The sequence below is a fragment of the Bradyrhizobium sp. BR13661 genome (assembly GCF_029892425.1).
Lineage (GTDB): Bacteria > Pseudomonadota > Alphaproteobacteria > Rhizobiales > Xanthobacteraceae > Bradyrhizobium.
In genome coordinates this window covers 1-57,671 of record NZ_JARXWB010000038.1, presented here as the reverse complement: position 1 = coordinate 57,671, position 57,671 = coordinate 1, and the positions used below count along the sequence as shown (strand labels likewise).

The 57,671-nt window shown below is 61.0% G+C and carries 37 protein-coding genes and 1 pseudogene (1 of these 38 running past the window's edge); 14 read left to right on the top strand and 24 right to left on the bottom strand.

All coding sequences use genetic code 11. From position 1 onward, the window contains the following. Positions 1-231, top strand: partial view of an alpha/beta hydrolase gene (locus M2427_RS37145; RefSeq protein WP_280711759.1) — the end only. It extends 912 nt beyond the left edge of the window; only the last 231 of its 1,143 coding nucleotides appear in the window; the start codon falls outside the window, past its left edge; it ends in the stop codon at positions 229-231. Here M2427_RS37145 and M2427_RS37140 read toward each other — a convergent pair. Beyond that, positions 156-1,523: a hypothetical protein gene (locus M2427_RS37140; RefSeq protein WP_280711758.1), complete on the bottom strand. Its 1,368-nt coding sequence runs from the start codon at positions 1,521-1,523 to the stop codon at positions 156-158. The two genes, M2427_RS37145 and M2427_RS37140, sit on opposite strands and share 76 nt — an antisense overlap. Before the next feature lie 83 nt (positions 1,524-1,606). Beyond that, complete coding sequence (locus tag M2427_RS37135) at positions 1,607-1,846, bottom strand: hypothetical protein (protein WP_280711757.1); 240 nt, start codon at positions 1,844-1,846, stop codon at positions 1,607-1,609. 196 nt (positions 1,847-2,042) lie between these two features. Here M2427_RS37135 and M2427_RS37130 point away from each other — a divergent pair, with 196 nt between their 5' ends. Beyond that, positions 2,043-2,807, top strand: coding sequence for a transglycosylase SLT domain-containing protein (locus M2427_RS37130; protein ID WP_280711756.1), 765 nt, complete (start codon positions 2,043-2,045; stop codon positions 2,805-2,807). Between the two features lie 295 nt (positions 2,808-3,102). Here the strand turns inward: M2427_RS37130 and M2427_RS37125 are convergent, their stop codons facing one another. Then, positions 3,103-3,918 (bottom strand): response regulator transcription factor, encoded by an 816-nt coding sequence (locus M2427_RS37125; protein WP_280711755.1) that lies wholly within the window; start codon positions 3,916-3,918, stop codon positions 3,103-3,105. Positions 3,919-4,226: 308 nt separating this feature from the next. On the opposite strand from M2427_RS37125, the gene M2427_RS37120 reads away from it, so the two are divergent. Next, positions 4,227-5,396 (top strand): acyltransferase, encoded by a 1,170-nt coding sequence (locus M2427_RS37120; protein ID WP_280711754.1) that lies wholly within the window; start codon positions 4,227-4,229, stop codon positions 5,394-5,396. A gap of 9 nt (positions 5,397-5,405) precedes the next feature. Here the strand turns inward: M2427_RS37120 and M2427_RS37115 are convergent, their stop codons facing one another. Both M2427_RS37115 and M2427_RS37110 read right to left on the bottom strand, forming a co-directional pair. Continuing rightward, positions 5,406-6,290 (bottom strand): aldose 1-epimerase family protein, encoded by an 885-nt coding sequence (locus M2427_RS37115; RefSeq protein ID WP_280711752.1) that lies wholly within the window; start codon positions 6,288-6,290, stop codon positions 5,406-5,408. Positions 6,291-6,784: 494 nt separating this feature from the next. After that, on the bottom strand, positions 6,785-19,372 hold the full coding sequence (locus M2427_RS37110; protein WP_280711751.1) for an Ig-like domain-containing protein: 12,588 nt from the start codon (positions 19,370-19,372) through the stop codon (positions 6,785-6,787). Positions 19,373-20,028: 656 nt separating this feature from the next. On the opposite strand from M2427_RS37110, the gene M2427_RS37105 reads away from it, so the two are divergent. Next, the gene (locus tag M2427_RS37105; RefSeq protein ID WP_280711750.1) at positions 20,029-20,607 is read left to right on the top strand and encodes a helix-turn-helix transcriptional regulator; all 579 of its coding nucleotides are present in this window, start codon (positions 20,029-20,031) and stop codon (positions 20,605-20,607) included. 39 nt (positions 20,608-20,646) lie between these two features. Here the strand turns inward: M2427_RS37105 and M2427_RS37100 are convergent, their stop codons facing one another. The 3 genes from M2427_RS37100 to M2427_RS37090 form a co-directional block, all read right to left on the bottom strand. Further along, positions 20,647-21,069: a type II toxin-antitoxin system VapC family toxin gene (locus tag M2427_RS37100; RefSeq protein WP_280711749.1), complete on the bottom strand. Its 423-nt coding sequence runs from the start codon at positions 21,067-21,069 to the stop codon at positions 20,647-20,649. Beyond that, the gene (locus tag M2427_RS37095) at positions 21,066-21,305 is read right to left on the bottom strand and encodes a plasmid stabilization protein (RefSeq protein WP_280711776.1); all 240 of its coding nucleotides are present in this window, start codon (positions 21,303-21,305) and stop codon (positions 21,066-21,068) included. Before M2427_RS37095 ends, M2427_RS37100 begins: the two co-directional genes overlap by 4 nt. Before the next feature lie 606 nt (positions 21,306-21,911). Beyond that, on the bottom strand, positions 21,912-22,277 hold the full coding sequence (locus M2427_RS37090) for a hypothetical protein (protein ID WP_280711748.1): 366 nt from the start codon (positions 22,275-22,277) through the stop codon (positions 21,912-21,914). 1,698 nt (positions 22,278-23,975) lie between these two features. Between M2427_RS37090 and M2427_RS37085 the strand changes: the two genes are divergently transcribed. The 3 genes from M2427_RS37085 to M2427_RS37075 are packed head-to-tail and all read left to right on the top strand — an operon-like array spanning position 23,976 to position 30,053. Next, positions 23,976-25,187: an efflux RND transporter periplasmic adaptor subunit gene (locus M2427_RS37085; protein WP_280711747.1), complete on the top strand. Its 1,212-nt coding sequence runs from the start codon at positions 23,976-23,978 to the stop codon at positions 25,185-25,187. A gap of 48 nt (positions 25,188-25,235) precedes the next feature. Then, a complete protein-coding gene (locus M2427_RS37080) occupies positions 25,236-28,499 on the top strand; it encodes an efflux RND transporter permease subunit (RefSeq protein ID WP_280711746.1) in 3,264 nt (1,087 codons plus the stop codon). Continuing rightward, positions 28,500-30,053, top strand: coding sequence for an efflux transporter outer membrane subunit (locus M2427_RS37075; protein ID WP_348521969.1), 1,554 nt, complete (start codon positions 28,500-28,502; stop codon positions 30,051-30,053). It begins immediately after the preceding gene. Between the two features lie 25 nt (positions 30,054-30,078). Here the strand turns inward: M2427_RS37075 and M2427_RS37070 are convergent, their stop codons facing one another. Then, the gene (locus M2427_RS37070) at positions 30,079-30,351 is read right to left on the bottom strand and encodes a hypothetical protein (RefSeq protein ID WP_280711745.1); all 273 of its coding nucleotides are present in this window, start codon (positions 30,349-30,351) and stop codon (positions 30,079-30,081) included. A gap of 202 nt (positions 30,352-30,553) precedes the next feature. On the opposite strand from M2427_RS37070, the gene M2427_RS37065 reads away from it, so the two are divergent. Together M2427_RS37065 and M2427_RS37060 are read left to right on the top strand one after the other, a co-directional pair. Then, on the top strand, positions 30,554-30,778 hold the full coding sequence (locus M2427_RS37065; RefSeq protein ID WP_280711744.1) for a hypothetical protein: 225 nt from the start codon (positions 30,554-30,556) through the stop codon (positions 30,776-30,778). A gap of 6 nt (positions 30,779-30,784) precedes the next feature. Continuing rightward, positions 30,785-31,093 carry a hypothetical protein gene (locus tag M2427_RS37060; protein ID WP_280711743.1) on the top strand — a complete coding sequence of 103 codons (309 nt, stop codon included), beginning with the start codon at positions 30,785-30,787 and terminating at the stop codon, positions 31,091-31,093. A 778-nt stretch (positions 31,094-31,871) separates the two neighbouring features. Here M2427_RS37060 and M2427_RS37055 read toward each other — a convergent pair. Then, positions 31,872-32,276 carry a hypothetical protein gene (locus M2427_RS37055; RefSeq protein ID WP_280711742.1) on the bottom strand — a complete coding sequence of 135 codons (405 nt, stop codon included), beginning with the start codon at positions 32,274-32,276 and terminating at the stop codon, positions 31,872-31,874. A gap of 291 nt (positions 32,277-32,567) precedes the next feature. Then, positions 32,568-32,693, bottom strand: a pseudogene (locus M2427_RS42180) (DNA-binding response regulator); the annotation flags it as partial. Positions 32,694-33,186: 493 nt separating this feature from the next. Here M2427_RS42180 and M2427_RS37050 point away from each other — a divergent pair. Next, on the top strand, positions 33,187-33,342 hold the full coding sequence (locus tag M2427_RS37050; protein ID WP_280711741.1) for a hypothetical protein: 156 nt from the start codon (positions 33,187-33,189) through the stop codon (positions 33,340-33,342). A 73-nt stretch (positions 33,343-33,415) separates the two neighbouring features. Here M2427_RS37050 and M2427_RS37045 read toward each other — a convergent pair whose 3' ends face one another. The 9 genes from M2427_RS37045 to M2427_RS37000 form a co-directional block, all read right to left on the bottom strand. Next, a complete protein-coding gene (locus M2427_RS37045; RefSeq protein ID WP_280711740.1) occupies positions 33,416-33,688 on the bottom strand; it encodes a hypothetical protein in 273 nt (90 codons plus the stop codon). Positions 33,689-35,784: 2,096 nt separating this feature from the next. Then, entirely contained in the window at positions 35,785-36,147 is a 363-nt protein-coding gene (locus M2427_RS37035) for a response regulator (protein WP_280711739.1), read from the bottom strand. After that, positions 36,107-36,472, bottom strand: a complete 366-nt coding sequence (locus M2427_RS37030) for a hypothetical protein (protein WP_280711738.1) — start codon at positions 36,470-36,472, stop codon at positions 36,107-36,109. Before M2427_RS37030 ends, M2427_RS37035 begins: the two co-directional genes overlap by 41 nt. A gap of 167 nt (positions 36,473-36,639) precedes the next feature. After that, complete coding sequence (locus M2427_RS37025) at positions 36,640-36,963, bottom strand: GDP-mannose 4,6-dehydratase (protein ID WP_280711774.1); 324 nt, start codon at positions 36,961-36,963, stop codon at positions 36,640-36,642. A gap of 473 nt (positions 36,964-37,436) precedes the next feature. Next, positions 37,437-38,348: a tyrosine-type recombinase/integrase gene (locus M2427_RS37020; RefSeq protein WP_280711737.1), complete on the bottom strand. Its 912-nt coding sequence runs from the start codon at positions 38,346-38,348 to the stop codon at positions 37,437-37,439. Between the two features lie 107 nt (positions 38,349-38,455). Further along, positions 38,456-38,851, bottom strand: a complete 396-nt coding sequence (locus M2427_RS37015) for an excisionase (protein ID WP_280711736.1) — start codon at positions 38,849-38,851, stop codon at positions 38,456-38,458. A 168-nt stretch (positions 38,852-39,019) separates the two neighbouring features. Further along, positions 39,020-39,157 carry a hypothetical protein gene (locus M2427_RS37010; protein ID WP_280711735.1) on the bottom strand — a complete coding sequence of 46 codons (138 nt, stop codon included), beginning with the start codon at positions 39,155-39,157 and terminating at the stop codon, positions 39,020-39,022. 689 nt (positions 39,158-39,846) lie between these two features. Further along, positions 39,847-40,473, bottom strand: coding sequence for an NYN domain-containing protein (locus tag M2427_RS37005; RefSeq protein ID WP_280711773.1), 627 nt, complete (start codon positions 40,471-40,473; stop codon positions 39,847-39,849). A gap of 1,951 nt (positions 40,474-42,424) precedes the next feature. Beyond that, entirely contained in the window at positions 42,425-43,660 is a 1,236-nt protein-coding gene (locus M2427_RS37000; protein WP_280711734.1) for an IS4 family transposase, read from the bottom strand. A gap of 566 nt (positions 43,661-44,226) precedes the next feature. Between M2427_RS37000 and M2427_RS36995 the strand changes: the two genes are divergently transcribed. From M2427_RS36995 to M2427_RS36985, 3 genes are all read left to right on the top strand, one after another. Beyond that, positions 44,227-44,448 (top strand): hypothetical protein, encoded by a 222-nt coding sequence (locus M2427_RS36995; protein WP_280711733.1) that lies wholly within the window; start codon positions 44,227-44,229, stop codon positions 44,446-44,448. A gap of 554 nt (positions 44,449-45,002) precedes the next feature. Then, positions 45,003-46,745 (top strand): ethylbenzene dehydrogenase-related protein, encoded by a 1,743-nt coding sequence (locus M2427_RS36990; protein WP_280711732.1) that lies wholly within the window; start codon positions 45,003-45,005, stop codon positions 46,743-46,745. A 147-nt stretch (positions 46,746-46,892) separates the two neighbouring features. Further along, positions 46,893-47,900, top strand: a complete 1,008-nt coding sequence (locus M2427_RS36985; RefSeq protein ID WP_280711731.1) for a 2Fe-2S iron-sulfur cluster-binding protein — start codon at positions 46,893-46,895, stop codon at positions 47,898-47,900. Positions 47,901-47,947: 47 nt separating this feature from the next. Here the strand turns inward: M2427_RS36985 and M2427_RS36980 are convergent, their stop codons facing one another. Then, the gene (locus M2427_RS36980) at positions 47,948-48,733 is read right to left on the bottom strand and encodes a substrate-binding domain-containing protein (RefSeq protein ID WP_280711730.1); all 786 of its coding nucleotides are present in this window, start codon (positions 48,731-48,733) and stop codon (positions 47,948-47,950) included. A 304-nt stretch (positions 48,734-49,037) separates the two neighbouring features. Between M2427_RS36980 and M2427_RS36975 the strand changes: the two genes are divergently transcribed. Beyond that, a complete protein-coding gene (locus tag M2427_RS36975; protein ID WP_280711729.1) occupies positions 49,038-51,623 on the top strand; it encodes an EAL domain-containing protein in 2,586 nt (861 codons plus the stop codon). Between the two features lie 162 nt (positions 51,624-51,785). On the opposite strand, the gene M2427_RS36970 is transcribed toward M2427_RS36975, so the two are convergent. The 3 genes from M2427_RS36970 to M2427_RS36955 form a co-directional block, all read right to left on the bottom strand. Next, positions 51,786-52,091 carry a hypothetical protein gene (locus M2427_RS36970; RefSeq protein ID WP_280711728.1) on the bottom strand — a complete coding sequence of 102 codons (306 nt, stop codon included), beginning with the start codon at positions 52,089-52,091 and terminating at the stop codon, positions 51,786-51,788. 677 nt (positions 52,092-52,768) lie between these two features. Then, complete coding sequence (locus tag M2427_RS36960) at positions 52,769-52,987, bottom strand: hypothetical protein (protein ID WP_280711727.1); 219 nt, start codon at positions 52,985-52,987, stop codon at positions 52,769-52,771. 1,553 nt (positions 52,988-54,540) lie between these two features. Beyond that, a partial coding sequence (locus M2427_RS36955; protein ID WP_280711726.1) for a nidogen-like domain-containing protein occupies positions 54,541-57,671 on the bottom strand: 3,131 nt, incomplete at its 5' end.

The window sequence follows — 57,671 nt, the reverse complement described above, 5'->3', positions numbered from 1 at the left end:
GAATTCGCCCGCTATCTGGCCAGCACCTCGCCGCACAAGGCTTTTGCGGTGTCGCCGAACGGCGGCTACGGCTGGCGCTCGGGCCGCAACACGGTGGAGGACGCCGAGCGCGATTCCCTCGCGGCCTGCATGAAATGGTCGCCGACTTGCACGCTCTATGCGGTCGACGACCGCCTCTCCTCCGGCAACGTCCAGGGAACGACCACGGACCAGGTCTCGCGCTCGCGATAGGCCAGCGCGCCCTTCTCGCTGACGCCCACCAGCGCGCCCAGTCGCGAGAGATATTCGGCAGCCTGACTGCACAAACTGGTGTCCGCCATGCCGTGCGTCACGGCCGTTTGCAGCAGATGCACCATCCGTGCGGCGTCGCCACTCCGGCTTGATTGCATCAGCGCGACGTCGAGCAGAAACGGCGCCAGTGCCGCCTGCTCGTACGCGTTAAGCGACAGGAAAACGTCCTCCCAATGCGCACCCGTCTTGGGTATCTCAGCATACAACATCTCGACGAGATCCATCGGGTATGCGGTGCCGGCGATTTCGAACGGCGACGGCATGTCGTCCTTGAGCGACACCGCGCACAACATGCCCATCACGTAGGCCGTGTGATAGGAGCTTGCGAGCGCGCATCTGGTCTTGTCGTGCCCCTTCAATCGCTGGATCTGGCCCGGCCCCGAACGTCCTGCGGGAAGAAATCCGACCTTGTCCTCCAGCGAGGCGGCGACGCGAAAGCCGAACGCAGCGCCCGGACTCCAGGTCGACGACAGCAGCGGCCACACCATCAGCGCTTCAGCCGCAAGGTCATAGTCCTCGATAACGAGCGCGCGGGCGAGTACGGACCCTGCCTCGTCGAGAAACTCGTCGCGCGGCCGTGGCAAGGTCAACGCCCAACCCCCGAAATTGGTGGCATACATCGGGGCATGCGTGACCGCGTAGGCGTCCTCGCGTGTTCCGTTCAACAGATCAATCGGGTTTCCGAGCGCCGTCTTACGTGCGATCTGCTCAAATGCAAGGCTCGGCTCCTCGTTGCGCCACAGCGCGTGCAACCAGAGCAGTTCGAGCTCGCGGTAAGGCACCACTTCGTGCCCGGACCGTGCGGACGCCGACCAGCTGCTCTCCAGCAGGTCGTCGAAGTCGGGGTCGGCATGCCCGAGCGCGCTCAGCAGGATATGTGGCGTCGCCAGTTGCAGGCAGACCGACGGATAGCGTACGACGTCCCAGCGCATCCGTGGCGAACGCGCATAGGGGACGAGATCTCGCAGCAGTGCCGTCGTGGCAGCATCGGGCGCGTGGCGCGCGGCCACATGCAGCAGCATCGCCGTCTCGGCGATCGGCTTTTCCGCAGCGAAATTTCCATCCGGAACCTCTGCACCGTCAAATCCGTCCTTGCCAAGGACCTGCAGCGTTCGCTTGGCAATACGTAAGGCGAGGTGCAGGCGTCGTCGGAGATCTTCCCCGGCGTTCATGGCGGGAGCCGCAATGTGGTAGCAATCCGGCGCGGCGGTCCGATCCTGTGGATTTGGCATGGGCGCCTCACGAGAAGAGGAGTGCGGGAGCTGATGGACCAAAGCGAGATCGTAGCCGCGCCGGAGCCCTACTCAGGGCAGTGTCAGCGACCGGTGACCTCATTGCGGATAGCGGCCGGGTTGATCCCCTGCTCCACTTCCACCGCCGGCGGGATGCAGTAGCGGATGAAGCGATTTCCGACGACGAAACCGAATTCGCTTTCGCTGGCACTCGCAATGCTCGCGCCATTCTCGGCGACGAATTTTCCGAAGGCATTGAAGTCGAACACTTTCGACCCCAGGAACTTGCGGACGATCTCTTCCCTGTTTGCAGCGTTGCTCATGTTGACTCCTGCTCATCGGTGGATCGGTCTGGACGCGGGATGCGACCAGTAGCGACGGCTCGAACGATGATCCGAACGCGGAGCGAGGCGTGTGAGCCACCTTACATTTCAAGATTAGTTGAGCACAACCCGCGCGCGGAACTTCGCCTTGAGGCGGCACATCGGTTGTTAACACCAGAGATGTAGGACAGGCTGCATGCAGCGGGATCCGGCACGACCAAACCTCAACGCGACGTGGAAGCACGTCGTCGTGGCCGCGCTGTTGTCGGCATCGACCTGCCTGCAGGCCCAGGAGGCCGACCTCGGCGCCGGCGAAACGGCGACCTCGCGAGCCGAGATCCGCAAGATCATCGAGCGCGAGACGGCGAGGACCAATCTGCCCGCCGACATCGCGGAGGCCGTGGTCTTCGTCGAGAGCGGCTACAACTCGGCCGTTGTCGGCAGCGGCGGCGAGTTCGGCCTGATGCAGCTGCGGCTGGAGACCGCCGCGACGCTCGGGTTCAAGGGAAACGCCGCGGAGCTCGCAGAGCCCGACCTCAACATCCATTACGGCGTGCTTTATCTCAGCCGCGCCTGGCGTCTGGCCGGCGGGGACCTCTGCCGTGCCCTGGTGAAATATCGCTCTGGCCACGACGACGAGGAGATGAGCCCTCGTTCGCAGGTCTACTGCAATCGTGCCCGGAACAGACTGCTCGCCATGAACTCGACGGTAGCCACCCAGCCTGCCGCCGTCCCACCATCAGCACCCACGCCGGGACCGGCGCCAGCGGCGGCGACGACATCAGCACGGACTGAAAAACCGCAGACGCAGCCCGGGGCGACACAGCCCAGGGACGTCTCCGCGCGCTACCGCCGCGGCACGGCCGCCGCAAGCCGGGCATTCTGGGCCGCGCATGAGGCCAGGGTCAGCCGCATCAAAGCCCGCATCGAAGCAAGGTGGAAGCGGACGGCCTCGCGTTAACAGTCGTTCGCGATCAGGCGGACGTCGCTCTTGACGAGACCGTCATGATCGATGGAATACTACGGATGCTCCCCTTTTTCGGGGGAGCTGCAGCGATTTTGCCGACAGTCTTTTTGCGTAACCCCGAATAGAGACCATGCACAACGGTTTGAGAGTTTTGTTCGCGATCTTCGCCACGGCAGCCGTGGCCACCTCGACCTTCGTCGCCATCCGGCTCGTCGTCGGCTTCAGCGGCTGAGATAAAAACGCCGGCCAGCAAGGCTGACCGGCTGCACATTGCTGCAGGCAATTGTGCCTAGAGGCGTTCGCTGAGCGCGAGCTTGTAGCCGACACCGGTGACGGTGGCGATGACGGGCGCGCCGCAGCCGACGAGCTTTCGGCGCAGCCGCGCCACCAGCGCATCGACCGTGCGGATGTCGACCTCGGCCTGGCGGTTGCTGACAACCTCGATCAGGTAGTCGCGGCTGAGCGGCCGCCCGTCCGCACCGACCAGGGCTGCGAGCAGGTCGAACTCGGCACGCGTCAGCGCCACCGGCTTGCCGTCGCTGCCGAGCAGCTCGCGCCGCGTCAGGTCGATGATCCAGTCGCCGAACGCAATCGAGTTGTGGTTGCGCGCCGCCTTGCGGTCGATCGAGCGCCGCCGCAGCACGCTGCGCGCGCGCGCCAGCAGATCGCGAAGATTGATCGGCTTGGTGACATAATGGTCGCCGGCGATCTCGAGGCCCAGGATGCGATCGACGTCGGTGTCGCGGCGGGTCACGAAGATGATGCCGGCGTTGCTGGTCGCCTGGATCTCCTTGGCGAGCTCGAAGCCGTCGCCGTCGGGCAATTGCACGTCGAGGAAGACGAGGTCGGTGCGCGCGCGCAGCGCCTGGCGGCATTCGGCACAGCTGCCGGCGCCGACCACGTCGAAATTGTTCTCGCTGAAGTAACCGACCAGCATCGTTCGCGTCACGGGATCGTCTTCGACGACGATCAGCCGCTCGCGCCCGACCGGACGCAATTCCTGAAGTGCGGAATCAGCCACGATATTGGATGTCCTGTGTGCCTGCGACCCGGCTCGATAGTTCAAGTCGCCGCGCGATGCGCTGTCGTGTGAACGAACATTCACGGCCTATTCGAGCCCCCGAAATTGCCTGCCGGAATACTAGGCGTGCGGTGTCGCCCAAACAATATAGGCCACGGTATTTAAGTATTAACTATGAATTGCCCCACACTTCTCACTCAGCGCATCGATGTGGCGGGCCCTGTCCGCGGACGCGACATGGTTCGTCCCCGACACCAATCATTCCGCTCATCCAGCTGCGGATTCAACTGCCGGTTAACGTAAAGAAAGGCTTCGGCTTCGGTTTGGCCGGCCGCGCCTCTATGCTTCTCACATCGCAAGCGCGAGAGAGCGCGCGACCACGGAGCAGGCATATGCAAGGGCAGGCCCAGTTGGCTGCCGGTCGGACGGACGGAGCCGCATCGCTGTTCGGTCGTTCACATAGCCTCGACTTCCTTCGCGGTCTCGCCATCGTCGGCGTGATGGCGATCCACGTCTCGCAATCCTTCCCATCGAACCTCCAACCGGTCGATTACGCCTTCATGTGCGGCTGGACCGGCGTCAACGTGTTCTACTTCGTGAGCGCCTTGACGATGTGCAGGATGTGGACGCGGCGGACCGAAGCGAACCCGACGCGCAAATTCTACATCCGGCGTGCCTTGCGCATCGCGCCGCTGTTCTGGCTTGCGATTCCGTTTTACCTCGTCGTCAACGGCACCGGGCCGAGCTCAAATGCGCCCAACGGCATTGGGCCGCTCCAGGTGATCCTGACCGCGACGTTCCTCCACGGCTTCTGGCTCGACAGCGTCAACAGTGTCGTGCCCGGCGACTGGTCGATCGCCGCGGAGATGATGTTCTATCTCATCTTCCCGTTTGTGATCACCGCGTTCGGATCGCGTCGCAGTCTCTATCTGCTGCTCGCAATCGTGCTGCACCTGGTCAATGTCGGTCTGTTCAAGACGTGGGCGTTCGATCTGTTCTCGGCCTATTACGGCCCGGGACACGAGGCCTTCGTCTGGAACACGCTTCACATCACCTTTCTGAACCAGTTGCCGGTGTTCCTGCTGGGCTGCGCGCTGTTCCTCGCGTTGCGCGACGGGTTTGCGAAGTCGGACGCCGCGATCCTCCTTGGCTTCATCATACTGTCCTTCACCGCCAACCGCGCGACCGGGGCTCACGAGTTCAACTATCTCATAATCAACCTCGTGCTCGGCGCGGGCGTGTTCTGGTGCATTCGTCTTGGACTCCGCTGGCGGCCGCTCGAGGCGCTTGGCCGCAATTCCTATTCGATGTATCTGTCGCATTTCGCGGTGATCTACGGTCTGCATTACATATGGCCGTTCGCCGAAGGGCTGGCCTCGCTGCTGCTCGCTTACGTCGTCACCGCTGCATTGAGCTATCTCGCGGCACGCGCGACCTGGCATCTGGTCGAGCGGCATGCGCAGGATCTGGCGCATCGCCTGACTGCGTCGGCGGCCAGCGCCCCACCGCACACGGAGACAGTGGCCACCGCGAGCATTGCCCTGAATGGCCGCGCCGCCTGAGCGGCGGCCTCAGGAGGCTCCGACCGCGATCCGGAAGGACAAGTTTTCCTCAGCACCGGGCGCAATGTGCATCAAGCCAGGCTTATCGCTGAATTCGCCGTCGAACTCTTTGGGGCTGGCGTAGCCGCGCCAGGGCTCGATGCAGAGGAACGGCGCGCCTGACGGTTTCGACCAGATGCCGAGCTCGCGAAAGCCGCGCCATGACATTTCGAGCCAGGGCCCGGTGCGATCGGCTCGCGCGAAGCGGACCGCGTGGCTGTTGACGGGATCGAGGATGACGGCGTCGCTCGCAAACAGGGCTTCCGAGAGAGCAAGCACAGTGCCCCGGACAGGGCTTGGATCCGTTGCCGCGAGCAGGAGCCCGCCCTCGACACGGCGAACCGGCGAAGGCTCCTCGTTGGTGAATGTCAGCGCGTAGCTCTGCTTCGGCACGCCAGGCTGAAGCGGCCAGTTGAAGGCGGGATGGCCGCCCAGCGACACGGGCAAGGTCTCGTCGCCGGGATTGGCGACGGTGAGCGAGAGATCGAGACCGGTATCATCGAGCACATAGGTCGCCGTCAGGCGGAACGCGAACGGATAGACCGCGCGCGTCGCCTCGCTGTCTTCCAGCATCAGAGAACAACGGCTCTCGCCGCGTTCCATCCAGGTAAAGGCGCTGTCGCGCGCAAAGCCGTGCTGCGTCATCCGGTAGGTCTTGCCCCCGTGCCGCATTTCATCGTTGGCGAGACGGCCCACGATTGGAAACAGCAGCGGCGCGTGGCGCTGCCAGGCCGGCCCCGCCTGCCAGACGAACTCGGTGCCGTCAGCGTGCTTGAGCGAGCACATTTCGGCGCCGTGGGATTTGATGGTGGCGGTGAGAGCGCCGTGGCGGAGGGTGTGGGTGTCGGGGGGCATGGTTGGTCCGGTGCAAGCGGAGACAGATCGAAGCCTGTTCTGAATCAGCAGGGAATTTTGCGAATATTGTAGGCTTGGAACAAGTTCTGGCACAACTCATGGACGTGCAGTGATTGGAATTGGCGAATGCCGTCCGTAAGATAGGCGAGGTCGGCGGGAGCCGACAGCAGTTTCCTGTTCGCGGCCGTAACAGGCTGCGAACAGGGAAATGAAGATGCGATGAGGGTATGGATCCGTATTTCAAGAACGGACTCACATCTTTGCACTGCCCCCGAATGCGAAGATCCGTACACCATGCAACGGGATTGGATTTTACCAGCCGAGCGGTTCATCCTGGTTTCTCCCGTCACGGTTCCGCGGCTTCTCGAGACCTCCATCAGCTGGTCACGGCCCAGGGATCGATGATCGTCAGATCGGCAGCGTTGAAGATGGTCGGCGTATCCTTCGTCAGCGCCGACCGACGTATTGTTCAGAGCTCATCTGATGAAGAACGACTAGAGCACATGATAGTCATGTCCCGGCAAAAGCTTGTTGTCGGCGAAGACAACATCAAGAGCCTGTCCCGTAGCTGTTGTGAATGCATCGGCGTGACTGTTGAGAAGCTGACTGACCGACGCGCTTTTGTTCGCCGTATCACTGGCATCTCCGATCCAGGGCCCCGTTACGACGCTGGGTGAGACGTTAATTGCGGTGAACTTGAAGCCATCACCCTCGGCGACCGGGACGGTGTTGGTCGATCCGGGCGTCGTGTTGCCCGGGACAGGAGGATCATAGACGATCGTCCCGGTCTGGCCGTCGCTCATGAAGTGAAAGTTCGCTTCCTGGTACGTTCCGTTGAAGTGAATCGCACCCGAGTTCGTGCCGTCGGAGATATTGAGCACGTTGTTGACCGCATCGTAGCTCTCATGCAGCGAGTTGTAGCTGATGTCCTTCAGGTCGATCTGATCGGAACCGCTCACCTGACCGTTGCCGGTGAAACCCGAGATGAACGCCTGCAGGTTCGCGGCGTGATCGACAACCAGCGAGGCGGTCGAACCGCTCGGCACGTTGAACTGAATGGTCTCTGAGGACGCCGCACCATTCAACAAATGGAGGGTGGCGCCGACATTGATGTTGATGGATCCGGTGCCGGTCAGTTGCTGATCGATCTGGAGCGTGCCACCCGTCGCAGTGATGGTGCCGTCATTGACGATGGCGGACGTAATCTCGCCGGCGCCGACCAGCGATCCATCGCTGCCGACATGGATGGTATTTGCGATCGTCGTCGCGCTCGATCCGACATCGATGGCACCGCCATTGCTCAGCGTAAGCACAGCCGACGGCCCGCCGATCGAAATGGAGGAAGCCGTAACCAGGGACCCCGCACCGTCAACGGTGAGGCTCCCGGTGCTCCCTGACAGTCCGGCAAGGATCAGTGTGCCAGCCGTCAAGCTGCCTCCATTCTCCACGAGCGCGGTGCCCGCGCCGCTGTTGCCGATCGTCAGGGTCCCGCTGACATGCAGGCTCGCATTGTCCAAGGTGAGCGTGTCGGTTACGCCGGCGTCGTGGTTGACGGCGAGAGTCATGTTGGTGGTCGTGACGGTCGCGTGATCCGAGATCGTCAGGGTCGCGGTGCCGTCGCTGCCGACCTGGATGTTCGGGCTCGAACCTGTGGCACTTAGGTTCGCGCCCGCGCCGGTCACGACGACGGTTCCGTGACTGCCCACCTGATTTGCGATGTTGAGGAAATCAGTCGTGAGTGCCGCCCCGGCCGAAAGGCTCAAGCTGCCGGTGCCCGAAGCGCCGACGCTCATTCCATTGCTCGCTCCGACGATCGTAATGGCCGAGGCTGCACCGATCGCGTTGATCGCGCCCTCGTCATCCAGAAAGCTGACCTGCCAGACGCCGCCGGCGTTGTTGTTAATCGTGGTGGTCGCGCCGATGACCCCGCCCCCGGTGTTGATGCCGCCGAGGATGGTCCCGCTGTTGTTGATGGTGATCTGGCTGCCGCCGGACTCGAATAGCGCGCCCGCCCCAGCCGACGAGCCGATGGTTCCGGAATTGTTGAGCGTCACCGTGCCGGTTGCGTTCTCAGTCACTGCAATTGCGGAGACCGCACCCGAGGTCGTTACGGTGCCGCTGTTCGTGATGGTGGTCGATCCCGTCGAACCACCCGCCGCCTGACCCACGTTGATGCCGTTGGAGGTCGTGCCGGCCACCGTGCCATTGTTGGTGATCGAGATGTTTCCGACATGGCTGCCGCCGGCGAAGATGCCGCTGGCGCCGGTGATTGCGCCGTTGTTGGTGATGGCAACCGTGCCGCCGCTGGCGCTGCTACCAAGGTTGGCATTGGCAGTTATGCCGGTTCCTCCGGCATGGATCGAACCGCCATTGGTGATGCTGACGTTGCCGCCGTTCAGGGCGTTAACCTGGATCCCGTTGCCGGGCGCCGTGATCGAGGACGCAGAGCCGGTCGAAACCGTCACGTTGCCCTTGCCCCAATTGTAGGCGTTGATGCCGACGCCCGCGTCTGCCGTTATCTGCGCGTTGCTCTGCACGGTGACGTTGCCAGAGACAGCGTTGGCCAACGATGGCGCACCGTTCGGCGCGTAACCGGCCGAGACGGCACCCGGTGTCGCTCCACCGTTCCCGGTGACGTGCGAGCCGGAGTGAATGGTGTCGTTGCCGAGCACCACCATGACGTTCCCGGTGGCAGGCTCTGATGTCGCCTGGCTCTGGGCGTTGACGCCGATACTGCCGCCGTAGATCGTGTCGCCGTCGCCGGTCTGGATGTTGATGTCGCCAACACCGGTGGTCGATGCCTGAATGCCGATGAAGGTGTGGGCATTTACCGCGACGTTTGCGCCGACATTGATCGCGACGCTGCCGCTGCCCTTGCTGTTGGCATAAGCTGCCAGCCCGTATTGATCCGCGGTCACCGAGGTGTTGCCGGCCTCGTTCACCGTCACATTGCCGTTGCCGTAATTGTAGCCGTCGACGCCATAGCCGGCCGCGGCCGTGAGGTTGGCGTTGTTGTTGATGACGACCGTGCCGTTGATCGCGGTGTTGGCCGTGCCGTTGGCGCCAAAGTAGCCGGCGACGACGCTCTGCGGCACGGAACCGCTCGGGTTGACCATGCTGCCGGAGTTGATGACGGCATTGTTGGTGACCGTCATCGTGCTGTTGGCACTCGCAGCAATTACAGTATCAAGATTGACGGCATTGATGCCCGCTCCGCCCGCATTGATGACGGTGCTCGCATCGGTCGTAACAGTGATATTGCCGCTGCCGGCGCTTTGCACGCGAATGCCGTACTGCGAACCGTTGAGCGTGCCCGATGTCGAAACCGAGATATTGCCGTTGTTGGCTGAATCCAGGTTCTGCACCCGAACGGCCGCGAAGCCCTGCGTGGTCGGGTTGCCGTTGATCGTCGCCAGCGTCGTGCCGCTTGCACTGGCGCCGCCATGGACGTTGACCGCGAGATTGCCGGAGCCGGTGGCGCTGTCCTGAACGAGGATGCCGTTGCCGGCCTGGCCGGTCACCGCGCCCCAGGTCTCGAGCGAGAGATCGCCGGTGCCGGTTTCGGTGGCAACCAGGCCCGCGGCCGCACCGGTCATTGGCACAACCGTGGTCAATGCCACATTGGCCGGCGATCCGGCCGTACCGCCCGTCGCCGTGAAGTCGAACGCATCGCCGATGGTGCTCGCGATGCTGCCCGCACCGTTGACGGCGAAGCTGCCGCTCGACGACGTCGTGCCTGTGATGGTGCCGGTAAAGCCCTGCCCCGGAACGTTGTCGAGCTGCAGCGTGTCCGTGCCGCCCGCAAACGTGATCGCTTGGGCCGTCGCCCCCGCACGCTCCAGCGTCGCGCCGTCGTCGATGATGACCGCGCCGGCGCCACTGAGCCCATCTGCAAGGTTCAGCGTCCCCCCGTGCACTTCGATGGTGCCCGTGTTGGTCACGGACCCGTTGATCGCGTTGATCCCGGAGAGGTTGTCGATATGCCCGCTGTTGTTGACGACGAGACCGTTGGCGCCGTTGATGTTGGCGCCGGCCGACAAACTGATCGTACCGGCGTTGTTGATGGTGTTGCTTTCAACGACGCCCGTGGTCGAGGCCGTGCCGAAGCCGCTCCAGGTCCCGACCGCCCAGACGCCGCCGGCCTGGTTGTTGAACGTGCCGTTGCCGACATTGATGTTGCCGGTGATGGTGCCGCTGTTGGTCAGCGTGATGTCGCCGCCATTCTCGTACAACGCTTGCCAGGCTGCATTCGAACCGACCGTTCCGGAATTGGTGATTGCAACAGTTCCGGTCGCGTTGCCGTTGATCGCGATTGCAGCCGTTGTGAGCGTACCCGCCACAGTTCCATGACTGTTGTTGGCGATCGTGAGCGATCCGGTCGAGCCCGGCGCGGATTGATTGACCCCGATGCCAGAGAACGTCACTCCGGTCGCGGCTCCATCGTTCGTGACGCTGATGCTGCCGGCCCCCGTCGTACTGGCAAAGATACCACTCCCACCGGTCGCAGAACCCGTATTGCCGATCGTCACGTTGCCACCGCCATTGGCGGCGACGCCAATGCCCGCCCAGCCGGAGGTGGAGCTCACCGTTCCGCTGTTGGTCACGGAGACATTGCCGCCATTGTTGGCCGTCGCTGTGATGCCGGCGCCGCTCGTTGCTGTAGCGGTTCCCGCATTGGTGATCGAGACGTTGCCGCCATTGGCTCCGACACTGATTCCACTACTGGACGCTCCGATCGACGAGAGCGCTTCGGTCGTGACCGTGACACTGCCCGTGCCCGACGCATTGGCGTTGATGCCGGAGAAGCTGGTCGCAGTGACCTGGCCGCTGTTGTCGACGTTGATGTTACCGGCAGCGTTGGTGAAGGCGTTGATGCCGGTCTTGCCGGCCGCCGATCCGCTGTTGGTGACCGAGACGTTGCCGCCCGCGGAATCATTGGCGTTGATGCCCGAGAAGCTGTTTCCGGTCGCCGTTCCCGTGTTGGTCACGGAGATGGTGCCGGCGTGCACCGCATTGGCGGCGACGAACGCGTTAATGCCGGTCCCGCCCCCGGTCGCCACGCCGGCGTTGCTGATGGTGACATTGCCGCCATCATTCGTGCTGGCGTTGATGGCGTTGCCGGTGCCGTTGGTCGCGGTGATGTTAGAGGCCGCGCCCGTTGTCACCGTGGCGTCGCCGGTGCCCCAGTTGAAGGCGTTGATGCCGAAGGCGTTGTTTCCCGTGGCAACGATCGTCGCATTGCTGACGACCGATACGTTTCCGGCCACCCCCGCCGTGAACGCGGTACCTCCCGGCGAATATCCTCCAGCCCCGGGGGAATAGCCGGCACTGATGCCGCCGCTGACGGCATGGATGCTCCCGGTGCCTACAACGACGGACAGGGTGCTGCCGGCCGACACCGTCGAAGATTGATCAAACGCGCCGATCCCGTTCCGACCGGCGTTGACGGTGAGATTATCCGCGGTTGTGACGCTGACATTGCCGTTATCCAGAGAATAGGCCTGGATGCCGTCGTTGCCGGCACCGCCGGTGATCGTCGCATTGGCACCGACGTTGATGGCGATGTTCCCAGTTCCACCCGGGTGTCCAGCGACACCGTCCAGGCCGAACGCACCCACACCGATGAGATTGCCGGTGACCGTGGTCCCGGCGCCGTCGTTCACCGTGACATCGCCATTGCCCCAGTTGTAGGCATCGATGCCGTAACCGGCGGTCGAGGTGATGTTGCCGAAATTGCTGATAAGAACGGTGCCGTTCACGCCGGCATTGGGACTCGGCGCGACCAAGCCATACGTGCCGCTGAAACCGGCTAGAATGCCGGCAAGTGTGCTGCCATTGGGGACCGCTCCAGCGCTGATGGTCGCATAGTTGGTGACGGTGACGGTCGCATTGTTCGAGGCATCGAAGACGGCCTGATTGGCCGCATTGATGCCCGTGCCTGACGACGTGATGCTCGCGCCTGAGGAGGTCGAGATGCTGACGCTGCCAATACCCCGGCTGTAGGCGTTGATGCCATAACCGGTGGATGTAATGCTGCCGCCGGTCTCGTTCACTGTCACGTTGCCGTTGCCAAAATTGTTGGCCTGGATGCCGTAGCCAGCCGCGTTGATCGTGGCATCGCTTGTGACGAGGGCGGTGCCGTTGACGTTCGAGTTGTGAACAGGAGTGATCGTGCCAACCGGGTTGGCATAATAGGAGACATTGATGCCCGCCGGCGTCGAGCCGTTGGGGTTCACCATCGATCCGGAGTTGATGGTGCCGTGAGCCGTCACGGTGATCATGCTGTTCGCCGTGGCCAACATGGACGTATCGAAGTTGACCGCGCTGATGCCTGAGCCACCCGCATTGATTGCGGTCGTTACATCGGTGGTAACGCTGACATTGCCGCTGCCGCTGGTCTGCGCCCGGATACCGAACTCCGATCCAGTGAGCGCGCCCGATGTCGCGACCGTCACGTTGCCATTGTTAGCCGTGTCGAGGTTCTGCGCACGGATGGCTGCATAGCCCTGCGTTGTCTGAACAAGGGGGTTGCCGGTCAGGACTGATGTGGTGCCGCTGGCACTCACCCCGCCGGTCGCAGTGACGTTGATGTTGCCGGTGCCACTAGCGCTGTCCTGGGCGTCGATGCCGTCACCGGCCTGCCCGGTGACAGCGCCGGAAGCATTAATGGTGATATCGCCTGCCCCGTTCTGCGTCACGACGATACCGTTGGCAGCGCCGGTGATGGCGCCTCCGGGCGCGACCAAGATCTCGGCCATGTTGCCGGCAAGTCCGCCCGTCGCCGTGAAGTCGATGCCGTCGCCAACTGCGGTAGCGACCGAGCCAAAGCCGTTGATCGTGAAGTTGCCGCCGGTCGAGGAGATCGCGGCAATGGTCCCGCTGGAGGCGGCATTGAGACCGAGCGTGCCCCCGCTGCCCATGAAAGTCACCGTCTGCGCGGTCGCCCCGTCAAGGACCAGTGTCGCACCGGCATCGACCAGGACCGCCCCTGCTCCACTCAGGCCACCGCCGATCTCGAGCGAGCCGGAAGCGACCTCGAGCGTGCCCGTGTTGTTCACGGACCCGTTGATCATGTTGATTCCGGAGAGGTTGTCGATGTGCCCGCTGTTGTTCACGACGAGGCCGTTGGCGCCGTTGATGTTGGCGACGGCCGAAAGGTTGATGGTGCCGGCATTGTTGATGGTATTGCTCTCGACCACGCCGGTGGTCGAAGCGGTGCCGATGCCGCTCCACGTGCCGACCGCCCAGACGCCGCTGGCCTGGTTGTTGAACGTGCCGTTGCCGACATTGATATTGCCGGTGATCGTGCCGCTGTTGGTCAGCGCGATGTCACCACCACCTTCGTACAGGGCCTGACCGGATGCGTTCGAGCCGATGATGCCGGTGTTGTTGATGGTGACGGTGCCGGTCTTGTTCTCGGTGATCCCGATCGCGGGACTGTTGCCGGCAAGGCTCGTCACGGTGCCCGAGTTGGCGATGCTGATCGAGCCGGTTGCGCCGGCGGCTGTCAGATTCGCGCCGATGCCAGAATAGGTCGTGCCGGTCGCGGTCCCCTGGTTGGTGATGGAGACGTTGGCCGAACCGTTGGTCGCGGCAAAGATGCCGTTCGTTCCCGTCGTCGCACCGGCATTGGTGATCGTCGCATCGCCGCCGACCGCCGTGATGCCGATTCCGGCAAACTGGGTCGCCGTGACCGTGCCGTTGTTAGTGATCGAGATGGCGCCGACGTGGTTGCCGCCAACGCCGATGCCGGTGGCGCCGGCGCTGATCGTGCCGTTGTTGACGACGGTCACTGTGCCGCCAACGGTGCCGAGGCCCATGTTCGAATTGGCGGTGATGCCGGTAGAGCCTGATGTGATCGAGCCGCCATTGGTCACACTGACATTGCCACCGTTCAGCGCGTTGGCCTGGATGCCATTACCCGCCGAATGGATCGTCGAGTCGAGCCCGGTCGACACCGTGACGTTGCCCTTGCCCCAATTGTAAGCGTTGATGCCGGCATTCTTGTCGGCGGTAATCTGGGCATCGCTCTGTAGGATGACATTGCCGAGCACCGCGTTTGAAGCGGCTTGGGTTCCGTTCGGCAGGTAGCCGACCGAGACGGCACCGGGGGTTGAGCCGCCCGGCGTATTGAGCGTGCCGGAGTGGATCGTGTCCTTGCCCAGCACCACGGTGATGTTGCCTGTTGCAGGGTCGGACGTCGCCTGGCTCTGGGCGTTGATGCCGATGCTGCCTCCGTAAATCATATCGCCGTCGCCGGTTTGAACATTGATGTTGCCGACACCGTTGACAAAGGCCTGGATGCCAAAGAACGTGGTCGCGCTGAGCGCAACATTTGCGCCGACATTGATCGCGACATTGCCCGAGCCCTTGCTCAGGGCATAGGCGGCAAGACCGTACTGCGCGCCCGACACCGAGGTGTTCGCCGCTTCGTTGAGAGTCACATCGCCGTTGCCCCAATTGTAGGCGTCGACGCCATAGCCAGCCGCAGCCGTGATGTTGGCGTTGTTGTTGACGAGAACCGTGCCGTTGATGGCGGTGTTCGACGTGCCGTTCGCACCATAGAAGCCGGCGGCGATGCCCTGCGGTACCGAACCGCTGGGATTGAGCGTGGTGCCGGAGTTGATGACGGCATTGTTGGTGACCGTCACCGTGCTGTTGGCGCTCGCCGCAAGCACTGTGTCGAAATTGATGGCGCTGATGCCCGCGCCGCCCGAATTGATCGTGCTGCCGGCATCGGTGAGGACGGACACGTTGCCGGTTCCGGACGCCGCGGCACGGATGCCGAACTGCACCGTCGAGGCAATCGCGCCGCCCGCTTCGACCGACACATTGCCGCTGCCCGCGGTCGAGGCGACGATGGCGTGCTGGTTGGCGGTGACGCCGCCGGTCGCCGTGACCGACACGTTGCCGCCGTTGGACGAATCAACGTTCTGCGCTTCAAGACCGACAGATCCGCTGCCCGTGCCAGTCACGCTGCCAGTCGTGTTGACGACGATGTTGCCGACGCCACTTGCGGTTTCCTGGGCGAGCAGCCCGATGCCCGACTGATTGGTCACTGAAATCGCCGAGACGATTGCGATGTCGCCAGTGGCGTTCTGAACGACGCTGATGCCGCTCGAGGGCGGCGTGCTGAAGCCGGTCAGCGTCACCGCGCTGGAACCGGCGACCGGCGTAAACGAGTGGCCGGCGGCATTGGTATTAACGGCAAGCTGGGACGAGATTGGCCCGTCGCTCAGTGCGCTGAGATTCGCAGTGTAGGTGCTCTGCCCGCCGTTCACGTTGACAGAGACCGAGTTCTGACCGTCGGTAAAGGTGACCACGCCCGTATCGGTCGGCTGAAGTCCGCTGATCGTGAAGTTCATCAGCGCCGACCCTGCGGCGTTGACCTGCGTGTTGGTGACTGCCAACGCCAGCGCGGCCTGCTCGCCGGCGGAATGATCGATCGTATAGCTGGTAGCCGCGTGCGAGCTCTGATCTTGCAGCGCTACCCCCGTCAGATCCTGGACGGTAGTGCCGGCGAAACTGAGCGACAGGGTGCCGTTGCCGGAACCCGGGTTAATCTGGACCAGATATTGCGCGCCAGCGCTGCCCGCCACGGCCGAGACACCAGTGATGCTCGCCCCACTAAGCCCGTTGGTGGCAAGCGTGAAGTCGCTCGCGTTCACACCCTGAACTGAATTGGAGAAGGTCAGCAGGTAATGGACCGCACTCGCGGCGGTCGGCGAAGCGTCCGTCGGCGTCAGGCTGACGAAGTTTGGCGCTGCAGGCGCCAGACTTGCGGTCGACACCTGGCTGGCGGCGCTCTGAACGGCGTTTGAGAGAGCTGTGCTCGTGTTGCTAGCGACAGCGCTCGAGAGATTGCCGCTCTGCGTACCGGTTTTCAGATCGGCAGATGCGCTGCCCTGCGCAACGATCGAGGTCGCGCTGACATTGGCAAGAAGCGCCGCGGTCGAGCCACCGGCCGACGCCTGCACGGCCTGATCGGTCGCTGTGTTCACGGAGGTGACGACGCTTGTAATATCACTGGTCTGCGTGCCGTTCAGCGTGGCACCGGCGCTCGTCAGTGTGCTCGTGACCACGGCATTGACGACGCTCGAGCTGGTGAGGTCGAGACCGCCGGTCGACACGATCTGGGCGGCCAGCGCCGAAAATGCGCCTGTTGCCGCGGATGTAAATGTTGACGCACCGGTGCCTGCGACGGCGGACGCCACCATGGAAACCGTATTGAGTACCTTGGCGGCGGCCACAAAGGGCTGCGCATCGCCAGTGTAGGCATTCGTCAAAATGTCAGTCTTGGTGATGTCGATGGTCGGGTCGATACCAAGCGCAGCAGCAACGGCCTGCGAGGCCGCAGCAACGTTACCGCCATTGGCGATGGCGACCGACTGCACGAGCGTCGTGAGCGCGGTGACCTGTGTCGATCCTGTGGGCGCGGTGAGCACGCCCGTGAATTGCTGCCCGGTTGCAGTGTCGGTGCCGCCGATCAGAACGAGAGAGCCGGACGTCGTGCCACCCGACAGCACGAAATGGCCGCCAGCATCGGTCATGCCGGACGCCTCCCCGTTGTCGAGCTTGCCGTTGCCGTTGGTGTCGGCGAATACGGTCGCACCCGCGATGTAGCCATCGGTGGCAAGGCCCGCGACCTGGGTGATGGTCACGACGCTATGGCTGGCGATATCCGCGCTGTTGCCCGCGGTATCGGTCGCAGTCGCGTGCAACTTGTCATACGAACCCACATTGAGGGTCGTGTGGAGAGTCCATGTGCCGTTTGCAACAGTGGCCGTCCCGAGCAACGTCGTTCCGTTGAACACCTGGACCTGGGCCACGGCGATATTGTCCGAGACCGTGCCCGACAGCGTCGCGCCGCCGTCGTTCGACATCGTTCCCGTCGAATCCGGATTGTCCAGCTTGACCTGGCCGAAGCTGATGACAGGAGGCGTATTGTCGACCGTCACCGTTGCGAGGTCTGAAGTCGTGGCGGAATTGCCGGCTTTGTCCGTGACAACAGCGTAGAACGTGTGGGCACCGCCCGTGAGATTAGAGGCCGTATAGGCCCAGGCGCCGTCGCTGCCCAAGGAGGCGTCGCCGATCTTCTGGTTCGTGGCATGGTCGTAGATCGCCACCGACGCAACGCCGTTCAGATCGGTGGCATTGACCTTGATGATATCGGTCGTGAGCTGCGTCGGACCCGAGACGGACTCCGACTGGGAGATCACCGTCGGGCGGGTGGTGTCGACGGTCACGGTGGTGAGATCGGCCGTCGTGGTCTGATTGCCGGCTTTATCGGTGACGACCGCGTAGTACTTGTACGTACCGTCGGCTAGTCCTGAAGCCGTGTAGGTCCAGACGCCGTTGCTGAGCACGGCATCGCCGACCGGCTGGTGCGTGACGTCGTTGTAGATCGCAACGGACTGAACGCCGTTGGCGTCGCTGGCATTGACAGTGATGATCTCCGTGGTGGATTGAGTGAGTCCCGGATTCGACTCGGACTGTGAGTTCACCGTCGGAGCGGTCGTGTCGACAAGTACGTATTGGCTGGTGCTGGCGCTCGCCTTGGTGCCCGCAATATCTGTCGCGGTGACGGAAAGCTGGTTGTAATTGCCGTCCGCAAGCGCGGTGGTCAGCGTCCAGGTATGGTCGGGGTTGATCGTTGCCGACCCGATCAGCGAACCGGCATTGTAGACGTTGACCTTCGAGACAGAGATCGCGTCGGTCACCGTACCCGACAGCGTGACGGTGCTGTTATCGGTCAGATGATCGCCCTGGACGCCAGTATCGGTGAAGGTCACCTTGTCGAAGGTGACGGAGAGCGGCGATGCGATCGTCAGCTGGATGTGTGCCGCCGGCGAGGACGCGGTCTGGCCCAGCATATTGGTTGCCGTCACGGTGAGGCTGACCGTGGCCGGAGCGCCGGCCTTGAGTGTCAGGTTCGTCAGTTGCGCCGGCGTGAGCGTCCAGCTGCCGTCGGAATTCTTCGTACCCGCCGAAAGACTGGCATCCGTGGGAACGCCGCTGATGGTGACCGACACGGTGTCGCGCAGGTCGAACGGCGTCTCGGTGATGCCAAGGGCGACAGAGCTGCCGGATACCACGTTCAGCGTCGCCGGCGTATGAAGCGTGGGCGCGACCGGAGTGACGGACAGCGCCACGATCTTCGAGACCGAGTTGCCGGTCGCAGGATCGGTTGCGGTGACGACGAGATTGGTCGCGGTCACCTCGCCCGCCTTCAGCGTCAAGCCGGCAAGCTGGGCCTGGGTCAAGGTCGCCGTGCCGTTGACGACCTGGATTGCCCCGGCCGTGTCCGTCAGCGTCGCGTCCGCAGGGATTCCGGAGATCGTGTAGAGGAGCGCCGGCGCGGACGTGAAGGCAAAGTCCTTGGCCGAGAGGCTAGAAAGCTTGACGTTGTTCAGAACGATGCTGTCGGCGGGGTCGGCGGTGATGACCGTATTGCACCCAATCTGCTTGGCGTCCGCCATGACGGCTGCGAAACTGGCAAACTGGGCACTGCTCAGTTGAATCTTGTCATTCGACGTGTTGAAACCGAAGATCTCTTCCTGGCCCCATCCGAATCCTGAGGTGACGGCCGCGATCGTCAGCGCAATCGTACCGTCCTCGCGCACCGAAAGGCTTTGCGGCGCAGAGAGCGTCACCTGCCCGTAGCCGGGCAGCACGAACGTATCCTTGCCGTTGCCGACCGTGACGGTATCGTTCGCGCCCAGGTTAATCGTGTCGTTGCCGTTGCCGGCGACTAGAACGCTGTTTGCACCGGCGGTCAGCGTGTCATTGCCGTTTCCCACGACGATGGCGCTGTTCGCGCCCACTGTAACGGTGTCGTTGCCGTTGCCTGCGATAACGATGCTGCCGGATCCGGCGGTCAGCTTGTCGTTGCCGTTGCCGGCAGCGATGGCGCTGTTCGCGCCGGCGGTGATGGTGTCGTTGCCGTTGCCCGCCGCCACGATGCTGGAGGATCCCGCGGTCAGGTTGTCGTTGCCATTGCCTGCGACAATGAGGCTGTTGTTGCCATCCACGACCGTGGTATTGGTGTTTCCAATAATCGAAATGATGCCGTCGTTAGACATATTGGCCTCCCCCTGAAAAAATATTGGCCGCGAGTGGCCGCCGGGCGGCGGCGTCGCGGCTCTTCATTGAGCCGAACGGGCTGGATCAAAATAAATTCTCGAAAAGCTATCGCCGAAACGAACTGCAACACTCCACCCGAACGGGTCAGTTTTGCAAAAAATTTCCCGGTTAGTTTTAACCGGTAAGGTTTCTGGCGATCTCCTTCGCGCACCGGCTCTGTGCTGCGGAGCAGCGAATCCAAAGATTTTTGAGAACCCCTCCTTTATACGGATTGCCTCGTCGTCGCTGTCCTGCTCAATTTTCCCGATCGATACTGCATTTGTTCATTCGGGAGGAGGTTGGCAGTGAGTGCGGTACGTCCCGCGGAATTTGTCTCGGTCGTCGATCGCGCTGCACTGCAAGGGGACTGCTGTACGCCGGACGAACTTCGGCGCGATCGTTCTCGTCAGGAATCCTCATCCGCGCAGGCTTGTCGTCGTTCGCAGGCGCCCTCCTCGCAACGGAGGGGGCGTCCAAGCCATCGACGTCCATCTTTCGCCGTGCGGACCATGAGCCCTCTGGTCGCGAGGAGATCGAGGACATCAACGCCCTCGCCGGCCGGGTGCAGAATGTCGGCCACCTGATGATGCAATTTGGGCTGGTCGCCTCGCAGAGGTTGGCGGATGCGCTCGCCCTCAATGGGCAGCCGGTCGCCCTGCTTGGATATGACGGCACGGTCATGCATGCGAGCCCCAGCTTCGAACAAGTTGTCCGGGGCGCGCTCTCCATCAAGGATGGCCGCATGGCGTCGTGGCATCCGGACTCCAACCAGAGGCTCGGACAAGCGGTCGGATCTGCCACCCGGCGAGAGATGGATCTGTCGGAGCCCTGCAAGCCGATCGTGCTGCCAAAGCGAAACTCGACGCGCCCCCTGATTGCGACCATCATTCCGGTTGTCGGCAGCGCGCGCGACCTGCTTCACATGGTCGCCGCCGTGATCTCTGTCGTGGATCTCAACGCGGAAGCGCCCCGCCCGAACATTGCCGTCTTGCAACAGGCGTTCGGTTTTAGCCCCGCCGAAGCCAAGCTCGCCACCGACATCGCTTTGGGTAAAACACTGGTCGAGATTGCAGCCTGGAGCGGCGTATCCAAGGAAACGCTGCGTAGCCGGCTTAAATCAATCTTCAGCAAGACTGCGACGTCGCGGCAGTCTGAGCTGGCGCTGCTCCTGTCGCGGATCCCGGTTCGAATTTGATTGACAACTAGCCTGAACATCGCGGCTCAGGCGGAAGAATTAAGCCGTCACGGCCCAGGGATCGATGATCGTCAGACCGGCAGCGTTGAACGCACGCATGTCGCGAGATGCCACAGCGAACCCATGCGCGGCGACGATCGCAGCGATGTAGCCATCGGGCGTGGGGAAGCCTTTGTCGGCCGCACGCGCCTTGGCGGTGATATCTGCAGAGCGCCGTGCCGCGGCGGTATCGAAGGGCAGGATGCGGGCTGAGAACAGGTCCAGCACGCCATCGAGCGCAGCTGCCAACCTGTCCTTGCGCTTGCCGCGCGGCAGCGCGCCGACGCCGAACAAGAGCTCGGCGATGGTAACGCTGGAGAGAAACACCGTCTCGGCAGCCTGGGCGTCGAGCCAGTCGCGGACCGATGGATGCGGCGCGGGCTTCATGGCCTCGGAGACCACTTTGGTATCGAGCAGGATCATTCGAAGCGCATCGGCGCAGCGGCACGCACGTCGCGGCCATTTTCAAGTGCCTCGACATCGGCATTGCTCAGGCCGATCTTCCGGCTCATCTCCGAAAGGGCGCTGCCGAGCCGCAGCCGGCCCTCCGGGCGCACGGCCCCCTTCAGAATGGCGCGCATTTCCGCTTCCGCGCTGCGATTGTGCTGCGCCGCACTGACTTTCAGGGCTCGATGAGCCTCCTCGGAGAGGTTTCGGATGGTGACGGGGCGGCCGCTTCCCTTGCCGAAATCCCGGTTAGGCGTCGCGCGCCTGGGCTTCGGTCACCGGCGCGATGATGATTTGCGCTGCATTAATCTGCTCGTCAAAGCACCGGAGGCGAGGCTTCGCATCGGCGGCGCTTCACTTGATTAACGCTCGTCCGGCTCTTCCTTGGAAGCCCCTGACGATGGCTCGGTCGCGGGCGCCGTCGCTGGACTTCCCGGCGCCTCGCATTGCTCCGGCGCCTCACTTCCGGCGAACCGCCGCCGAAGCGCCTGAAGAATGGTTTCGAGAGAACGCTCTTCAGTCATCGCGCAACCGATTCCTCAGTCAGGAAAAACACCGTGTGCGTGGAGCAACATTGTCGCGACCTCCAAACGGCGTCGCAGCACGCGTGACTGGAAATAGCGCAGCCCATAACCAAAGAAGACGCCGCACGCAAACGCGCCGACGAAAAGTAGCTCAGCCAAATCTGAAGACATCATCTCCCCCCGATAGTCTCGCGAGGTTAAGCCAGGCAAGCGGGTCACAGAATATAAAAGCTATAGGAATTTGGGCGCAATTGCTGACGCCAGCCTTACAGGACCAGAGCTCCTTCAACGACCTCACGGCAAGACAAGCGAGGGCTTTCGGTGATTTGGCTTTTTGCCCGAATACTTCAGCCGATCTTCGCCAGAGCGGATTTCAGTCAAGAACTCCTCCACGGCGCGCCTCTGGCCCGCGCGCATTGTGGCGTTGCTGGCGAGCCGATAAAAACGCTCCTCCCATAGTTTTGCGACAAGATCGATGACCGCAAACCAGTCGAACGAACTCTGCGGCTGGTGCTCATCGATTATCGCGGCAACCAAATTCCAATAATCACTTGGCTCTCCGCCCTTGACCGGGATTGGTTCGACGAACAGTCCAGCGATATGGTCTGGGATCTTGTTTCCTAAGGGGTGCGCTGCCTTCGGCTTCTTGTCCTCTGGCACTTCAGTTGTCGCTCCGGTGTCGGTGGGTGTGGGTGGTTCGTTGGTGGTGGGTGGTTGGGCGTAGGTTTGTTCGACGAATCAAGAAGACATCTATTTTCGCTGTCCTTTTGAAGTTGATCACTACTCTCTTCTTTTCAAGTAAACGCGCTCTGGCGCACGCAAACTTTTTTTGAAATCTTCTGCAGTTCAATTCTCTACGTCCGTTCTCGCGCGTATTCAGTCAACGCATGAGACGGTGCAAAGCTTTCGAGAATGCAGGATTTGCTAGCGCGCGTTAGCGGCTCATCCTTTTCATCAGGCTATCGAATTCGACGGATATTGGAGTGCTGATTGAGAACGCGAGCGGAAAACGCAGAATTCTACGTTCGCAGCGCTGCTTATCTTCTTCTTCAACATGTGACAACTGTGTACTGAAGAGTCAAAACCAAGAAGGGGTCAACGCATTCAACAAGCACGCCGCGCCGGCTTGGGATCTCCCGCGACTCATGCGCGCTGAATTCGTCTCAGATGGCGCGCAGTAGTGAAGGCTGTTGTCGGTGGGTCTCGTTCATCTCATCGCGGTGCGATGTCCCCAAGTCCGGATACCCCCTCATCGGAGCCCCCTTTGCCGGTGGGTCTCGCTATCGTGGCGGTCACCATCGTTGTCGTGGAGATGGTTGTCGGTGGGCGGTGTGTTGTGGGTGGTTGACCTTCCGACGCTGAATTCTCCAGTCGCAGTGCTGCTTATCTTCATCTTCAACATGTGACAGCCGAGCGCGAAGAGTCAAAACCAAGGGCGAGGCAACGCATTCGGCATGAACGCCGCGCCGACTTGGGATCTCATGCGACTCGTGCGACTCGTGCGCGCTGAATTCCTCTCAGATGGCACGCAGTAGTGAAGGCTGTTGTCAGTGTCCACGGAAGGGGTCTAGTTCAACTCATCGAGACGCGATGTCCCCTGGTCTCCCGGGATATCCCTCGTTCAACACCCCGTTGCGGGTTGGTCTCGCTATCGTGACGATGACCGCCGCTATCGTGGAGGTGGTTGTTCAGTATCTCGGGGCACGTAGAATTCGTCTCATCGAGTTGATGTCCCTTTGTCCCCGCAGATGCCCCCGTATGTCCTCGCCCGACACCCCTTTACCGGTAGGCCTCGCTATCATGGCGGTGACCGTCGCGTCCTAGGCGGCTTGCAGTCGTGAAGGCGATTGCCAGTGTCGGGACGTGCCGAATTCGTCTCATCGAGTTGCGATTTTAATCATCACCCCGGTTGCAGTGATCTCACTATCGCGGCGTCGACGGTCGCCTCCCTGCAAACCTCCAACGACTTTAGCCCCGGTTCGTCCGGGGCTTTTCTGCGCGATCAGCCCTGCGGTAGGCGAAATCCGAAATGCAATTGCGCGTCAATAAATTTGAATTGATTGCGGAGCAGGCAAGGGCGCTGTGCAGTCGACCGGCTTTTGTTCAATCGAGCCCGGTCGCTCATTTGGCGCTATCATTTGTGTATTAATTCACCCTGTTCCCCACATCGAAAACGAATAAACCGGCCGCTAATACCGACCTATGGCAGCCGGGGTGACATACCACTGTAAGGTTGACGTCAGTTGGGCTTGTTAACAAGATTTCGTCCGCCCCAATCGCTTCACACAGCAAGACTTTGCGCAGTGGTCCAGCAGGTCGGAGCGCGGACATCCGAAGCGGGTAGAACGGGGCTCTGTGATGGCATTTCGCATTAAGCATGCCGGGATGACGGCCGGCATTGCAGCCGTGGCGGCCATCGCCGGCGGTGCCTGGCTCCTGACGCACACCGGCGAATTGCGATCGGCCAAGGCGGCGGCACCAGCACCGCCGGCGGCAGCGAGCGACGTCGATGTCGCGCAGCAGACGGTCGACATCAGCGAGAAGCAGGCCGGCGGTTTCAAGATCGAGCCGGCGGAATCGCGCAGCTTCCGCGTCGTGAAGAACGCGGTCGGGTCGATCGACTTCAACCAGAACATGCTGGTTCAGGCGTTCACGACCAACGCGGGGAAGATCGTCGACGTGGCCCTCAACGTCGGCGATACCGTCACCAAGGGACAGACCCTGTTCACGATCGACAGTCCTGACCTGCTCCAATCCGAATCCTCGCTGCTGGCGGCGGCCGGCGTGCTGGAGCTGCAGACCCGGACGCTCAATCGCGTGAAGCTGCTTCTGAAAACGGGCGGCGGCGCACAAAAGGACGTCGACCAGGCGACCTCGGACCAGCAGACTGCGGAGGGCAATTACAAGGCCGGCCGCGACGCCGTGCGGATTTTCGGCAAGTCAGACGAAGAGATCGACCGCATCCTCGCCGATCGCAAGGTCGATTCGCACCTGCGTGTCCCGAGTCCGATCTCGGGCCAGATCGTGGCCCGCAGCGCCGCCCCCGGCCTCTACGTCCAGCCCGGGAACGCGCCCGCCCCTTACACACTCGCCGATCTCTCAACCATGTGGATGATCGCCAACGTCATCGAGACCGACGCCCCCGCCTACCGGCTAGGGCAGCCGGTGGCCGTCACGGTGCCGGCCTATCCGAACGAGGTGTTTCGCGGCACCGTGACGACGCTCGGGGTCAACATCGACGCCGGCACGCACCGCCAGCTGGTCCGTTCCGTGATCGACGACCCAAGCCACAAGCTTCGCGCCGGCATGCTGGCCAGCTTCTCGATCGAGATCGACGGGCCGAAAGCGGCGGTCGCCGTCCCCTCCGACGCCGTCGTCCGCGAAGGTGACGGATCCATGACAGTCTGGGTCACCACCGACCGGCACCGCTTCCAGAGGCGCACCGTGAAGGTCGGACTGGAGCAGAACGGCTGGCGCCAGATCCTCGAAGGTCTTGATGCCGGAGACCTGGTCGCTTCGTCGGGCGCAATCTTCCTCAGCAACAAGTTCGCCATCGCGGCCACGGGCTAATCCCGTCGTGAATCCCTCTCAACTGCTGCTCAGTGCAAGTGTGCGATCTTGATCAAGAGTCTTCTTCAGTTTGGCCTGACCCGTAGCGCGATCATCGTGCTCGGCCTCATCGTGTTCTGCGCCGCGGGCCTTGTCGCCTTCAGCAAGCTGAACATCGAGGCTTATCCCAATCCGGCGCCTGTCATCCTGGAGATCACCGCGCAGGCCCCGGGGCTCTCGGCGGAGGAGATGGAGAAATACTACACGATCCCGATGGAGGTCGGCCTCTATCCGACACCTGGCGTCGTCAACATCCGCTCGACCTCGTTCTACGGCCTGTCCTTTGTCCGCGTCACCTTCCGCTACGGCGTCGATTATTACTTCGCGCTGACACAGGCCGCCAACAGCATCCAGCAGAACATCCAGCTGCCCGGCAATCTCGTGCCGACGATCCAGCAGTCGAGCCTGGTCGGCGAGATCTTCCGCTACCGGCTGGTCGGGCCGCCGAATTTCGGCCTGACGAACTTGCGCACCTTGCAGGACTACGTCGTCACAAGGCGCCTGATGACGATTCCTGGCGTGGTGCAGATCAATGCCTGGGGCGGCACCACCAAGCAGTTCAACGTCGACGCTGACCTCGCCAAGCTCGAATCCTACAACATTACGGTGCCGCAGCTCGTCACGGCGCTCGGCAACTCCAACGCCAATGTCGGCGGCCGCGAGATCGCGATCGGGCAGCAATCGGTCAACATTCGCGGCATCGGCCTGATCGATTCCGGCGGCGCCGACGACATCACCAAGGGCTACCGGGTCCAGGACATCGAGAACATCGTTCTGACCCAGCAGAACGGGCTGCCGATCCAGATCAAGGATGTCGCCAAGGTCACGATCGGCTATGTCCCGCGTCTCGGCATCGCCGGCAAGGACAAGGACGACGACGTCGCCGCGGCGATTGTCGTCATGGGACGAACCCAGCATACCAACGACATCATTCCAAAGGTCGAGGAAGAGGTCGCCAAGATCAACAGCGACGGCACGCTGCCGCCGGGCGTCAGGATCGTGCCCTATTACGACCGCAGCGCGCTGGTCGGCGTGACCACGCACACAGTGCTGCACAACCTCGTCTTCGGCTGCCTGCTGGTGTTCGTGATCCAGTGGGTGTTCCTGGGCAATCTGCGCAGCGCGCTGATCGTTGCCGCCAACATTCCGTTCGCGCTGTTCTTCGCCATCATCATCCTGGTGCTTCAGGGCGAGGATGCGAACCTGCTGTCGCTCGGTGCGGTGGATTTCGGCATCATCGTCGACTCCGCCGTCATCATCATGGAGAACATTTTCCGCAATTTCCAATCGAGCCCGGAAGCGCGCTCCCGCGTCCTGCAAAACCTCTCCGAGGGCTATTACGGCGCCGATCCGACCGCGCCCACCCACGGCCAGCCGTCAGCCGCGCGTTGGAACGAGCGGCTCAGGATGATCTTCGTCAGTGCGCTGCAGGTCGACAAGGCCGTGTTCTTCACCGCCGCCATCACGGTCACCGCCTTCGTGCCGCTGTTCACGATGCAGGGCGTCGAAGGCCAGATCTTCGGACCGATGGCCCGCACCTACGGCTACGCGCTCGCCGGCGCGCTTCTGGCAACCTTTACTGTAACCCCGGTGCTCGCATCGCTGCTCCTGCCCGCGCATATCGAGGAGACCGAGACGGTGATCGTGCGGGGCTTGCGCAAGGCCTACACGCCCGTGCTGCACTGGGCGCTCGGCCGCGTCAGGCTCGCGGTCACCGTGGGCGTCGTCTTCCTCGCTCTCTCAGGGCTTGCGGCAAGCCGGCTCGGCAGCGAATTCCTGCCAGCGCTCGAGGAAGGCAATTTCTGGATCCGCGCCGCGATGCCGCCGACGATCTCGCTCGATGCCGGCACCGAGGCGACCCGCAAGATGCGCGACATCCTGCTGCGCCACCCTGAAGTCCTCACAGTGGTCTCGCAGCATGGCCGGCCCGACAACGGCAGCGACGCATCGCCCTTCTCCAATGTCGAGCTGTTCGCGCCGATCAAGCCGTTCGACGAATGGCCGCCCGGCCTGACCAAGGAAAAGCTGACCGAGGAGTTGCAGAAGGAGTTCGACGAAGAACTGCCCGGCATCACCTTCAACTTCTCCCAGTACATCCAGGACAACGTCGAGGAGGCGCTGTCGGGCGTGAAGGGCGCCAACTCGGTCAAGGTCATCGGCCCCAACCTGGACGTGCTGGAGCAGACCGCGACCAAGGTGATGGAGGTGATGCGCGGCATCAACGGTGTCGCCGATCTCGGCATCTTCCACCTGGTCGGCCAACCCAATCTCAACATCAGGGTCAACAGAGAGAAGGCGGCCCGCTACGGACTGAACACCGGCGATGTCACCACGGTGGTTCAGGCCGCACTCGGCGGCTCCGTGGCCACCAACGTCCTCGAGGGCGATCGTACTTTCGGCGTCGCAGTGCGCCTCGATCCAAAATTCCGCCAGAACATCGACGAGATCAAAAGCCTGAAGGTCGCCTACGCGACGCCGTCGGGCACCAACGCCTATATTCCCCTGAGCGAGCTTGCCAACATCTCGCTCGATACCGGCGCGCTGTTCATCTATCGCGAGAGAAGCCAGCGCTACATCCCGATCAAGTTCAGCGTACGCGGCCGCGATCTCGGCTCCACGGTCGCGGAGGCGCAGCAGCGGGTCGCCGAGGCGATCCAGCTTCCGGCCGGCTACCGCATCATCTGGTCCGGCGAGTTCGACAATCTCGAGGCGGCAAAGGCGCGCCTCATGATCGTGGTGCCGATCACGCTGCTGCTGATCTTCGTGTTGCTCTACAGCCTGTTCAACTCGGTGCGCGACAGCTTGCTCGCACTTGCCGGCATTCCCTTCGCCGTCGGCGGCGGCCTGATCGCGCTTTTTCTGGCCGGCCTCGATTTCAGCATCTCGGCCGCGATCGGCTTCATTTCGCTGTTTGGCGTCGCGGTGATGGACGGCATCCTCAACATCACCTATTTCCGCGAGCTGCGCGCGACCGGCATGAGCATCACCGATGCCGTCTTCAACGGCGCGGAGCAGCGCATGCGCCCGATGCTGATGACCGCTCTGTCGGCCGGCGTCGGCCTGTTCCCGGCGGCGCTGTCGCACGGCATCGGCAGCCAGGTGCAGCGGCCGCTGGCCACCGTCGTGGTTGGCGGCATGTTCATCGGCCCGCTGCTGCTGCTCGTGGTGGCGCCTGCCCTGCGCAAGATCTTCCTCTCGCGTGAGCCGGCGCCGTCAGAAGAGAGCGATCCGGCCGCCACACCGCCCGAAACGGTGCCTCAGGAGGGCGGTTGAATGCGTCGCGTGATAGAAATGAGGCGCGTCGCCCGAGGCCTCGCAACCGGTGGCGCGAGCCTGTGGCTCGCGAGCTGCGCCGTGGGTCCGAATTTCAGCCCGCCGCCCGCCCCAGATGTCGATCGCTACACGCCAGAGAAGCTATCATCCCCCAGCACGAGTGCCGGAGGTCCTAGCGTGCCAAGGCAGCATTTCGTCAGCGGAGAGGACGTGTCTCTGCGGTGGTGGACGGCATTTCGTTCGAAGCAGCTCGACCAGCTGATCAAGATGTCAGTCGAGCACAACCCTACCCTGCAGTCGGCCGAGGCGTCGATCAGAATCGCGCAATACAACGCGTTAGCACAGCGCGGACTTTTCTTCCCGCAGATCGGCGCAAATTACACGCCCTCCGAGCAACAAATATCCGGCGCCTCGAGTTCGGGCCCAGGTGGCCAGTCCCCGTCGGTATTTTCGCTCCATACCGCGCAATTGAACGTCAGTTTCGTGCCGGATATTTGGGGCCAGAATATTCGCGCCGTCGAGAGTCTCGATGCAATATCCGAGCAGCAACTGTTCCAGCTCGAGGCAGCGTACCTCACGCTGACTGCCAACGTCGTCACCGCGGCGATCCAGGAAGCATCCCTTCGCGGCCAGATTGCCGCGATCCAGCGTGTTGTGAAGATTGAACGCGGTATCCTGGAGATCGTGAAGAACCAGTTCAATGCAGGCAGTGCCTCCCAGGTCGACGTACTGGCACAGGAGGCTGCGCTGGCCCAGTCCGAGCAGCTCCTGCCGCCGCTCGAAAAGCAGCTCGCCGTTCAGCGCGACCTCCTGACCGCGCTTGCCGGGCAATTCTCCGCGGACGAAATCCTGCAAAAGTTTACGCTCGACGGGCTGGCGCTCCCCGCAAACCTGCCGGTGAGCCTGCCGAGCAGGGTGATCGGCCAGCGACCGGACGTCAGGGCCGCCGAGGCGCTGCTGCACTCGACGAACGCCCTGGTCGGTGTGTCGATCGCGGCGCGGCTGCCCAACATAACGATTAGCGGCAATGCAGGAACCACCGGCTTCAGCCTGGCCGAGTTGTTCACGCCAGGGACCAGCTTCTATGTCATTGCGGCGAGTGTGACGCAGCCACTTTTCGATGGGCTGACGCTTTACCACAAGCAGAAGGCCGCCGAGGCCGCGGTGGCCCAGGCGGACGCACTCTATCGCCAGGCCGTCATCACGGCGATGCAGAACGTCGCCGACGCTTTGCGCAGTCTCCAGGCAGACGCGCGCGGCGTGCAAGCTGCGGTCAAGGCCGAACTCGCCGCGAAGGCAAGTCTCGACATCATTCAGAAGCAGCTCGTTCTCGGGCAGGTCAGTCAGGTGGTCGTGCTCAATGCCCAGCAAGTCTATCTGAACGCTGCGGTCGTCCGTGTTCAAGCGCAAGCGACGCGCCTCTCGGATACCGCCGGCCTGTTCATGGCACTCGGCGGCGGCTGGCCTGCCCAGTGCACGACATCGGATTGGCGCAACTGCGCGCTGGCGGACGACGCCCCCGCCGCACCCATCCAGGTCAGCGAGTCGAGATGATGCAGTCAGCTCGCCGCCGGATCGCCTACCAAATGACCAGCGCGCACAGCAGCGCGAGCGGTATCAGGGCCAATCCGATTGGAACCCATTTGCCCATCTCTGCCGGATTCTTCGGATACAGGAATATCTGGAAGCCGATGAATCCGCAGACCATCACGCCTAGTACGAATCGGAACATGTCGGACGGCGTATCGTAGGCCGTCCAGAAGCTCTCGTTCTGGGGAGTAGCAACACGAAAGGTGACGACAATCACCACCAGAAGGAAGAGCGTCCGCAGAGCAAGACCGAGCAACCGCATTAATGTTCATCCAGCGCAGAACAGAATCTTACCACAAGCTGACCAGACAGTCATCATCCCCCGGCGGCGCCAGAACCGCGCCGCCCTCTTCAGCCGAAAGCCCGTCATGAGGTACGGAACCATCCGGACAGTCGCCCTCGCTGTCGCCCTTGCGTTCACATTGCTGTCGACAGCCGGCGCCGCGCCGTTATCGCGCTGTCACATGGAGGTACTCGTATCCGAAGAGCTCCCCTATGCGCTGGTCGGCGACTGGCTGCTGAAGGCCACGGTGCGCATCACCTATCCGCACGGCCCATCTGCCATCTCGACTTTCGTGAAGAGCACTCCCTGGCAGACGCCCCTTCGCCGGGGCGATAGCTTCTGGTTCGACTGCGAGCGCCTTAGGGATCTCTGGACTGTCTCACTCACGCCAACCCGAGAGAAGTAGCCCAACATGGTCAATTCATTGCTTGGTGCCGTTCAGGTCGCGCTGCTCGCAACTGCTGGCCCAACTGTCAGTCAAAGCGGTCGGCCCCCGATCGTCGAAGTGCGGATGGTGTGCGACCAGAACTGCAACTGCTGGCCGACGCGCTATCGCGAACCCCGCCCACCATTGCTGGCCGATCGCCCCGACCTCGCCTGTCCATCGCCGGTATCCGGCCGCCCTGCCCTCGGCTATTACAACGGTCACTACCGCGCCGGACCCGCAACCGGCGTCCGATTCGATAGCCTCGGCGCCCACGAATTGCCGTTCCCGTTCTGAAGCAGCGGCGGACTCTACGTGCAACCCTGGGAGCTCATTCTCGGATCGGCCTCCTTTCTTCGGGAAGAAGCAGATCCGAGAGATAGAACGTGACCCTCACCAAGCTTCGCCAAAACCAATTCGCCGCAAGCCACATCGGTTGAAGTGTCGTTCTTCCAATTGAGTGCGGCCCGAGCTGATTTGTCGAGATTACTGTTTCTTTTTTTCAGCAGTACCGGCCGCGAGCGGAACTTGCGGTAGGCAGGCGGCATGCCCTTGGCCGGGTCATCTCTCGGCAGCGGACATCGCCGCGCTCCCTGCTGCGAACAACTCAGGTTGAGTAAATCTGGCCCGCTCTGCGACAATGAGCAGACCTCCGTCAGTCGCGGCGTAACTTCGCAGATGGGGCTATAGGACTACCGCTCGCACGGTAGGACGCCGCGGCTGGCGAGACGGCCAAGACGATAGCGCAACGGGTCGCCCCGTACCTAACAGTTTGAAGTGTCCGAAGTTCGAATTGCGCTTGTCCTAATTAGGACAGTACCGATCGGTGACGTATTGCTAGCGCCCGCCTTTCGGTTGCGGTGAAGGCGCGGGTGCAGCCTTAGCCGTTGAGACTTGAGAGCCTCGCACCGGCGGCACAACTGGATTCGGAGTCGCTTTCGCTCCGCCTACCAGATTCTTGACGGGACTGGGTCCGCCAACAACACTCTGAGATGCCGCGGGCGACGAATGCGCTATGGCAGCCGCGGCCATGCAGCTAAACATCAAGACGCGCATTGCGGCCTCCATCTGCAACTCAAAGAGCTACCCCTCGTTTTTTGATAAAGTGTTGCTCGATCGATGACCGGACAACAGATCGGCAGGCTTCGTCACTCCCCCCGCCCTTCTTCATGTCATCCAACCCTCCGAACACCTTTCTGATCAACCGCGTCACGCGGGGATCGAGATCCTTTCGATCGTAATGCCAGCCGATATAGGCACTGGCACCTGCGGCAAATTTTGGCAGATAAAACTCGACATCCACACCATGCCCGTCCGCCCATCGGACAAAGCCGATGCGGTCCATTTCGTACAGATCACCGCAGTACATCGTCGCGTAAAGTCCGCCAGCAAGCTTCGCAACAAATGCCGCATTGTCTCCAATGAGCTCGCTTGCGCGCGCCGGCTTCTTGGGCGCCATGCAAACCACGGCAATAGCCAATGCCACTCGCCACATGAGCTGATTGATAAATTGGAGTTTCGACCCTGGTGCGCGTGACGTTAGCCGATTAGCCTGACAAGGGACTGAACTCGACGTCGCGTCTATCGCCGCCAGTCTTTTACGCGGATGAAGGAGCAAAGAATTGATACGGCTTTTATATTTTCAAAGACATTCAACGATATAGATTTCAATATCAACTCGGCACATTGTTCACCTGCGGGGGGCGTACGCTGATTGCGGGTTTTGATGGGATGGGGCCCCCGGCAACCGGATGATCCGAACGAGGCGGCGTCACTTCTCCTCGGCAATCATGTAGCCGACGCCGCGGATGGTGTGGATCACGACCCTGGCGCCGTGTTCGGTGAGCTGTTTGCGCAGCCGGGCAGGCACTACGACCGTGGCGCTTGCATGCAGCTCCCGTAAGGCCGGTGTCAGATGGTCTTGTTAACATACCCCAGATGGTCGCCGCTATAATCCGCAGGGTTGCTAGTGGATGGCAGCTTGCCCCGACCGGCCCTTACAGATCCGGAGTTGAGCCACGTCGCTTCGATCCAAGCCCATGAGCCGGAGTGCTGCACGCTGGATCGCCTTCGTTGCGGCGTGTATCGCCGGTATACTTGCGCTGGACGTCGCCTTGTCCCTCGGCCTGTTCGCCTGGAACGGTGGGAGCTATGCTGCCCCGGAACTTGGGACCCAATCCCGACAGGCTGCGGTCGCAGCTGTAGCCGCGATCATTTCGGTCATCGCCCAGATCATAGAAAAGGCCTCGCACTCAAATGAAGATCGCTAGCCAAACGCGGGCCATTCTACGTGACATGAACTGGGCCCGCCCATCGTTCGCCGTGATAGACTTCGTCGCCGCCGCGCCACTTTATTTTTTGAGCTGTGCTCGGACTTTCGGGGGGTCGTGATGGGCGAAGACTTTGCACAAGTTGTCGTCGGCGGCGTGTTTACGGCCGGCGTTTTCAGCGGTTATGCGTTGCGCTATTATCAATCTCGCGTGCTGCGGCGTCGGCTCGAGTCGGCCAAGATGCTGTTAGAGGTGCACGGTATACACCTTGACTGACGAACCCGGTCGATGTCCTCGCGTTCGCTGATCTCTTTCAGAACTCTCAGCCTGATTCTAGCGGGGCTGCGGGCTATGGCTTTGTGCGCTCATGGAGCAGCGCTACGACTTTTGCGGGGGGCATTTGCTTTTCAATCCGTAGAGGGCTCATGGGCTCCGTTGGCTGCATCGTCGCGCCCGCGGCAACTATCGCGGAATATGTCGCTCTGCCAGCGCTATCGTCACCAAACGGGTTGCCGAGATCGGCGAAGTCGAGCCCGAGCAGCGTAGTTGCTGCAACGGCGACGGCCGCTGCTCCCCAACCGATCGATGCTACCGGCTTGTAGTCGTAAGGCAGGCTTTCCATGACGCCTCTCAGCACCCCGATGCTGGTTTGATAGGCGAAAAGTCCTAACGACGGTGATCGAGAGTACGTGCAATTTTAATAGGCATCGCTTGAAGAAGCGGCTCAACCGGGTCATCCAGAACAGGCCCAGTATTTTCCAGCGCTCGCTCACAAGCGCGGATGAGCGAGGCCCGGAAACGGAGGCGAATCCAAACCAGGCCCCGCAGCCACCTTTTCCCCTGGGCGGGAATCAATGACCGAGGATAAGGTCTCACGCTCGTCTGACGCACGCCTGACTAATCCTTCAGCGGAATTGAGCCAGTCCCAAAGCCACAACCTAAGGCATGCTAGTAACGCACCACGCCGTCATAGCTCACAGCAGCGATGAGCGCTGTTGATGCGGATTGGGCTCCCACAGCAATTTATCGACTGCAACGAACACTGGACCCCGCATCCCGACTCGGCGGCCGCCTCCCCGCTCCATCGCTCGCGAGCAATCCGCGCTCCAGCCCTCGCCTGTGACGTCCCCTCTCTTCTTAAAGGCGACAACACTAGGGCCTACGCAGCCGGACTCCTGCGCCGCCACCGTTCTCGTCAATAAACTCAACGCTTCCGATCTCGAGCGCTGAGCGGATAGCGTCGACCGTTCGTTCCTTTAGCTCGTCCCCGCGCTCAAACCTCGCCACGGTATCGATCGCCACTTTAGCTCCGAAGCAAGATCACGAGCGCTCCATCCCAAGGCCGCACGGGCCATGCGGGACTGCACAGCACGGGAGCCGGGGGCCCCAAAGCTTCTTCGATGTCGATCCTAACGTGGTGGGCGCTGCAAATGCGCGCTTTAGGTCCAGCTACGCTGGGTTCGAACCGGCAGGTCAGGCTATGCAGATGTTGCTCGGCCGTCCTTCCACCAGGCTTGCTTAGACGAACTCCGGCACCTCCGCCGTTTTCGTGAATGAAGACGACGCCCGCCTTTTCGAGTGCCGCTTGCATCATGAAAAGCGCGGAGAGGCCCTTCCGTAGGACCTCAGCAATGATCTGATCGTCCAACTCGGCAACATCACCGAGCACCTCAATCGCAGGCTGTTCGAGCGTGCGAGCGGCTACAAAGTCCTAGATCTCCGGCGACCGGTCCGACATCCGATCCACAAGTGGATGAGAGCTGACGTTTACGGTCTTGTCCGGGATACGGGGGCGGTCTTCCGCGCGTGCTTTCTGCCGTCCGCGAATCTCTTCGAGGCGGACGTGGCGGATCAACGCATGGCGCCGCTGCAACATTCGATGTGGGTCATGGCTGCACGCTCAGCTCTTCTGTCGATCATCACCGGAGACGGGATGCGATCGTCAGCTGGATAGGCCGCCGGCGAGGACGCAGTCTGTCCGAAGCTCTCGCGGTACCCGGCGACGATAGTAATAGTTGCCTTTGAGGCAAAGGAGATAGCGGTCTGGATCGGAAGCGCTCTTTCGATGTCTGCCCATGTTCTGCTCATGCATGTATTGCGGGTCGAGCACCTGTTGTGGGCATGAACTCGTCAACGTCCGAGTGGGCGGAGTTCGTCGTGTGTCTTGGAGAGAACGCTGGCGGGGACAGATTGTGCTACGCTGCGCCTTCTACAGCCGCACAGTCGGCTTGTTATCGTTTGTCGCGACAAGCATCCTGCTGAATTTCTATAAGGTTTTCGTTTCGCAGTTTTCACTGGCCGGCACCATCGTTCATGGGTGTCCATGGTTTCGAAGGGGATCCGTTTTCGTCCTCCAACTGAGCAGGCGCAGGGAGAGGGTATCTCGGGAGTTCGAATCCCAGTATTTCGGAAACCCACTTGATTCGTACGTCGTTGATCATGTCGCGATATTGCGAGTCAAGGTGATACAAGTCGGTCGCCGGAGATGGCACGAAGTGCCTCCACCAGGTCGTGTCATTGACGAGATGCACTAAGAAGCGTTCGCGGTTTGCCTTACTGGGCGTTTTGTCGGAAGCAGTGGTGGCGGATCCTATACTCGCAGCGATGGACGCGTCGGACGGTGGACAGCGACCCGATAGGCCGCTGCGGAGCAGCAGCTTCGTGATGCAGGGGCCTGGCTGATATCGCCCTTCGATCCCGAGGTGAAATCCTCGAACGCTAATAGCGCCGGCCGCTCGCCAAAGCTTCCGTCAATCCAGCATGCAATTCGTCCATCCGAAACGGCTTTCGCAACACGGCGGAGTTTGCAGCAGCACGCTCTATGGCGGCAGTGTCGATATAGCCGCTTGCGAATACGATCGCCACGTTCGGACGCGTCTCCCGCATGACTTTGGCCACTTCGGCCCCATTCATTCCCGGCGAGGCAAATCGACCAAAATTAGGTCGGGCTCTGCTTCGTCGATCAGGGCCGTTCTTCGCCTCCATAACGTGATATCCTAACGATTTGAGAGATGGCGCGACCGCGCGCCTCAGATCGGGATCACCATCGACGATAAGTATCTTGACGGCTTTTTGGCTCACCGGACGATCTCGCCCCCCGATCCTGCTCGATGCATGCTTCAGTTTTCCGCAGCAGTATATATACCGTCGTGCTCTCGCCGACGCGGCTGTCGATGCGCACGATGCCGCCCGCCTGGCCTGCGATATCAGAGACCTGACTCAATCCGAGCCCCGTTCCTTCTCCTACCCCTTTGGGCCTGCTTGCAGAAATCGACCTAGCGCGGGTCCACGTGACGAGCTTAACCTCTTCCCGCGCCAGCTGGCGCACGATTACGTTGCCGACCATGCCGCGATTTCCGGCGGCGTAGAAGCTGTTGCCCTTCAGCTCAAACGGCACGCTTGCCATTCGCGATGTCCCGTTTGGCATCAGCCAGATCGCTCGCCATCATCTCTTGGACGAGTTGGGCAAAGCTCCGCTTCGGCTTCCAGCCGAGCACCGCGCCTTGCTGGCATCGCCGATAAGCAGATCGACCTCGTTCGGGCGGAAATAGGTCGGGTCGATCTTCGCCAATGTCATGCCGCTCTTGGCATCGACTTCGGTCCGTCGACGCCTGTGCCGTGCCACTCCATACGGCTGCCGATCTGCGCGAAGGACAGCTCGGCCGTCTCGCCCACCGAACACGTCTCGCAGGTAGCAAGCACGAAGTCATCGGGGTTGTCGGCCTGCAGGATCATATGCAAGCCTCCCAAATGGTCCTTGGCATTCCCCCAGTAGCGCTGGACTTCGAGATTACCGATAGAGCGTCTGTTCCAGCCCAACCTCGATGCGCGCCACGCCGCGTGATTCTTGCGGGTGACGAAGGTCTCACCGCGGATCGGGCTCTCATGATTGAACAGGATGCCGTTGCTCGCGAGCCTGCCGTAGGCTTCGCGATAGGCACTCGGGCGGCACCGGATTCACCAAGCCGGCGGGACTGGCATGGCAGCGCCTGTGCCGATGCTGTTTCCTTCGTCGGGTGAGCCTAACGCGGCCGGTTAATGAGGGCGGCCACCGACGGACGCCGGCAATGTCTCCTCACCGTGTTGAGGCCTTCAGCGTCGAGCCGGTATGTACAACCGGCCGCAACGCAAACGGATAGATCCGGGTCGCCTCGCTATAGACTGGGACCAACAATCCCAATCTGGAGTCGAAATTCACGAGTTGACAGCGAAACATTTCGATCTGCAATGCGATCCTGAGTAAGACTCGAAAGTCTGACTGCAGATCGAACCATGCCTAGCTAGTCTGTGAAATCAGTAACGCATGAGGCGCGACCCTGGCCAGAACAACAGCATCCGAAACACCTCGAAATACGATAGAACTTCGTTCGTTAGCTGGATCCGCGCTTCCCGATTTTTTCGACCGCATCAGACAGATAATCGGGATGGTGATGCCCATAGGTGTTGAGCAGCACCTCGAAGGACATTCCAAGATAGCCTGCTGCCTGCCAAGGATCCGCGCCTCGTTGCATGAGCCACGTCGCAGCAGTATGCCGAAGCGTTTGCGGGGAAATACCTCGGCCAAGCCCTGCCAGCTTTACCGCACTCTTGAACGCCGTTTTGACCGAGCTAACGGCCTTTCCGTTGTATTCGACGAAATGCTTCGCCTCAGGGTTAATTCGATGCCAACGTCGCAGGTGAGTGAGTAAGCGCAATGGTATTGGGACCGTCGGCTGTCGCTTGTTGGTTTTAGCGCGGCCCTGCATTAGGCGGTAATACCGACCGCGCTCCAAATCGACATAGGCACGACCGCTCGCTGCAATCGGAGAGGCTGCCGCAATAGCACCCGCACGGGTCCCACTGTAGATGCCCAGCAAAATGAAACGAGCAAGGTGACGTAGTGGACGCCTCTTTGTCGGGACCCGTTCCCGATCCACTGACCGGCGCGACCCTTTTTGCATCTCGCGATAGCGCCAACAGGTCCAAATTAATCTAGCCGCATCGGTACGCGTCAGCCACCTGTCTCGTGGTTGGCCCTTCTCAGGCAGCAATACCCGAACGCTTCCTCTATGATATCCTTCGACTGCGTGGTGACCGATCGCAGCGCGGAGATCTTCAAGGTCTCGGCGCGCCCCTCCTTTCTTACCGCGCTTCTTGGCATACGAGCGACAAGCTTCTCCATTGAGCTCGCCCAGCATTTTTGCGCCCCACCAGTCGTTCAAACGCTCAATTCGCTTCTTGAATTTACGAATGTCGGGGACGGTATCTTCGCACTCATTATCCACGTTGAAACGCTCGCGCAACTTGTCCAGCTGCGCATCCAGATAGATCGAGAGGAGATCCGCAATTGCAATATCGTCAATGTGACGGACTCGCAGCTTCGGGGAGCGCTTGGAGATTATATGAGCTCTCAGTTTTTGTTCCGCGACCTCAGTCGCATCTGCAGGACAGCCTGTGCTAACGTCCCGGCCGTTATCTCTGATGATCCAAGTTGCTTGGTGAGTGAGTTTTCCGCTCCTGTCTCGGCGAGCGGCTTTGAGCTTAAGTCTTGCTCCCTTGCTTCGTCGCGGCATAGCTCTCGCATTCGTTCGATATGAGCCAGCGTTGTGAACTCCTTGCCGGCGATCTTTTCGATGACCAATCGGTTGCAATCGCGCTCACGCCGCAAATCCGCGGCCGTCACCCCACCTAGAGGAAAGGCGATCTTCACTGCGTCGCCGAGGCGAAGCGGGGTATGAGGTGTAATTTGCGATCGCTTCCCACTCGTCATTGACGCCCTTGGCGCAGTTATCAAAGTCGACACCATGATGACGATCTCCTACCTGAAGTAAACGCTGCTTCTTCGCCAATCGTAAGATTGGCGATCTTCTCGCAAAATCGAGAAGGGCAGAACAATTTGGATGGTCGAGCAAAACAGTCGCGCTCTGAGCACAGGTTCGCTGAAAAGAATGCGACAGAGGCAAGCCGCACATAGCTAAACTATGGTCGCCGAGGCGTTTCGCTGCAGCTCGACGTTGGCCTGCTCGACCATATTGAGAGTGATGCCGCCTTCGTCGTCAGCGCTGTCGACAAGACAAAGACTTCGACTTTTCGCGGGGCTGGCTTTCTGCATCGTCGACGCCTTGTCGCTTGCCGTCGCGGCCGGTGTGCATGCACGCGGTGCGCCGCGGGCGCATGAACCGCGCTGCTGTAGACCGCAGAAGGGGAAGACGAGCCGGGTAGCTCATCGCGATGTCTGGCATCTCGATTGCTCGGTCGCGGCCAACGGCGGCATCCCGACTAGCCTGTTTTAGATTGAGGCAAACAAACAGGAAGTGTCCCGTTCCGGTATTTCCGGACGACTACAACTCAGCGCGCAAATCGCCGATCTGTGGTGGCGGTGGACACTAGGAATTCTGATATTCTCTAGAATATAGCCAAGTGGCGTGTATTCAACGTGTGGCCGCGAACAGGACAGGCGCGGCCCCCTCTGCGGGAGCCGACTTGATCGAGGTGGCGCGACAAAGTGTGAAAAGCGCAGGAGTGTGATGAACTTAACTGTCGGAGCGCCGACAGAAGAATGCATAGTCTTCTGGAAACGGTGACGGCCGCCTCGTGGCCGGGCGGCGGTGTGCCGAACGTGCTCAACCTACCCCAGGCGAAGTGCAGGCCGCCACCTGCTACCAACGCTCGCAATGCAGCGCATCACCCGCCGTCGAAATCTCCAAGGGTGACGACGCCGCGCAACATTTCTTGTCGTAGGCTCGCATACCCCCAGATCGTGACGGCTAATCCTTGCCGGCAGTCAGATGGCTCCCGACGCTAGCCTGGAGGATCATTTCCCTTAGGTTGCTGCAATGATTTCCGCAGATGGCTGCGCGCTTCGCGATCCCCTCGCTCGCGAGGCGCTGGACGCTCGTTAGGATCGCGGCCGAACCTGGATTGCAGCTCGACGAGATCGGTGAAGACGTCGGCCTGGCGGCGCAGCTCGTCGGCGATCATCGGCGGCTGGCTGGCGATGGTGGAGATTACCGTGACCCGCACGCCGCGACGCTGCACGGCCTCGACCAAGGAGCGGAAATCGCCGTCGCCGGAGAACAGCACCATCTGGTCGATGTGCTCCGTGAGCTCCATGGCGTCCACGGCGAGCTCGATGTCCATGTTGCCTTTGACCTTGCGACGGCCGGAAGCGTCGATAAATTCCTTGGTCGCCTTGGTGACGACCGTGTAACCGTTGTAGTCAAGCCAGTCGATCAACGGCCGGATCGAAGAGTATTCCTGATCTTCGATGATGGCGGTGTAGTAGAACGCCCGGAGCAGCGTCCCCCGGCCCTGAAACTCCTTCAGTAGGCGCTTGTAATCGATGTCGAAGCCCAATGTTTTCGCCGTGGCGTAGAGATTGGCTCCATCGATGAAGAGCGCGATCCTTTCGGCTGAGGATGAAGACATTCGGCTTACGCTTTCGATAAAGGATGATGCGCGAGTTGAGCTGAAACCCTCGGCTGGTTGCAGGGGTGGCACTCGATACAATTAGCTACCGGAGATCGCCAAGCAAGCCAAATGCTTTTGGTATGAAATTTCTACCAGGTCGCGCGCGTGAACTCTCCCGTTAGCAGACCGTTGTCCTGTCAAATTTCTCAAATATCGCTTTTTGTACTCGACACGGGTCATTCTGGGGCTGCGCGTCATGATCATCGACGAAGTTGCTCTGTTTGAAAATTCAGTTTGCAAGCACCGACGGATGTGGCGTGGTCTGTTACAGACCAACGGGGTAACCTGATGCTGGATGGGGTCGAGCGCAGCCGGCCAGCGGCGCAATATATGGCCGCACGGACAATCTTCCAGCTACTGTTGACCTCCCCCTTACCGATCAACAAATGCGCGTCGCGAGTCTAGTGCCCGGCAGAGCTAGTTGGCCTTCCGATCAATCTCTTGGAGCAGCCGATGCAGAAAGTCACTGGCGTGATTGTAGTGGGCTGTACCCGAAACAACCTCACGTGCGACAGGCGAGAGGACATTGCTGATCATCTCGGGACTGAGTAGCTCGGTGCGGGTCGACCATGATTCAAGTGGACCGTCTGAAATGTGGTCACTCGACCCAAACAACTTCAACAGGCGATTTTCGCCGTCGTTGTTGTGATCGTGGTGGGCCCTAGCTGCGTAGAAAGCGAACAAACCTCGAAACCTAGCACGAGGAACTGCAGGTTTCGCCATCGCAATGCCCCCTCTTGAAAATCTCCCTGCTCTAATTTGAGAAGTTTGAGCCCTCAGCGAAACGAAAGCCAGGAGAATTTGCTAGCGCAGCCGTCTCGATCACCTTCCGCCGCGACGATCTCGCAAATTGGGTCGTTGCGATCCACTAGGGTAGTGACTTTAGCGTGATCGCGAACGCGCGATCGAGCCGAGCGACATCCTTGGGCTCAACCTTGCCTTCTCGAACAAGTCGATCGATTGGCATTGCACCCGCCCCGCCTCGGAACAGTGTTCACGACCGGATAATTACGGCCATTAAGAAAAGCAAACCAGGAGATTCGACTTAGGAACTAAGGGGTCAATACGGACGGCACCCGCTCTTCCGCTGAGAACCACTGTCAAAATCAGCTGAGGCCACTATGGGTTAGAATGGGCCAGCTCCCCTTACGGGAAGCCTATTCCGCTGCCTTCGCCAAGAACATTCCAGGAACCAGAACGAAGGCCCGCTGCGTGAATGGCGGGCCCTTGTTCATCGCCTCAACCCTTCCGCAGAGATCTTTGCCACCCGTTAGTAAGAATCGGTCAGGGTGGACTTTGGGACGGGATCGCAGGGGCAAGGCGGTCTTGTGCTTGGGGTTGAGAGCCCGCCAGCTAGCCAGCCCCGGCGGGCTCTCCCTCAGCGCATGGTTCACATTAATTACTAATATGATTTGTGATCCAAATCATATTGCAGCTGATCACGGGCGCGATAACGTCCTCTCACCGGGGCTGGCTGCATATTTCACTTAGATCTTTTTTCACCCGGATTTTTTGACAAAGCGCGGGCCGCGGTCTGTGTCCCAGGCTGCGGCCTTTTGCATCGGCTTAGGCGAAGCTGCGTATCTCACGACCTGTTCGCTCACGCCACGCCCTCAAACTCGCGGCCATCGTGCTCATCCGGTCATCGCGGGAGCCTGCCGCCCATCGATCCTGATCGTCGGGATCGGCGCCCCAACCCGTGAGGCTGCCAAGGAGGGCTCGTCGTCGCTGTCGTCTGGCTCGAGGTCATCGCCATTCATGCAAGCGTGCCTGCGTCTGCCCCCCGAGAGACGCTCGTCGTCCTGCTGCTCCTGTTGTAAACCCAATCAGCCGCTCGATTTCAGCTGATGTCTATTTCCTTAGTCTGCGAGATCAGTAGGAGTGCGCCCTCCCGCACTGGCTACCCGATTCACACATCGGTATTGTCCTGCTGGGACTGGCGCATCATGAGATTGGTGCCGCGCTTCATGGCTTGGAACTCGAGCCAACCCTGAAGCATGACGACCGGGCCCGGCTTGCCGTAATAGCCGGTCCATCCGCCGAGACGTGCGCAGACCCAGGCAGCGCGCGCAAGCGAGCCTTTCGGATGAGGGTTCTTCTGCCGCTCCGTCTTGCCTTCGAGGTCAGCGCAGCAGGCCTCGATCAGTGGAATGTCCTCGGGCTCGAATGCATCGCTCAGAGGCCGCAGCGTTCCCGGACCACCATCACGGGCGTGCACCAGTTGCTGGATGCATACAGCCGCGATCAGCGTTGCAGTTATCAGCCGGTCGCGGGGTGCCTTCTCCTCGATCTGCACATTTTCAATATCGAAGCCTGCGCTCTTCAGGACGCGGAACAGCTGTTCAATTGCCCAGCGTTGCCGATAAAGATCGACGATCTCCCAAGCATTCGTCTCGCTGACCACTGCGTGTGTCGTCAGAAGCCGCCAGTGGATCGGCGCCTCGCCAGCCGGCGGGTTGACCTCGCGGACATCAATCATGTGGACAGCGACGCTTTCCGGCAAGTCGGCGCGCAGTCCACTCTTGGGGCGGGCAATCCTGGCCGGCAGGAAGCGTATTTCAAGCTGCGCGATACGCCGCCTGCGCCCGGGCCTGGCAGGCAAATCCAGTTCCGCGCGCCCCATCGCGGGCAGTGCATCGGCCCGCGCAAACAGCGCATCGCCATCGGCAAGCGCACGGTCATGAGCCGCACGTACCAGCAGTTCGACGCGTTCCGGACGCAGCGCAAACGCTTCAAAGATATCGCTCTCGCGATCAGCAATCACCGTGACAGAAGCAGCGCCCGCGCACACAGATGCTGCATGGTCGGCGCCTTCCAGCCATCGGAAGCTCTCTTTTTCTTCAATCGGTACGGAGCGGCGCGCTGCCCGCCGGCCACCCGTGCGCTCCAGCAAGCAGCCTCCGATCAGCCCCAGGATCGCTCCGTCCTGCGCATCCAGGGCCAACACGGCATGCAGATACTCGCCCCCGCCGCCTTCCGAGCGCAGCACAGTCGTCTCCTGGATCGCAAGGACATGCCGTCCCACACAACGTTCTGCCGTCCGTTCGGCTGCCTCCGCCAGCATCTCCTCGCAGCTGAACGCTTCATTGCGCAAAAGCCGCGTCAGGCGGATCTCTCCTGCCCGAGAGCCGCCCAATCGACGCACCCGCAGCTTCCTGCCGCCCGAGGCAACGAGCCGGCCCAGAAGGAACGCCCCCCTTTTTGCAGGCGACGGTCACCAAACCGGCCCAGTCCAACCTCCATGCGGTCCTCCCCCCATCCAGTCGGACAATACGGAATCAGACATCCTTGCTGGCTTCAACCTCGATGTGTGAATGCGGTAGCCCGCACTGGAGCGCGAGGCCGGATAGAAACGCACCAGCGGAGTCCGTCAGCAGTTCTGTGGGCGAGTTTGTCCGTAGCGTGCTAAGCACGCTGTCAGCTTCGGTCATCTTGAAACCCTTCAGCGATCGAGGTTAGAGCCGAAGCGGAATTGCAACTTCCGTTTTGGCTCGATTTTTTGTAAACTAAAAATATGAAGGAAGCAATTTCCGTAAACAAAAAAGGCAGAGGACGACCGAAGAAGGCCGGGGGAGTCTACCCTGTCTCGGCAGTAAGGTTGTCGCCCAAGGTTGGCGCCGCAGTCGACGCATGGGCCCGCACACAGCTAGACACGCCATCGCGGTCCGAAGCCATTCGCCGGCTCGTGGAGTTAGGGCTGGAGGCGAAGAAATGACGGTGAAATTCGAGACTGAGAAGACCATTCGACGACTACTACGTCGCGCAGCGAGAGAAAGCCACGCCACGAGAGATTCAACGCCGTTCGCGCGCGATTCAGACCCGAACCGCGATTTCGCCCGGCAAGACAGTGACCGGCCCGCCATGTGGTTCTTCGGCACGCTGCCGATTTTCATGATCCTTTATTCGATCTGGGTGAGGATGGGGACGGGATAGTGTTGGCACCTGCGAACGGTCCACCTTGCCTACGCCCCTCTCCAGAAGCAGACATAGCGTTTGCAGGCCGCGACGCGCTGAATTGAGCCTCCACATTCACAGTCTTCACTCGCACACGATCGGTTGGTCAGTGGCTTCACGAAATAATGGCGCGCCATTCAGAACAAAAATGCAACCTCATATAATTGAAATTGTTGAATAAATTCAATTTGAGCGGGAGGTTACCTATGTCCTCCAAACGGTGTCCGACGAGTTCATGATGGACGCGGCCTGGCGACCCGCGCAACGGCCCCGATCTGAGCTCCCCAACACTAGAGCGAAGCAGGGTTAGAGACCAGGCTTCGAGACCGGCGTACTTGGGACGCGCCTAGTCGTCGGGAGCGTCCCCTAGCCACAACGCACTGCGTGCCCCGAGCGCGGCTCGTTGGCCGACCGCATAATGATCGTGTCGGTCGCCTTGGCTTCTTCGGCGACCAAGTCCATCTCGCCAAATCCCCAATGCTTCGACGGCTTTCCGGCTCAAGTGCTGGTTTACCGCGGGCCAGCTTTATGCAATGAACGATGTCACCGCTCGAACGAACGCCGATGCCTTGACTGAGAGACGCCTCGCTCAAACAAAGACTCAAGAAAGCCGGCCACGCACCGATGTCGGGACGCTAACCCTCCATTGGGCGACCGCACTCGCGTTCGTCATAAGCCTCGTTACAGGCATACGCATCGCAGCGGACGCGCTGCACGCCCCCCTCTCAAAATGGCTCGCTCCGGTCCTGCCGCAGGGCGAGGTCTTTTCCTGGCATTTCCTCGCCGGGCTCGCCGTCTTCTTCTGCGGGTCCGCTTACGTCGCCTACCTCGCGCGCAGCGGTCTCGTCGAGCGCAACAGCCCCAACAAGACGCGGATCCTCGCGATGCGCGCCCCGGCTCGCCTCAAGTGGGGAGCCGTCAACGTCGTTCTGCACTGGTTCGCCTATGCGCTCGTGATCTTCCTCACGGGGACGGGCGTCATGATGTATCTCGGCTATGGCGGCTGGTGGGCTTATCTCCACTCGACCGCCGCCTTCATAGGGCTCGTCTATATCTTCGCGCACGTCGCCGCGCATTATCTCTATGGCGGCTGGCAGCAGATTTTCCGGGTGTTTCGGCCGACGCCGCTCGCGATCACGAAGGCCGTGCGGCCGAAGCCTCTTCTCGTCGCCGCTGCTATCGGGGTCGCAGTCGCATGCAGCGTCGCCGGGCTCGATTGGGCGACGCGCGATACGCTCGTCATCGCGCGGGTGAGCACCGCGCCCAAGCTCGACGGTGCCATGGGCGATCCCACCTGGTCGCGCGCCGCCCCGGTCTTCATTCGCACGCAGCAAGGTGCCAATCTGGGCGGATCGGGCGAATCGCTCGTAGAGGTGCGCGCCGTGCACGATGGGCAGAAGATCTATTTTGCCTTCCGCTGGGAGGATCCCACGCGCTCCCTCCGTCGCGTTCCGATCATCAAGCAAGAGGATGGCTGGCACGCCCTTGACGAGCGTGCGGGTCTGCAAGACGCCGCCGACTTCTACGAGGATAAACTGGCGGTCATTTTCTCGGACAATCCATCGCTCGGCGGCGCAGGCGCAACGGATCTCGGCGCCAACCCGCTGCCCGGCAAACCGATGCCGATCAACGGCCGAGGCTTCCACTACACGACGGATGGCAGCTACATAGACATGTGGCAGTGGAAGGCGTCGCGCGGGGGCATGCTCGGGCGTGTCGACAGCCAATATATCGGCCCGCCCTACGCCCCGACCCTGGACGAGCAGAACTACGATGCCCGCTATCAGGGCGGCTATTGGAATAAGCCTGGCCGTACTCTCTATTCCTATAACTTCAAGTTCATCCACCGGGACGACAAAGGGCCCGTCACGGTTTTGCGGCTTCCCAAGGACTGGAAGGCGCAAGTCGCAGCCCTCGGCAAGTTCGATCTTGATCCCAACAGCAGCGACGACGAGAACGGCCGCTGGTACATGTTCGACTGGGAGAGCGAACCCTACACTCCGGAAGCCGACGCGAGGATTCCCGTCGGCACGATCCTGCCCGGCGTGATTATTGCCGGCGACACCGAAGGAGAGCGAGCCAATGTCGCCGGGGTTTCAAAATGGAGCAACGGACATTGGACGCTTGAGCTGACGCGCAACATGAAAAGCGATGGAAGGTATGACAAAGCTTTCGTGCCAGGCCGCGATGTCTACATGTGGGTCGCTGTCTTCGACCATGCACAGACGCGGCATGCGAGCCATAACCGCCCGGTGCGCGTCGTGTCGCAGAAGTAGGCGTCTTATGACGGGCGACGGGCTCGACCGGAGACCACTACGGGGCGGCCCTACTGAAGCGTGGACTCGTCCTCACCCGCGCATCGCATTCTGGCTCGGCGAACATTGGCTTGCTCGCCGACATTCGCAGCGCCAAGAGGCCTCGCGATGAGGCATTGTCGGGTAATCATCAACGGCAAGCCTGTCGAAGCCCGCGCCGGCGAAAGCCTGATCGACGCGGCGCTCGGCGGCTCGATTCTCGTTCCACACGACTGCAGATCGGGACAATGTCAGAGCTGCCGGGTGACGGTCGTCTCGGGCTCGGTCGATGACGGCGGTTCAGGCCGTGGCCGAACTGTGCTCGCCTGCCAGGCAGCGGTCGCAGGCGATGCCGAGATCGAATTCGAAGAATTGCCGCTACCTGAGAAGCGGGCGGGCGCCGTCACTGAGATCAACCAGCTCTCGTCGGAGATCGCCGAAGTCGTGCTGACGACCTCAGCGCCCCTCGAGTTTCGGCCGGGCCAATACGTGCGCGTCAAGTTTTCCGGTTATCCTGCGCGTGAGTTCAGCCCGACCTTCAGGCTCGATGGTTCCTGTAAGGAAGTCGAACTCGTCTTCCACATCAGGTGCCTGCCTGACGGCACCGTATCGGGGCAGCTCGGCAAAGCCATCAGGCCCGGCCATAAAGCGCATGTGCAAGGCCCCTTCGGACGAGCCTATCTGCGAGAGGGCCAGGGGCCCCTGGTGCTGATCGCCGGCGGAGCAGGCTGGGCCCCGATCTGGGCGCTCGCCCGCTCGGCGCGCTCGACCCAGCGCAACCGCGAGATGGCGGTCGTCGCCGGCAGCCGGGATGCCGATAATCTCTATATGCTTCCCTCGTTGCAGTGGCTGATCGACGACGGTGTCCGCGACGTCATTGCGACGACGGAGGTCGGATCTACGCTGCCGATCAGGCCTGGGCGCCCATCGCACTACCTGCCCCTGCTTGGGCTGGAGGATACGGTCTACGTCGCCGGCCCTGTTGGTCTCGTCGAGATCGTGAAGAACAGGGCGCACTCGGCCAATGCGCAATGCTACGCCGATCCCTTCCTGCCGAGCTCTCAAACCCCATCGCTGATTGACAAGGTCACCCGTCTATGGCGAAGCCGCGAGCAGCCTCATCGCCCCGGTCTGTGAGCCGACGCCGCGTTCAGCAGCGCCGGCGGCCGCCGAGCTTCGGCGCTTCACCGCTTTTCAGGCAGACTACCGAGGCTGGTGATGACGTCGGCTGCCTTCTGCGCATCGGCAAAGCGTAGAAATGCCAGAGCGTCCGGATCCTGCAACGTATTTAGATAGATTAGCGCCAGCACAACGCTCGAGGGATAATCCGCGTCCGTCGGGTAGTGGCCGTCCACACGAAGCACCGTGAGCCCTTGTTCCAACGGCCTCGAGAAGGGACCGAAGCCGATCGCGCCTTGAACCTCGCGAACCGTCTCGATCGCTTCCTGTGTGGTCGTTGCCATCTTCGATTTTTCGGTGATCTCGAGATCGTGCCAGCCGGGCATGCTGGCCCGTAGCCCCGTAAGAGTGCTGTCCTGGTCCTCACGGCGCACGACGCGGATGCGCATATCGGCGCCGCCCAGCTCCTTCCAATTCGCAAGGCGGCCCGAATAGATCGCAACGAGCTGAGCGCTTGTGACGGCACTCACTCCGCAGCCGGGATGGACGATGAAAGCCGAGGGTAGGCGGGCGATCGCCTTGTAGACGATGCCGGAAGCCGCTTCGGCGTCCGTCAGGCGGCGTGCGACGCGCCCTAAGATCGCCTTACCGGACCCCACGGCCGCGATGCCTCCGCCAGAACCGATGCTCGGCGGGATCTCGACCTGTGCCGATCCTTCCTGCTGCATGAAGCTCGCGGCGATGGCGCGAAGGACATCGACTCCGTCTCCGGTCCCGACAATGTCGAGCCTGCGTGTTTCGGCGCCAGCGGCATTCACCACCGCAAGGCAAACGCCCAAAAGGGCTGCCATTATCCTCGAAAATGCCATTGCAAACCCTTCGAACCACGAGGTGCACAATTCTGGCGAAGAAACCTAAACCTTCTGTTGTCGCAACGCCGTGGCTTTTGGAAACTTCGGTTTGGCGAGCAGAAAGCCTAAGCATACAATCTGATGGTTTCGAAAAACCGCTTGGTAATTAACTAGCCACAAATAGACAATAAATAGACGATTTAGAGGGTTTCACTCGCTTAAATTCGGCGCCTGGAAGACAACTTAGCGGGGGCCTCAGTGAGCGACATTGATCAGCCTCCGTAGTTCAGGGTGGCTGGCAGTGGTGACGACTGACACCGATATGGCGAAGGCATCGAGGGCGCCATCCCGCAGGCGGCGTTGGGCCGTTCCGTCCGGCGTTCTAGGCTCGTCTATCGCCGTGCGCCTTGTTGCCGTCGTGCTCGCGACCGGCGTGCTCGGGCTCGGCCTCATCGGTGGCTTGACGGCGCTACGCCTTCAGCAGCAACTGGGGCAGCAGGCTGCGGCACTGGGTAAACTCTCAGAAGATCAGCTCGCTCGTCGCCTCGACGGGGAGGCGCAGTTGGCGCGAGCGCGAATCGAGGTCCTCGGCGCGGAAACCGCATCTCGCCTGCGTCAGATCGCTCAGCGCGCCGATATCGCCAAGGCGGTCGCCTCCCACAACGATGTGACTATCCGCGAGCTGCTCAGCATCGTTGCTTCGACCTCCGGCTTCGAAAGGCTGATCGCGTTCGACGAAACCGGTCGCGTGATCGGTGCCAACAAGCCTCTCGACCTCCTCGCCCTGAACGGGGCGATCGAAGAGACCGACCTCTCTGTAAATCTCAGGGCGATCCTCAAGGACAATAGCCGCTCGCATCCGCGGGGTGAGGAGGGCACCTATCAGCTCAAGTTGGGTGAGTTGTCGGCGCTCGGCCTGCCGCAGCGCCAAACTATAGCGCACACCGCAATTGAGCCCGTGTTCGACGACTTCGGCGACCTCATCGGCATGCTCGTCGCCGTCCGTCCGCTCGGGCGCACGGAGCGGACTCTCGAGAACTTCACTTCGCTGGCTAATGCCGGGGTGGTCATCATCGCGAGTGACAACGAGATCGTGTCTTCCGCGGGGCCTGAAGGAGTGAAATTCAGAAACGCCAGGACGCTCTTGGGCGGGTTGCATCGCTCGGATGACGGCAACTACGTCGCGCGCTGCGTCGAATATGAGGCGACGCTCAAGGTGTGTACGTTCGCGAGCGCATCGCTCGTGACGACGACCCGAGATCAGATGTTCCAGATCGGCGCAGCCCATACCCGTTCGCTGATGTGGCAGTTCCTGGCATCCGCGGCGCTGGCGCTCGGTGCCTTGGTCGTCGCGCTATTGGCCGCCGTAAGTCACTTCACGAAAGGACTTTCGGCGCTCGCAAAGACCGCCCAGGAAATCGCGGGAGGCAATCTCGACGTTCCGTTCCGCGCAACGGGCATCGGCGAGGTTCGCGGCCTCGGCCTCGCATTCGAGCGAATGCTGACGCATTTGCGGGCCAGCACGCGAAAAATTCGTCAGCTCGCTTTCTACGATACGGTGAGCCGCATTCCCAATCGGGAGAAGATGCGCGTCGATGCGCCGGCGCTCATTGAAGCGGAAGAAGGCGGCGCGCTTTTCTTCCTCGACCTCGATGGTTTCAAATCCATCAACGACACTTTCGGGCACAAGGCCGGCGACGAGCTGCTCAGGATGGTGGCCGAGCGCTTGAGTAATTTGCTGGCATCCAAGGTAGCTGTCAAAAAAAGTCTGCTCGCCCGGGTCGGGGGCGACGAGTTCGTCGCCATCATCGCCGGGGTGAAGACGATAGAGGCCGCAAGCCTCTTTGCCCGCGAGATGATCGAGGCGCTGCAGGTCTCCTTCAAGCTCCAGAGCAACCATGCGACCATCGGCGTCAGCATCGGCATTGCGATCTGTCCCACCCACGGCACAACCTATGATGACCTTCTGATCCGCGCCGACCTTGCAATGTATGTCGCAAAGAGCTCGGGACGCAATACCCACGCGTTCTTCACTCCTGATCTCGCAGAGGTCGCGCGTGCTCGGCATGCGCTCGAAACCGATCTTGCGTTGGCGATCCGCAATGAAAAGCTCGTCGTCCATTACCAGCCCAAGGTGTCCTGCGTGGATGGCCGCATCATGGGTGTAGAGGCGCTGGCGCGCTGGCATCATCCGAAGGAGGGCGACATTCCTCCTCAGCGCTTCATCAAGATTGCGGAAGAGATCGGCCTGATCATGGAGATCGACCGCTTCGTGCTCAGGCGCGCGCTCGCCGAAATCGGGGGCTTGATCCGGGCCGGCTCGAACCTCGTGCTCGCCGTAAATGTCGCGGCGACGGAAATCGAGGACCCCCTGTTCGTCAAGGATATCGTCACGATCGTTCGCGAAGCCGACTTCCCGCCGCCACACCTCGAGATCGAGGTCACCGAATCGGTCGCGATGCGCAATCCTGACGTCGTACGCGAGAGAATAAGCTTGCTCAGGCAATTGGGCATACGCTTCGCAATGGACGATTTCGGAGCCGGTTATTCGAATCTTTCGACGATGGCTAGGCTCCCCTTCGACGCCGTAAAGCTAGATCGCACGCTTGTCGCGGGTGTCGCGGGAGACCGCGAGAAGCAAACGATCCTTCGCCTGGCGCTCGGACTTGCGGACGAATTGGGGTTCGAAACGGTCGTAGAAGGCATCGAAACGCCCGAAGACCTTCGGTTCGCGGCCGAGAACGGCGCGACCATGGCGCAAGGTTATATTTTCTCTCCGCCGGTATCGCTCGAAGAGTTCACCGTCCTGCTCCAGCCGAGCTTCTTGGCTTCGACGGTCGAAGTGGCGCCCAGGCGACACGGAGCGGAGCGGCAGGCTGCTATCCGCTGAGGCGTCAGCGACGACTCCGCGTAGGTGTCGATCGGGGACCGAAAAGGCTTACGGGAGCTCCACAAATGGCTCACGGTTTTGTTCTGAATGGTAGGAAAATGGTGCCCAGGGGACGCTTTACTCACCGGTTGATACAGCCGCAATAAAGGTCGGCATAAAGTTTTAGATCAGTGACGGGGTGCGTTGAATGCCAGCGGCGAAACGGTTCCCGAATGTCGCCGCCTTTTCGAAAGAAACAGCAAATTGCCAAGTATCTGGCGTCTTTGCGCCGCAGCCGAAATGAGCAAAGCCGCGAAGAGTGCGACAACAAGCTTGCGCCACCGTCGGATCAGGATGGGCAGCGCAGAAAGTGGCGAGCCCAGCCATCGTGTCCGCGGTGTGGAAATAGTCAATTTCCATTTTCTGGCTTGCGCCGGCAAGATAACCTTCCAGCCAAGCGACGGCAAACGAACGTCCTTCTTGCTTCAAAGCCTGGCAAATCTCGTTTCGAGAAAAGCATCCTGCTCCGCATTAGCCAAAGCCATCACGAAGCAGAGCAGCAAGTGCCCAGCTTCACCAGTGATGAAGACGGGTCATCACCAGAGCCCCAAACAAAAGACCATTCTATATGCCCATGTCTCACCATGTACTAACATCGAAAATTGACGGTGCGTACTCGGTCATTGCTCGAGGATGTCGTTCCAGCAAGGCAATGTCGCTGTGACCTCCTTGTGCCGTTCAGGAACGAGGGAATTGAAGCAAGCTGATCTAAAGTCCAGGCCTGACGACAGAGACGGACCACATTTCAATTCCCACCAGCAATTCACCATGCAGTCGATTGGTTGTGGGGGCGAGTAGTAGTTGCTCAATGCCGCCTTTTTCCTGTCCACGTCTAACTAGGTTGTATGTTCGGAGCTGCGGCGCGACGAACCTCGGCGGATCTTGCGCGCGCGATGGCTGCCACTGAAGGATATGCAACAGCATTTGGAGAAGCTCCGGTTGCAGGTCACGGAGTGCGAGTTGATTCGCGACCTCGCGACAGATCCTAAAACGCGAGATCTGTCTGATCGTCTGGCAGTGCATCATAGGGTGCTCGCGGCCGAACTCGAGGCTGCCGTTGCGGTACAGCTTGCGACTGCGACGATCTCATTGGTTTGGTGAGCGGTTCAAACGGCAATGCCGTGAGGAAATTTCCGCACTAGATCGAGATCCACGTAGCCGCTCGCCTCGAGCCATTCGTGTGGACAGTAGCCGAGAGACGTCGGATCGACTACGAGCCCGTCTCTAGCGATCGCAGTGCGCGTCCCCATTCGCCCGATCCATTCTTTCTCACCGGTAATCGGATCGAGACGCACTGCATTGAATACAGCTGTGTCGTTGGTCATTGTCAAACTCGACGGGCTGAAAAATGTTACTGGCAATGAGGGGAGACTACCTCGCCTGGTCGGTTGCACCACCTGGGAATTTTACGGGGCCCCGGTTCGCGCTGGCGGACTGCCAGACAAAAGGCCCGAGCTTCGCCAAGGATCGCGAATTGTGGGCACTAGTCACTTTCTGGCTCGGGATCACGAACCCGAGCTATCGGAAAACTTGGCATGCTGACAGTCGTTCCGCCGTCCTGAGAGCGGAGAGACGGCACCGGCGGCGGGGTCTATCGGGGGACGCCGGGGCCGCTCCGGCAGCTCGGTTGCAGCCAGCGACAGTCCTAAGATTGCATGACCACTCTTGTTCACGTCTTAGGTTTAGTCTTGAACAAATATCCCCCTATAAGGGAGTAATCGCACGGAGGCGGAAAACGCCCAACACGAACAGGTAGGCAGTCACTGCGGAAGGCGGCAGAGAATCATGATGAACTAGCGAGGCGCGCGGCGCTGTCGGCTCAGTCAAAGATGCTGCGGAGTAAGGTAAGCTCGTGTAAGGCCGCCTCAGTTGAGGGCCCACAAGAAGACACCTAGACCGTGGAATCGTTTTTCATTAGCCCTTTCCGCGCACGAGCAACGTCCAGACGGGCGAGGCTCCGTCCCAACGGCGAAGGCGTCCATAGAACCGCACCCGCAGTCCTACCGATGTCATGCGCTCTGTCACGAGATGAAGCGCGATTACGTCCCCCTCTGATAGCTCCACACATCCGCGCTTGCGCGACCACACCGCCCCGGGGAAGTGAAATAGGTTGGCTTTGAGCCACCGGCCGCCGCGCTCAGACAGCGGTTGTAAGTCCACCTGCGCACCGTCCCTAGGCCTTACCCCGACGTCAGGCCGGCGAAGCCAATTCGCGATCCATCCCATCTCTGCATCCCCAGCCGCCTATGGCTTGCACGGCTGTTTGAGGACTTGTCAATTGCGACGAAGGGCGGCCTCGCGCGCCACTCGAAGCCAAACGTGAGTAGCGCACCGGCTCTTGGCCTCTACCATTGCACCCAGAAAAAAGCCCGGCGCGAGGCGTGCGCCGGGCAAGGGCTGGGAATGGACCCCGCGCAAAGGTTTGAACGGGAGCCAACTCAGGAACGAAGCAAAATGCGTGCCTGTAGTGAACTAGCGCCACGCTCTACCGGTTGCTCTACGCGCGGCCTAAGCCACCGCGCACACCCGGCCGATCCCCATCACCCCGGAAGCCCCACAAGCGGCCGGGCGCTTGCTCATCCGCGGGGGTCGGCCGCAGGCGCCGCTCAACCACGCCCCCTGGCCGGCACCGCGCCATTCCGCACGATTGGCACGGCACGCCGAGGGCGATAAAACGAGCCAGATAGCCTGTCCTCACGGTGAGATGATCCTGAGTGGACGTTAGCGATTTCCGCAGATTCAGTCCTGTACTGGAATTTTGCGCAGAATGGCATCAGACCCCGCGTGACAGCTGTGCGCTGCGTGCGTCGTAACATCCGGTGAGCAAGGTCGCATCCAAAGGTGCTTTAATCGCAATAGTCGACGGGCAGCGGCGATATCAAACTAAGAGTACATCATGGTAGCTAATTAGCGTTCCTGTTCCGTGGTCAATGCCGGCTTGGAATCCTCCAGGGCTGAAATGACCTGACAGGGTAATATTGGCGGAGTGCGTTGCGTCTGTGACGGTCAACACCCCGCCGCTGCCGTCCACATTGGGCGAGTAATTCAGCGTCGTGCCTTTTGCAAAGCTGAAATCCAGAAGGTCCAGATGATTGCTCGAAGTCATTCCCGATATAATGCCCGAGAAATAAGACGCTTGGTCAAGTACGAGTGTCCCTGAGGAGCCCGCAGCGAAAGCGGTGTTTTGGCTAGATCCGGCACCAAACTCGAGCGAAGCTAATCCACTGATGAGAGCCGATCCGTCACCGGTTACGTTTCCCCGAAATGTGGTATCGCCGCCGTTGGCCCACAAGAAGCCTGTATTGATCACATCGCTCTGAACGGTGAGACCACCACTGCCAGTCGCCTCAAGCGTTCCTGAATTGATCACGACATTGGCGCCCGTATCAATCGTAAGAGAGTTCGCGCCGGTTGCGTCGATTGTGCCCCCGTTAGTCAACACTAGTTTTCCATTGCCAATCTGACCAGCCCCAGACACAATATTGTCGGCGTTAGTCATCGTCACATCGGCGCTAGTGCCGCTAATTATATTTTGCGCACTATCGGACAAGACGATGTGCCCGGCGCCTGTGAATGCGACTCCGCGTCCGATAAGCTGCAAGTCCGTCTCGTCACCGGTAGAGTTCAATTCGATGGTGCCGCTGTTCTGAACCGTCCCGCTCAACGGCAACTTGGAGCGGTCACCGAGTTGCATCGTTCCTGGGTTTTCCATGATCGGCGCTTGATTGAACTCGAACCCATTCGAAGTAAGATCGGCTGCGTGAACACCACTTAACGTTATTGTCTCATTGGCACCGAGGTGAATCACGGCGTTGCCGTTGACATCGTCCGCGATATTTCCTTGAAGATCGCCAAAGGTAGCGATGCCGCTGAAGCCAATTAAATCGATTCTGTCGGTGGTGGGGTCAAAATTGTAGATTACGTCATTGCCGATCGGCTGAGCGAAGACAAATTGATCGCTGTTACCTGTGCCTGTTAAGTGATCGTCGCCCGCAATGGCGAAAATTGGTGAGCTAGGTGCGTAGGCTTCGACGTTGTCCGATACTATCTTAGAGTTGGCGCTGCCGTCTGAGTTAATCCAGCTTTCGGTGACTGTGAGCACGGCCGCACCGACAAAATTCACATCCGGTGTTATCGTTAGCATCGAGAAATCGCTAGTCAGTGCTGTCCAGGAACCATCCGGATTGTGATTGGCGCCCTCCATTGTCCAGTTGAACCAAGAGCCCGTAACAGTAACCGCCTCGCTGCCTACGCCGGCAGGCTGCGTTAGCCCCAAGTTGATGGTGGATCCAGCTACACCTGCCGGAGCTGAATTAGTACCATTCAGGATTACAGGCGTGCTGGTGCCAGTGTTGCCGGCGAGATCAGTCTCCTGGGCAGTCACGGTATTGGGGCCGTTCGGCAGCGTAACGTTGGCTGACCAGGTGCCGTCGCTGTTCACGGTCGTGCTGCCGATGGTTGTCACAGTTGGTGTGCCTACTTGGCCGTTGAGGACCTGATAGACGTCAACGCCTGCGATTCCCGTGTCGCCGGGGGTTGTCGGAAGCGCCAGCAACTCAGCCTGATTTCCTGACTGCGGCAGTTCAAAATAATGAGCGATGTTGCCGTCACCCGCTGAATAGCCGGCCCTTGCGGGCGTTCCGCCCAGACCATTCACTCCACCGCTCGCGCTTCCTGTCGTCCAATTGATACTCGCGTATCGGTATACAATGTCGAAATTGCCGCCGCCCAGACTGATAAGCTGAACCTGGAACGCATCCAGTTTGTTCGTTGCTTGGGAGTAATATCCAACATCGTCCCAAGTGATCGTCAGGACGCCATCCACGGAGTCGAGATTGTAGAAAACTTTGTTGGCCCCCGTGTCATTTCCGCCGGTGGGGGTGCCGGGACCACCGCGCGTATCTACGTCTGCCCAGAACGGCGCGATGATAGGGTTGTTGGCCTGAGCACTGATCGCGCTCGGCGTATATGTGGAATTTGGCTGTGCAAACGTAATATTGCCATTGTTGTTGATGTAAAGCGAAGTGTAGTTGTGACCAAAGAAATTTACTCCAGCCGTCCCAAACACTGAGGTGATGTTAATCGCAGACGAGTAATTGTCATCGCCAGCGGCGAGGGTGTTAGTTCCGAAGCCGGCGGGCCCGCCCAGCCCATTGATCAACACTCCTCGGGTCTGGTTTTGGCCTGCTGTAAGAAGGGCCGTGGCATACGGGGTTAAGGGATTGTTAGTGGTGACGCTATCTAGGATGGTGATGGGCGCTCCGACATCGGCAGGATCGGCCGTTCCGGAAATCGTCTGCGTCGTAGCGTTGATGTTTCCGATTGTTACCACCGGAGCATCGGTATCGAGTGTAAAGCTCAGCGTCGCGGTGCCGGTGTTGCCAAAGCCATCGGTCTGACTCGCAATTATCGTGTGCGCACCATCCATCAGCCCCGATGGCGTGAATGACCACACTCCTTCAGCGTTGGTTGACGTGGTGGAGGCGATGTCGACTCCGTCAACTTTGAAGTGTACCAAGGTGTCGGCCAGACCGATGCCGGTCAACCCATCATTGGAGGTGATGTTGTCGGCCGACGAGGATCCGGTATCGGACACGAGGTGCTCGGTCAGCGTCGGCGTCACGGTGTCGACCACGAAGACGGGGCTGGTGAAGCCGGTGCCGAGATTGCCGTCGGCATTGTGCCAGGTGTTGTCGACGCTCACCGAGGCATTGGCGATGTCGGTGCCGGCATTGGCGGTGAAGGTGGCGGTGTAGGTCTTGCCGTCGGGACTTGCCGTCAGCGGGCCGAGCGTTCCGCCGACCGCGCTGGTGTGGCCGAGGTTGAAATCGCTCGGCGCCTGGCTGAACGTGAAGGTCACAAGGGCGGTGTTGTGGACGAGGTTGACGTCGGCGCTGCTGACCGCGACCGCCGCCGTCGGCGTCACGGTGTCGACCACGAAGACGGGGCTGGTGAAGCCGGTGCCGAGATTGCCGTCGGCATTGTGCCAGGTGTTGTCGACGCTCACCG

Coding starts and splice junctions, on each gene's coding strand:
- M2427_RS37140 (WP_280711758.1), bottom strand. CDS start 1,523: ATGCCAAATCCACAGGATCGGACCGCCGCGCCGGATTGCTACCACATT.
- M2427_RS37135 (WP_280711757.1), bottom strand. CDS start 1,846: ATGAGCAACGCTGCAAACAGGGAAGAGATCGTCCGCAAGTTCCTGGGG.
- M2427_RS37130 (WP_280711756.1), top strand. CDS start 2,043: ATGCAGCGGGATCCGGCACGACCAAACCTCAACGCGACGTGGAAGCAC.
- M2427_RS37120 (WP_280711754.1), top strand. CDS start 4,227: ATGCAAGGGCAGGCCCAGTTGGCTGCCGGTCGGACGGACGGAGCCGCA.
- M2427_RS37115 (WP_280711752.1), bottom strand. CDS start 6,290: ATGCCCCCCGACACCCACACCCTCCGCCACGGCGCTCTCACCGCCACC.
- M2427_RS37110 (WP_280711751.1), bottom strand. CDS start 19,372: ATGTCTAACGACGGCATCATTTCGATTATTGGAAACACCAATACCACG.
- M2427_RS37100 (WP_280711749.1), bottom strand. CDS start 21,069: ATGATCCTGCTCGATACCAAAGTGGTCTCCGAGGCCATGAAGCCCGCG.
- M2427_RS37085 (WP_280711747.1), top strand. CDS start 23,976: ATGGCATTTCGCATTAAGCATGCCGGGATGACGGCCGGCATTGCAGCC.
- M2427_RS37075 (WP_348521969.1), top strand. CDS start 28,500: ATGCGTCGCGTGATAGAAATGAGGCGCGTCGCCCGAGGCCTCGCAACC.
- M2427_RS37070 (WP_280711745.1), bottom strand. CDS start 30,351: ATGCGGTTGCTCGGTCTTGCTCTGCGGACGCTCTTCCTTCTGGTGGTG.
- M2427_RS37065 (WP_280711744.1), top strand. CDS start 30,554: ATGGAGGTACTCGTATCCGAAGAGCTCCCCTATGCGCTGGTCGGCGAC.
- M2427_RS37060 (WP_280711743.1), top strand. CDS start 30,785: ATGGTCAATTCATTGCTTGGTGCCGTTCAGGTCGCGCTGCTCGCAACT.
- M2427_RS37050 (WP_280711741.1), top strand. CDS start 33,187: ATGGGCGAAGACTTTGCACAAGTTGTCGTCGGCGGCGTGTTTACGGCC.
- M2427_RS37045 (WP_280711740.1), bottom strand. CDS start 33,688: ATGGAAAGCCTGCCTTACGACTACAAGCCGGTAGCATCGATCGGTTGG.
- M2427_RS37030 (WP_280711738.1), bottom strand. CDS start 36,472: ATGGCAAGCGTGCCGTTTGAGCTGAAGGGCAACAGCTTCTACGCCGCC.
- M2427_RS37015 (WP_280711736.1), bottom strand. CDS start 38,851: ATGGTGTCGACTTTGATAACTGCGCCAAGGGCGTCAATGACGAGTGGG.
- M2427_RS37010 (WP_280711735.1), bottom strand. CDS start 39,157: ATGCAGAAAGCCAGCCCCGCGAAAAGTCGAAGTCTTTGTCTTGTCGAC.
- M2427_RS37005 (WP_280711773.1), bottom strand. CDS start 40,473: ATGTCTTCATCCTCAGCCGAAAGGATCGCGCTCTTCATCGATGGAGCC.
- M2427_RS36995 (WP_280711733.1), top strand. CDS start 44,227: ATGACGGTGAAATTCGAGACTGAGAAGACCATTCGACGACTACTACGT.
- M2427_RS36990 (WP_280711732.1), top strand. CDS start 45,003: ATGAACGATGTCACCGCTCGAACGAACGCCGATGCCTTGACTGAGAGA.
- M2427_RS36985 (WP_280711731.1), top strand. CDS start 46,893: ATGAGGCATTGTCGGGTAATCATCAACGGCAAGCCTGTCGAAGCCCGC.
- M2427_RS36980 (WP_280711730.1), bottom strand. CDS start 48,733: ATGGCAGCCCTTTTGGGCGTTTGCCTTGCGGTGGTGAATGCCGCTGGC.
- M2427_RS36960 (WP_280711727.1), bottom strand. CDS start 52,987: ATGACCAACGACACAGCTGTATTCAATGCAGTGCGTCTCGATCCGATT.